Origin of the sequence: Rhizobium sp. RU35A (assembly GCF_900156005.1) — a bacterium.
In the GTDB taxonomy this organism is placed as follows: Bacteria; Pseudomonadota; Alphaproteobacteria; order Rhizobiales; family Rhizobiaceae; genus Neorhizobium; species Neorhizobium straminoryzae.
In genome coordinates this window covers 1-52,435 of sequence record NZ_FTMR01000001.1, presented here as the reverse complement: position 1 = coordinate 52,435, position 52,435 = coordinate 1, and the positions used below count along the sequence as shown (strand labels likewise).

Annotated in this window: 69 protein-coding genes, 3 tRNA genes and 1 pseudogene; 66 read left to right on the top strand and 7 right to left on the bottom strand. The window is 62.2% G+C overall.

The annotated features are described in order from the left end of the window. Positions 1 to 265 precede the first annotated feature (265 nt). From F3H95_RS00375 to F3H95_RS00355, 5 genes are all read left to right on the top strand, one after another. A complete protein-coding gene (locus tag F3H95_RS00375) occupies positions 266 to 574 on the top strand; it encodes a hypothetical protein (RefSeq protein ID WP_149744557.1) in 309 nt (102 codons plus the stop codon). A gap of 118 nt (positions 575 to 692) precedes the next feature. Next, entirely contained in the window at positions 693 to 1,274 is a 582-nt protein-coding gene (locus tag F3H95_RS00370; RefSeq protein ID WP_149744556.1) for a hypothetical protein, read from the top strand. A gap of 12 nt (positions 1,275 to 1,286) precedes the next feature. Further along, positions 1,287 to 3,194 (top strand): phage tail tape measure protein, encoded by a 1,908-nt coding sequence (locus F3H95_RS00365; RefSeq protein ID WP_149744555.1) that lies wholly within the window; start codon positions 1,287 to 1,289, stop codon positions 3,192 to 3,194. Between the two features lie 10 nt (positions 3,195 to 3,204). Continuing rightward, positions 3,205 to 3,816 (top strand): hypothetical protein, encoded by a 612-nt coding sequence (locus F3H95_RS00360; RefSeq protein ID WP_149744554.1) that lies wholly within the window; start codon positions 3,205 to 3,207, stop codon positions 3,814 to 3,816. A gap of 39 nt (positions 3,817 to 3,855) precedes the next feature. After that, positions 3,856 to 4,983, top strand: coding sequence for a site-specific integrase (locus F3H95_RS00355; RefSeq protein ID WP_149744553.1), 1,128 nt, complete (start codon positions 3,856 to 3,858; stop codon positions 4,981 to 4,983). Between the two features lie 30 nt (positions 4,984 to 5,013). Here the strand turns inward: F3H95_RS00355 and F3H95_RS00350 are convergent, their stop codons facing one another. Further along, positions 5,014 to 5,259, bottom strand: a complete 246-nt coding sequence (locus F3H95_RS00350) for a hypothetical protein (protein WP_149744552.1) — start codon at positions 5,257 to 5,259, stop codon at positions 5,014 to 5,016. A 110-nt stretch (positions 5,260 to 5,369) separates the two neighbouring features. Further along, the gene (locus tag F3H95_RS00345) at positions 5,370 to 5,792 is read right to left on the bottom strand and encodes an Arc family DNA-binding protein (protein ID WP_149744551.1); all 423 of its coding nucleotides are present in this window, start codon (positions 5,790 to 5,792) and stop codon (positions 5,370 to 5,372) included. Positions 5,793 to 6,103: 311 nt separating this feature from the next. Here F3H95_RS00345 and F3H95_RS00335 point away from each other — a divergent pair, with 311 nt between their 5' ends. From F3H95_RS00335 to F3H95_RS00320, 4 genes are read left to right on the top strand one after another with little or no spacing between them, the layout of a single operon-like run. Then, complete coding sequence (locus tag F3H95_RS00335) at positions 6,104 to 6,823, top strand: hypothetical protein (RefSeq protein ID WP_149744549.1); 720 nt, start codon at positions 6,104 to 6,106, stop codon at positions 6,821 to 6,823. Beyond that, positions 6,801 to 7,004 (top strand): hypothetical protein, encoded by a 204-nt coding sequence (locus tag F3H95_RS00330; protein WP_149744548.1) that lies wholly within the window; start codon positions 6,801 to 6,803, stop codon positions 7,002 to 7,004. The genes F3H95_RS00335 and F3H95_RS00330 overlap by 23 nt, the downstream gene beginning before the upstream one ends. After that, complete coding sequence (locus F3H95_RS00325; protein ID WP_149744547.1) at positions 7,004 to 7,360, top strand: DNA-binding protein; 357 nt, start codon at positions 7,004 to 7,006, stop codon at positions 7,358 to 7,360. The genes F3H95_RS00330 and F3H95_RS00325 overlap by 1 nt, the downstream gene beginning before the upstream one ends. After that, complete coding sequence (locus F3H95_RS00320) at positions 7,360 to 8,562, top strand: tyrosine-type recombinase/integrase (RefSeq protein ID WP_244617834.1); 1,203 nt, start codon at positions 7,360 to 7,362, stop codon at positions 8,560 to 8,562. Before F3H95_RS00325 ends, F3H95_RS00320 begins: the two co-directional genes overlap by 1 nt. Here F3H95_RS00320 and F3H95_RS00315 read toward each other — a convergent pair. Then, positions 8,550 to 8,625: transfer RNA gene (locus tag F3H95_RS00315), tRNA-Val, on the bottom strand. The two genes, F3H95_RS00320 and F3H95_RS00315, sit on opposite strands and share 13 nt — an antisense overlap. A gap of 339 nt (positions 8,626 to 8,964) precedes the next feature. Between F3H95_RS00315 and F3H95_RS00310 the strand changes: the two genes are divergently transcribed. From F3H95_RS00310 to F3H95_RS00185, 26 genes and pseudogenes are all read left to right on the top strand, one after another. Then, positions 8,965 to 9,041, top strand: a tRNA-Asp gene (locus tag F3H95_RS00310). A 46-nt stretch (positions 9,042 to 9,087) separates the two neighbouring features. Continuing rightward, a tRNA-Asp gene (locus F3H95_RS00305) sits at positions 9,088 to 9,164 on the top strand. Between the two features lie 907 nt (positions 9,165 to 10,071). Then, complete coding sequence (locus F3H95_RS00300) at positions 10,072 to 10,437, top strand: NADH-quinone oxidoreductase subunit A (RefSeq protein ID WP_142880286.1); 366 nt, start codon at positions 10,072 to 10,074, stop codon at positions 10,435 to 10,437. Next, positions 10,428 to 11,009 (top strand): NADH-quinone oxidoreductase subunit B, encoded by a 582-nt coding sequence (locus F3H95_RS00295; RefSeq protein WP_142880287.1) that lies wholly within the window; start codon positions 10,428 to 10,430, stop codon positions 11,007 to 11,009. The genes F3H95_RS00300 and F3H95_RS00295 overlap by 10 nt, the downstream gene beginning before the upstream one ends. Before the next feature lie 15 nt (positions 11,010 to 11,024). Continuing rightward, positions 11,025 to 11,627, top strand: coding sequence for an NADH-quinone oxidoreductase subunit C (locus F3H95_RS00290; protein ID WP_149744545.1), 603 nt, complete (start codon positions 11,025 to 11,027; stop codon positions 11,625 to 11,627). A gap of 60 nt (positions 11,628 to 11,687) precedes the next feature. Then, complete coding sequence (locus F3H95_RS00285; RefSeq protein ID WP_149744544.1) at positions 11,688 to 12,059, top strand: four helix bundle protein; 372 nt, start codon at positions 11,688 to 11,690, stop codon at positions 12,057 to 12,059. Between the two features lie 60 nt (positions 12,060 to 12,119). Beyond that, complete coding sequence (locus tag F3H95_RS00280) at positions 12,120 to 13,310, top strand: NADH-quinone oxidoreductase subunit D (protein WP_149744543.1); 1,191 nt, start codon at positions 12,120 to 12,122, stop codon at positions 13,308 to 13,310. After that, positions 13,310 to 13,558, top strand: coding sequence for a hypothetical protein (locus F3H95_RS00275; protein WP_142880291.1), 249 nt, complete (start codon positions 13,310 to 13,312; stop codon positions 13,556 to 13,558). The genes F3H95_RS00280 and F3H95_RS00275 overlap by 1 nt, the downstream gene beginning before the upstream one ends. A 16-nt stretch (positions 13,559 to 13,574) precedes the next feature. Then, positions 13,575 to 14,351, top strand: a pseudogene (gene nuoE, locus F3H95_RS00270) (NADH-quinone oxidoreductase subunit NuoE); the annotation flags it as partial. Positions 14,352 to 14,490: 139 nt separating this feature from the next. Then, positions 14,491 to 15,795 (top strand): NADH-quinone oxidoreductase subunit NuoF, encoded by a 1,305-nt coding sequence (gene nuoF / locus F3H95_RS00265; RefSeq protein WP_142880293.1) that lies wholly within the window; start codon positions 14,491 to 14,493, stop codon positions 15,793 to 15,795. Between the two features lie 6 nt (positions 15,796 to 15,801). Further along, positions 15,802 to 16,530 (top strand): 5' DNA nuclease, encoded by a 729-nt coding sequence (locus tag F3H95_RS00260; protein WP_149744541.1) that lies wholly within the window; start codon positions 15,802 to 15,804, stop codon positions 16,528 to 16,530. 64 nt (positions 16,531 to 16,594) lie between these two features. Further along, positions 16,595 to 18,676, top strand: coding sequence for an NADH-quinone oxidoreductase subunit NuoG (nuoG, locus tag F3H95_RS00255; protein ID WP_149744540.1), 2,082 nt, complete (start codon positions 16,595 to 16,597; stop codon positions 18,674 to 18,676). Between the two features lie 13 nt (positions 18,677 to 18,689). Continuing rightward, on the top strand, positions 18,690 to 19,733 hold the full coding sequence (nuoH, locus tag F3H95_RS00250; protein WP_142880296.1) for an NADH-quinone oxidoreductase subunit NuoH: 1,044 nt from the start codon (positions 18,690 to 18,692) through the stop codon (positions 19,731 to 19,733). 36 nt (positions 19,734 to 19,769) lie between these two features. After that, positions 19,770 to 20,261 carry an NADH-quinone oxidoreductase subunit NuoI gene (nuoI, locus tag F3H95_RS00245; RefSeq protein ID WP_142880297.1) on the top strand — a complete coding sequence of 164 codons (492 nt, stop codon included), beginning with the start codon at positions 19,770 to 19,772 and terminating at the stop codon, positions 20,259 to 20,261. Positions 20,262 to 20,391: 130 nt separating this feature from the next. Beyond that, entirely contained in the window at positions 20,392 to 21,006 is a 615-nt protein-coding gene (locus tag F3H95_RS00240) for an NADH-quinone oxidoreductase subunit J (RefSeq protein ID WP_142880298.1), read from the top strand. 22 nt (positions 21,007 to 21,028) lie between these two features. Next, positions 21,029 to 21,337, top strand: a complete 309-nt coding sequence (nuoK, locus tag F3H95_RS00235) for an NADH-quinone oxidoreductase subunit NuoK (protein WP_142880299.1) — start codon at positions 21,029 to 21,031, stop codon at positions 21,335 to 21,337. 7 nt (positions 21,338 to 21,344) lie between these two features. Further along, on the top strand, positions 21,345 to 23,345 hold the full coding sequence (gene nuoL, locus F3H95_RS00230; RefSeq protein ID WP_149744539.1) for an NADH-quinone oxidoreductase subunit L: 2,001 nt from the start codon (positions 21,345 to 21,347) through the stop codon (positions 23,343 to 23,345). Beyond that, positions 23,345 to 24,856 carry an NADH-quinone oxidoreductase subunit M gene (locus tag F3H95_RS00225; RefSeq protein ID WP_149744538.1) on the top strand — a complete coding sequence of 504 codons (1,512 nt, stop codon included), beginning with the start codon at positions 23,345 to 23,347 and terminating at the stop codon, positions 24,854 to 24,856. Before nuoL ends, F3H95_RS00225 begins: the two co-directional genes overlap by 1 nt. An 18-nt stretch (positions 24,857 to 24,874) precedes the next feature. Further along, positions 24,875 to 26,317, top strand: a complete 1,443-nt coding sequence (gene nuoN / locus F3H95_RS00220) for an NADH-quinone oxidoreductase subunit NuoN (protein ID WP_142880302.1) — start codon at positions 24,875 to 24,877, stop codon at positions 26,315 to 26,317. Continuing rightward, positions 26,314 to 27,078, top strand: coding sequence for a biotin--[acetyl-CoA-carboxylase] ligase (locus F3H95_RS00215; RefSeq protein WP_142880303.1), 765 nt, complete (start codon positions 26,314 to 26,316; stop codon positions 27,076 to 27,078). Before nuoN ends, F3H95_RS00215 begins: the two co-directional genes overlap by 4 nt. Positions 27,079 to 27,130: 52 nt before the next feature. Then, on the top strand, positions 27,131 to 28,798 hold the full coding sequence (locus tag F3H95_RS00210) for a ribonuclease J (protein WP_149744537.1): 1,668 nt from the start codon (positions 27,131 to 27,133) through the stop codon (positions 28,796 to 28,798). A 53-nt stretch (positions 28,799 to 28,851) separates the two neighbouring features. Beyond that, positions 28,852 to 29,256, top strand: a complete 405-nt coding sequence (gene mce / locus F3H95_RS00205) for a methylmalonyl-CoA epimerase (protein WP_142880305.1) — start codon at positions 28,852 to 28,854, stop codon at positions 29,254 to 29,256. A 189-nt stretch (positions 29,257 to 29,445) separates the two neighbouring features. Further along, positions 29,446 to 29,721, top strand: a complete 276-nt coding sequence (locus F3H95_RS00200; RefSeq protein WP_142880306.1) for a DUF1467 family protein — start codon at positions 29,446 to 29,448, stop codon at positions 29,719 to 29,721. Between the two features lie 591 nt (positions 29,722 to 30,312). Beyond that, positions 30,313 to 31,641, top strand: coding sequence for a proline--tRNA ligase (gene proS / locus F3H95_RS00195; RefSeq protein WP_149745068.1), 1,329 nt, complete (start codon positions 30,313 to 30,315; stop codon positions 31,639 to 31,641). A gap of 49 nt (positions 31,642 to 31,690) precedes the next feature. Then, complete coding sequence (locus F3H95_RS00190) at positions 31,691 to 32,995, top strand: lipoprotein-releasing ABC transporter permease subunit (RefSeq protein ID WP_149744536.1); 1,305 nt, start codon at positions 31,691 to 31,693, stop codon at positions 32,993 to 32,995. Positions 32,996 to 33,010: 15 nt separating this feature from the next. Further along, positions 33,011 to 33,694 carry an ABC transporter ATP-binding protein gene (locus F3H95_RS00185; RefSeq protein WP_142880308.1) on the top strand — a complete coding sequence of 228 codons (684 nt, stop codon included), beginning with the start codon at positions 33,011 to 33,013 and terminating at the stop codon, positions 33,692 to 33,694. A gap of 242 nt (positions 33,695 to 33,936) precedes the next feature. Here the strand turns inward: F3H95_RS00185 and F3H95_RS00180 are convergent, their stop codons facing one another. Continuing rightward, entirely contained in the window at positions 33,937 to 34,545 is a 609-nt protein-coding gene (locus F3H95_RS00180) for a DUF2026 family protein (RefSeq protein ID WP_142880309.1), read from the bottom strand. A gap of 388 nt (positions 34,546 to 34,933) precedes the next feature. On the opposite strand from F3H95_RS00180, the gene F3H95_RS00175 reads away from it, so the two are divergent. From F3H95_RS00175 to F3H95_RS27010, 3 genes are read left to right on the top strand one after another with little or no spacing between them, the layout of a single operon-like run. After that, a complete protein-coding gene (locus tag F3H95_RS00175; RefSeq protein WP_149744535.1) occupies positions 34,934 to 35,116 on the top strand; it encodes a hypothetical protein in 183 nt (60 codons plus the stop codon). A gap of 11 nt (positions 35,117 to 35,127) precedes the next feature. Then, positions 35,128 to 35,409, top strand: coding sequence for a hypothetical protein (locus tag F3H95_RS00170; protein WP_142880311.1), 282 nt, complete (start codon positions 35,128 to 35,130; stop codon positions 35,407 to 35,409). Beyond that, positions 35,409 to 35,576: a hypothetical protein gene (locus tag F3H95_RS27010; RefSeq protein ID WP_185969671.1), complete on the top strand. Its 168-nt coding sequence runs from the start codon at positions 35,409 to 35,411 to the stop codon at positions 35,574 to 35,576. The genes F3H95_RS00170 and F3H95_RS27010 overlap by 1 nt, the downstream gene beginning before the upstream one ends. A gap of 1,003 nt (positions 35,577 to 36,579) precedes the next feature. Here F3H95_RS27010 and F3H95_RS00160 read toward each other — a convergent pair. Then, the gene (locus F3H95_RS00160) at positions 36,580 to 36,885 is read right to left on the bottom strand and encodes a hypothetical protein (protein WP_149744534.1); all 306 of its coding nucleotides are present in this window, start codon (positions 36,883 to 36,885) and stop codon (positions 36,580 to 36,582) included. Continuing rightward, entirely contained in the window at positions 36,882 to 37,640 is a 759-nt protein-coding gene (locus F3H95_RS27395) for a helix-turn-helix transcriptional regulator (RefSeq protein WP_244617832.1), read from the bottom strand. The genes F3H95_RS00160 and F3H95_RS27395 overlap by 4 nt, the downstream gene beginning before the upstream one ends. A 195-nt stretch (positions 37,641 to 37,835) precedes the next feature. On the opposite strand from F3H95_RS27395, the gene F3H95_RS00150 reads away from it, so the two are divergent. Genes F3H95_RS00150 through F3H95_RS00130 form a run of 5 tightly spaced genes read left to right on the top strand, consistent with a single transcriptional unit; the run spans position 37,836 to position 40,294 of the window. Further along, the gene (locus tag F3H95_RS00150) at positions 37,836 to 38,141 is read left to right on the top strand and encodes a helix-turn-helix domain-containing protein (protein ID WP_149744533.1); all 306 of its coding nucleotides are present in this window, start codon (positions 37,836 to 37,838) and stop codon (positions 38,139 to 38,141) included. Next, a complete protein-coding gene (locus tag F3H95_RS00145) occupies positions 38,138 to 39,031 on the top strand; it encodes a ParB N-terminal domain-containing protein (protein WP_149744532.1) in 894 nt (297 codons plus the stop codon). The genes F3H95_RS00150 and F3H95_RS00145 overlap by 4 nt, the downstream gene beginning before the upstream one ends. After that, entirely contained in the window at positions 39,031 to 39,492 is a 462-nt protein-coding gene (locus tag F3H95_RS00140) for a hypothetical protein (RefSeq protein ID WP_149744531.1), read from the top strand. The genes F3H95_RS00145 and F3H95_RS00140 overlap by 1 nt, the downstream gene beginning before the upstream one ends. Further along, positions 39,489 to 40,091 (top strand): hypothetical protein, encoded by a 603-nt coding sequence (locus F3H95_RS00135; protein ID WP_149744530.1) that lies wholly within the window; start codon positions 39,489 to 39,491, stop codon positions 40,089 to 40,091. Before F3H95_RS00140 ends, F3H95_RS00135 begins: the two co-directional genes overlap by 4 nt. Beyond that, the gene (locus F3H95_RS00130) at positions 40,091 to 40,294 is read left to right on the top strand and encodes a hypothetical protein (protein ID WP_149744529.1); all 204 of its coding nucleotides are present in this window, start codon (positions 40,091 to 40,093) and stop codon (positions 40,292 to 40,294) included. Before F3H95_RS00135 ends, F3H95_RS00130 begins: the two co-directional genes overlap by 1 nt. A gap of 24 nt (positions 40,295 to 40,318) precedes the next feature. On the opposite strand, the gene F3H95_RS00125 is transcribed toward F3H95_RS00130, so the two are convergent. After that, on the bottom strand, positions 40,319 to 40,714 hold the full coding sequence (locus tag F3H95_RS00125) for a hypothetical protein (RefSeq protein WP_149744528.1): 396 nt from the start codon (positions 40,712 to 40,714) through the stop codon (positions 40,319 to 40,321). 530 nt (positions 40,715 to 41,244) lie between these two features. Between F3H95_RS00125 and F3H95_RS00115 the strand changes: the two genes are divergently transcribed. The 23 genes from F3H95_RS00115 to F3H95_RS00005 all read left to right on the top strand — a co-directional run. Continuing rightward, positions 41,245 to 43,446, top strand: coding sequence for a DDE-type integrase/transposase/recombinase (locus F3H95_RS00115; protein ID WP_149744526.1), 2,202 nt, complete (start codon positions 41,245 to 41,247; stop codon positions 43,444 to 43,446). Between the two features lie 74 nt (positions 43,447 to 43,520). Beyond that, on the top strand, positions 43,521 to 44,267 hold the full coding sequence (locus F3H95_RS00110) for an ATP-binding protein (RefSeq protein WP_188134253.1): 747 nt from the start codon (positions 43,521 to 43,523) through the stop codon (positions 44,265 to 44,267). Further along, positions 44,267 to 44,890 (top strand): hypothetical protein, encoded by a 624-nt coding sequence (locus tag F3H95_RS00105; RefSeq protein ID WP_149744524.1) that lies wholly within the window; start codon positions 44,267 to 44,269, stop codon positions 44,888 to 44,890. Before F3H95_RS00110 ends, F3H95_RS00105 begins: the two co-directional genes overlap by 1 nt. Then, entirely contained in the window at positions 44,890 to 45,297 is a 408-nt protein-coding gene (locus tag F3H95_RS00100) for a transcriptional regulator (RefSeq protein WP_244617831.1), read from the top strand. Before F3H95_RS00105 ends, F3H95_RS00100 begins: the two co-directional genes overlap by 1 nt. Then, positions 45,287 to 45,502: a hypothetical protein gene (locus tag F3H95_RS00095; RefSeq protein ID WP_149744522.1), complete on the top strand. Its 216-nt coding sequence runs from the start codon at positions 45,287 to 45,289 to the stop codon at positions 45,500 to 45,502. Before F3H95_RS00100 ends, F3H95_RS00095 begins: the two co-directional genes overlap by 11 nt. Then, positions 45,499 to 45,816, top strand: a complete 318-nt coding sequence (locus F3H95_RS00090) for a hypothetical protein (RefSeq protein WP_149744521.1) — start codon at positions 45,499 to 45,501, stop codon at positions 45,814 to 45,816. The genes F3H95_RS00095 and F3H95_RS00090 overlap by 4 nt, the downstream gene beginning before the upstream one ends. A 50-nt stretch (positions 45,817 to 45,866) precedes the next feature. Beyond that, entirely contained in the window at positions 45,867 to 46,523 is a 657-nt protein-coding gene (locus F3H95_RS00085; RefSeq protein WP_149744520.1) for a DUF3164 family protein, read from the top strand. A gap of 149 nt (positions 46,524 to 46,672) precedes the next feature. Beyond that, entirely contained in the window at positions 46,673 to 46,939 is a 267-nt protein-coding gene (locus tag F3H95_RS00080; protein ID WP_149744519.1) for a hypothetical protein, read from the top strand. Further along, positions 46,936 to 47,139: a hypothetical protein gene (locus tag F3H95_RS00075; protein WP_149744518.1), complete on the top strand. Its 204-nt coding sequence runs from the start codon at positions 46,936 to 46,938 to the stop codon at positions 47,137 to 47,139. The genes F3H95_RS00080 and F3H95_RS00075 overlap by 4 nt, the downstream gene beginning before the upstream one ends. Positions 47,140 to 47,248: 109 nt before the next feature. Next, positions 47,249 to 47,530, top strand: coding sequence for a hypothetical protein (locus F3H95_RS00070; protein WP_149744517.1), 282 nt, complete (start codon positions 47,249 to 47,251; stop codon positions 47,528 to 47,530). Then, positions 47,527 to 48,108: a hypothetical protein gene (locus F3H95_RS00065; protein ID WP_149744516.1), complete on the top strand. Its 582-nt coding sequence runs from the start codon at positions 47,527 to 47,529 to the stop codon at positions 48,106 to 48,108. The genes F3H95_RS00070 and F3H95_RS00065 overlap by 4 nt, the downstream gene beginning before the upstream one ends. Further along, a complete protein-coding gene (locus F3H95_RS00060) occupies positions 48,105 to 48,743 on the top strand; it encodes a regulatory protein GemA (RefSeq protein ID WP_149744515.1) in 639 nt (212 codons plus the stop codon). Before F3H95_RS00065 ends, F3H95_RS00060 begins: the two co-directional genes overlap by 4 nt. Further along, positions 48,740 to 48,970, top strand: coding sequence for a hypothetical protein (locus F3H95_RS00055; RefSeq protein ID WP_149744514.1), 231 nt, complete (start codon positions 48,740 to 48,742; stop codon positions 48,968 to 48,970). Before F3H95_RS00060 ends, F3H95_RS00055 begins: the two co-directional genes overlap by 4 nt. Further along, on the top strand, positions 48,967 to 49,161 hold the full coding sequence (locus tag F3H95_RS00050; protein ID WP_149744513.1) for a hypothetical protein: 195 nt from the start codon (positions 48,967 to 48,969) through the stop codon (positions 49,159 to 49,161). The genes F3H95_RS00055 and F3H95_RS00050 overlap by 4 nt, the downstream gene beginning before the upstream one ends. Next, entirely contained in the window at positions 49,158 to 49,544 is a 387-nt protein-coding gene (locus F3H95_RS00045; RefSeq protein WP_149744512.1) for a hypothetical protein, read from the top strand. Before F3H95_RS00050 ends, F3H95_RS00045 begins: the two co-directional genes overlap by 4 nt. A gap of 76 nt (positions 49,545 to 49,620) precedes the next feature. Next, positions 49,621 to 50,361 carry a TIGR02594 family protein gene (locus F3H95_RS00040; protein WP_149744511.1) on the top strand — a complete coding sequence of 247 codons (741 nt, stop codon included), beginning with the start codon at positions 49,621 to 49,623 and terminating at the stop codon, positions 50,359 to 50,361. A 2-nt stretch (positions 50,362 to 50,363) separates the two neighbouring features. Then, positions 50,364 to 50,651 carry an NAD(P)+ transhydrogenase beta chain gene (locus tag F3H95_RS00035; protein WP_188134252.1) on the top strand — a complete coding sequence of 96 codons (288 nt, stop codon included), beginning with the start codon at positions 50,364 to 50,366 and terminating at the stop codon, positions 50,649 to 50,651. Continuing rightward, a complete protein-coding gene (locus F3H95_RS00030; protein WP_149744510.1) occupies positions 50,648 to 51,037 on the top strand; it encodes a hypothetical protein in 390 nt (129 codons plus the stop codon). The genes F3H95_RS00035 and F3H95_RS00030 overlap by 4 nt, the downstream gene beginning before the upstream one ends. A 13-nt stretch (positions 51,038 to 51,050) precedes the next feature. Then, positions 51,051 to 51,251 carry a hypothetical protein gene (locus F3H95_RS00025; RefSeq protein WP_188134251.1) on the top strand — a complete coding sequence of 67 codons (201 nt, stop codon included), beginning with the start codon at positions 51,051 to 51,053 and terminating at the stop codon, positions 51,249 to 51,251. Further along, positions 51,248 to 51,472 carry a TraR/DksA C4-type zinc finger protein gene (locus tag F3H95_RS00020; protein WP_149744509.1) on the top strand — a complete coding sequence of 75 codons (225 nt, stop codon included), beginning with the start codon at positions 51,248 to 51,250 and terminating at the stop codon, positions 51,470 to 51,472. The genes F3H95_RS00025 and F3H95_RS00020 overlap by 4 nt, the downstream gene beginning before the upstream one ends. Then, positions 51,469 to 51,798, top strand: coding sequence for a DUF2730 family protein (locus F3H95_RS00015; protein ID WP_149744508.1), 330 nt, complete (start codon positions 51,469 to 51,471; stop codon positions 51,796 to 51,798). Before F3H95_RS00020 ends, F3H95_RS00015 begins: the two co-directional genes overlap by 4 nt. Beyond that, entirely contained in the window at positions 51,795 to 52,091 is a 297-nt protein-coding gene (locus F3H95_RS00010; RefSeq protein ID WP_149744507.1) for a hypothetical protein, read from the top strand. Before F3H95_RS00015 ends, F3H95_RS00010 begins: the two co-directional genes overlap by 4 nt. 3 nt (positions 52,092 to 52,094) lie before the next feature. After that, positions 52,095 to 52,435 (top strand): phage protein Gp27 family protein (locus F3H95_RS00005; protein ID WP_149744506.1); only part of this gene is annotated, 341 nt, incomplete at its 3' end.

Sequence of the window (52,435 nt, the reverse complement as noted above, 5' to 3'; positions counted from 1 at the left end):
GGCACCCCTCTGGGGCAGGGACCGTACACCCCAAACCCACCCCACGGGCCGGGACGACCCCGAAATCTCGCCAGTCTGAGGCTAAAAACGAAGCCTAAAGAGCGGCTAAAGTCCTAAAGTGACTAAAGAACTCGAACATGGGCGCTAACCTCCAAGAGGCCGAGGAGCCAGGCCGATAGCGACAGCGAACCTCCCCGCGCCCAAATCAGACTGGGGGGTCAAGGTTCGCAAGGCTCGTATTTCAACATCCAACGAGGATACGTCTATGAGCACCGTTAAAGTACGTCTCTCCCGAACCTACACGAGCCCGGAAGGCAATTTTGACAGCCTGGACCTGCGCGAACCGACCTACAGGGACCGCCACATGGACGGGATCGGCGCTCCGGCGGAATGGCAGATGTTGCAGACCGGGGCGCCGATGTTCGTGGTTCATCCGGCAACCGTCGATGCCTATGTGCAGCGGCTGCTCGTGGCCCCGAAATACGAATTCATCGGTTCCATCTCGGCATCCGATGCGGGCAGGCTGGAACAGGCCGTCCTCGCTTTTTTTCGCGATGCCCCGACAGCGAACTGATCGCTGATGGGATGGTCTTCCGCCTTGGCTGGCGTGCGGCCGATGTGGAAGCGATGACACTGTCGCAGCTGGCGCATTGGGCGGGCCGGTTGGTGGATTTCCATAGGCGGACAAGCAGATGATTGAGATTGACGACAAGGAACTGGAGGCGCTCCAGCGGGCATTCCGAAAGCTTCCCGGTGAAATCAAGACCAAGGTCATGGCGCGCGCCATGCGCAAGCTGCGCAATCAGGTCCGCACCCGGATCGTTGGCGAGGCCTCGAAACACACCAACATGCCTCGCCCCATGATCAACGCGCTGACGACGGCTTACTTCAACGCGGGCGGCAACACCCAGGCTGTGGTTGTCGAGTCCGGATGGATCCATCTTTACAAGTACGGCGCCGTGATGAACGCGAAAGGCACCTATGTGAATGCGCGCGGCCAGTACAACCATGCCTTCGTCACGGGCTTCAAGAGCGGGCACTATGGCGTCATGCGCCGTGTTCTGGATACGCAGATGCCTTCCGCTCCAGCGAGTAAGCGTCGGCCTGGCGAGAAGGTCAAGCGCCAGCAGATTCGCGAGCTTTTCGGCCCCAATCCGGCGCACGCGATCACCAACGATCCGGACCGCTACATGGAACAGATGGCGGATATTGTCCGCGAATATCTGATGCCGAATTTCGCTCGCGAGCTAGATCGCGCTCTGACCTTCCGTTGAGGGGAACCCACTATGACGAACAAGAAGATCAAGGCCGAACTCGAAATTCAGGGCAAGGACGATACCGAAAAGGCGTTCAAGTCCGTCGCGTTGCGGATGGGCCAGATTGAGCGGCAGATGAGCCGGTTCAACAAGACCGCCGGCGACTTTCAACGAAAAGTCGAAAGCGTACAGAGAAGCGCGTCGGCCCGTGGCGGTATGGCATGGCAGATGCAAAAGGTCTCTGCCGGCATGGAAAGCGCTGCGCTCGCCCTTCGAACCGGGGTGGCTGGCATCGGCGCTGCTGTCGTTGGCGCGGGTATCAGGGATGCTGTTGTCGACTTTGCCGCCCTGGAGCGGCAGATGACGCGCATTGGGCAGACTGCCGGCGTTTCGAAAGAGACGACAGATGAGGCTCTCAAGAGCATGAAGCGGCAGGCAAAGGACCTCGCACTTCCCCTCAGTGAAGCTGTTTCGGCCATGCAGGTCATGACTGCCGCAGGTCTGGAGTTCAAGGACGCGATGGACTTCCTCCCGAGCGTGCTTGCCACGACCCAGGCGACAGGTTCAACAGCGGCCGAGATGGCCTCGACGACCGTGCAGGCTGCGAATGCTCTGAAGATCGCGGCTGCTGACATGCAGCACGCTTTCGACATCATCAACGAAAGCGGCAAGGCGGGGTCGTTTGAGGGGCGCGACATGGCGACCTATCTTCCCATGCTTGCGAACGGGTTTGCAGCGCTGGGCTACAAGGGAACTGAGGCGGTTGGTGAAATCTCTGCTCGCATGCAGGTTCTGCGGGCGCACACCGCCGATGCTTCCACTGCCGCAGGGCAGATGGAGAACATCCTCGCAAAAATGAACTCCGAGGAGACGATCAACAAGTTTAAGAAGTTCGGGGTCAACCTTGAACTAGAAATGAAAAAGCGTGCGCGTGCAGGTCAACGGCCACTTGAGGCATTCGTCGATATCGCGCGCGAGGCTCTGCATGGTGACCTCTCGAAGATCAGCCAATTGTTCGGTGACATGCAGGTTCAGCAGGGCATGCTTTCGTTGATCAGCGATGCGGAGACCTATCGCCGCGTGATTGGGATCATCAATTCCAGCCGGGTTGACGGATCGGTACAGCGCGACAATCAGCGCCTTTTGGGGGAAACACAGGCGGCAATCGACAGGCTGACAGAATCTCTTAATCAGCTGAAGACTGGTGTCGGCGGTGCGATTGCGCCTGTTTTGACGCCGCTTCTCGAAAGCGAGGTCAAGAACCTCGATTATGTCACCGCCATGAACGAGGGGAAGCGTAAGCGGGGGTACAGCAAGTTTCAGCAGTGGAACCCATTCCTGAGCAAGGATGAGAAGATGATGCTCCCCTATGATGGGGGCTATCGAGATCCTGCCTATCTCGCCGAATACTGGGCCTACCGTTACGGCCGCGCCGCTGGGGACCCGGTTCGCCCGAAAGCATCTGTGGGGCGACAAGGTCAGGCAATAGTGCTGCCGGAATTTCCAGGGCGCGGCACGGGGGCCATTCCTGTTCCGGTGGCACGGCCCCAGGCATCGCCGGCAGTCGACATGATGCGGGTTCTCCAGGATCAGTACACGTCGTATGGCAGCGGGCGGCAAATGGCTGCCGATCGGGCGGCTATGCTCGTCAACGCAAATCCGTTCCGCGCCTTTGAAGAGCGGATTGCCGATCTGTCCACGAAGACGGCGGATGGAGGGGAAAAGGCGGGGCAGGCCATTCAGGAAGGCGCCAGCGCATTCGACGACGCTGTTCAGGGGCTTCGTTCGGTTGTCGCGGATTTCCGCAGCCTGGTTCGGGATCTCGGCTCAACGACGGTCAAGGTACAGTCGGCATCCGATGCGGGCGCGCAGATGGGGCGGCGGGTGAATGCCGATACCGGCCGATCCATGCCGCCGAGCACCTTCGGCCCCCGTTGAGGACTTTTGCATGGATGACGCTCCGCTGATCATGGCGACCATTTCGCAGATTGCCGAGCGCGACGGGGTGTCGCGTCAGGCCGTCTCAAAGGTCCTGAAGGGATTGCTATCCGATCAGCCGCAAACGCCCGTGGAGCGCGGCGGGCGTGGCCAGGTACTGCGGGTTTCGCTTGCGCATTACGATCATCACCGTCAGCGCCATGTGAACCCCGCAAAGGCGTCGGCGCCGTTGCGGCGCGTTGGCGAGGCGCTTTCAGCTGCGCCGGCCGGCGTCGGCACTCTTCGCGACAGCGATAGCTACGAAGAGGCGCGCCGCCAATCCGAATGGCTGCGGGTCAACCGCGAAAAGCTGAAGTTTCAAGAGGAGTGCGGACAGTTGATCAGAACCGACAGGCTGGAAAGCGTTGCGGGCGCCATCGGCGCCGATATCCGAACGATCCTCGCGCGATTGCCGAATTATTCCGATGAACTCGCCCTTGCCGTGTCGAAGGAGGGCGTTCACGGGGCTCGTGTTCTCCTGCGAAAGATCGCCTTTGATGTCGGTGTGCAGGTTGCCGACAAGCTCGAGCAGCTTGCCGAGCTTTCGCCGGAGCGTGATCCGTTGATCGAGGACAAGGATTGACGGCGGCGGAGGAATATTCTGGCTTTGAGGTGACCGTACATGGGAACGATTTCCGAGCGCACGCGCCGCAACGGCGCAAAATCATATACGGCGCAGATCCGGATTAGACGCGAGGGGCGGATCGTCCATTCCGAGGCGCAGACTTTCCAGCGGTATCGGGTTGCGTCTGCCTGGCTGAAGAAGAGGGAAACGGAACTGGCGGAGCCCGGCGCGCTGGAAGCCCTGCACGCGCCCGGTGTCACGCTGGATGATGTGATCGAGAAATATCTGCAAACGGAACGCAGGGGCGTCGGCCGCAGCAAGGCGCAGGTGCTGGAAACGATCCGCAAGCACCCGTTGTCGCTCATGCGGTGCGAGAAGATCACGTCGGTCGAGATCTGCGCGTTTGCAGAGGATCTTCTGGAGGGCTGGGTTCCAGACGGTCGCGAGGCTCGGCCGCGAAAGCCGCAGACCGTTGGGAACTACCTTTCGCACCTCGGCTCGGTTTTCGCCATCGCGCGGCCGATGTGGGGCTATCCGCTGGATCGCGCAGCTTTTCAGGACGCTTTCACCGTTAACAAGCGCATGGGGGTTGTGAAGGCCAGCGATCGGCGCGATCGCCGGCCCTCACTGGAGGAACTGGACGCGCTGCTTTCACATTTTGCCGAGCGGGCAAAGCATCTTCCGCAGGCGATACCGATGCATCAGGTCATCCTCTTCGCGCTCTTTTCCACGCGCCGGCAGGAAGAGATTACCCGCATCACCTGGGCCGACTACCATCCGAAGGACAGGCGGGTGCTCGTGCGCGACATGAAGAACCCGAGCCAGAAGAAGGGAAACCATGTCTGGTGCGATCTGCCGCCGCCGGCCATGGCCGTGATCGAGGCGATGCCGCGTCAGGATGAGAGGATCTTCCCGTTTCAAGGCGACGCCATCAGCGCCGCCTTCACGCGGGCCTGCAAGCTGCTGGGCATCGTCGATCTGCATTTCCACGACCTGCGGCACGAAGGTGTCAGCCTGCTGTTTGAGCAGGGCTTGACCATCCCTGTTGTGGCAACGGTGTCTGGCCACCGTTCGTGGACCAGTTTGCAGCGTTATGCACATATCCGGGCAGGGGCAGACAAATATGCCGGGTGGCGGTGGATGCCGCAGTTGATGGCTGCTGATTGTCGAGCAGGTTCGGTGTGATCTCTCGCCTAGGGTGCGTCTTCCCGCGCCTCAGGCCTTCGGTTCCTGCGGCGGTGTTGCAAGCTTGCGCAGGTGCTTCTCGATCTCGATCAGGATTGCCAGCAGCCCACAGACGACAGCCGCCGCGAGAATTCCCAGCATGAAACCAAGGATCGCAAGCCCGGGAGATCCGACCGTTTCCCCGTACCCATAGCCCGCGACCGTGCACAGGATAACGATGCCGATCGCGAGGAGATTGTTCAGGCCGTCGAGTGCCCATATCAGAGTTTTGTTCATATGCCGGCCGCCCCCCTGTCGAATATAGAATAGAATAAATCAGGGAAGCCTGTATGTGTCTATTAATTTCGCTACTGAATGAGCGTCCAGTTGAAGAAAGCGTGAAAATTTCAAGTCCACTTCGTCTTCTTTCGGACTTTCTCAAGGAATTCAGCCGGCGCACCTTGCGGCTTGAGCTTATCTGCATTGGCAAGATATATAAGATAAGCTTGGTAGCCCATAGGCGTCATTGGTTCCAGCTCTTTTTCCTCAAGCATTCTCATGATTTCGCTGCGGCTTGGCATGTCTAAGGCCGCATGTAAAAGTTGAACTTCAAGCCTGGCTTCGCGCAGGCTCTCTTTTATTTCGCGCTGTTCATATTCCGAGTGCTCAAAGTCGAGGCTGTCTTGCAAACGCTGCACAATCTCAGCGTTCATCGATCGGTTATTCTCGACCGCTGACAGCATGATTTTTTCTTTAAGGTCGGCGGGCATTCGCAGGCCAAAAGGCGTAATGCTGGCGACCTTTTCGCTGGGGCTTTTTTTCTCGCTCATAGCGACACTCTGTAGCCATAAAATTCTTGACCGCAATAGCTACAGAGTGTAGCTAGCTACACAGTGAAGCCATAAAGGTGATGTCAATGAGTAAAAAGCTTATACCGCCAACAGGAGTTCGCATACCTGATCTCTTGCGACAGCGGATTCGCGAAGCGGCCGAAGAGAATCGGCGGTCGATGAATGCGGAGATTGTGTATCATTTGCACAAGGCGATGTTCGCGCCAGAAAACGAAAAAGCCGACGCACCGCGAGCCTAGGAAACTCGTGCGTCGGCTTTTCTATACCCACCCCTTACGGAGGAAGTGAACATGGATACCAATACCCCGAAAACACAGGTCGGCGCAAGGCCGGCGCTGGCGGCTATGCTGGATGATTTCCGGCTGAATGAGCAAGCGGGCGGCGCGCTGGATGCGGAATGGATGGACTTTCGCCGCCGCCATCTCCCGGAGAATTTCAATAGCCTGCCAGTCGGCGACAAGGCGCAGATCGAGATGCGCATCGAGGAGATGCCCGAAGCACGCAACATTCGTAGCGCCATGGCAAAGCGCGACACTGCGGCCGAAGCCCTTCGCAAAAAGATCATGGCTTTCCCCTGTCAGAACTTCACCGATGCTCGGTTGAAATACGATTTTGCCAAGGGCTGGCTGTGGAGCACCGAGGCGGAACTGTTTGCGGATGAAAGCGTGGCGATGCTGCAGAGCCTGTATTCGCTGCTGCGCGATCCTCCAGCGCCTTCCTTAGCGGCGCCGGTTGATGTGGCGAATGATCCGATCGGCGTCGATGTGGACCGCATTTACGATGACGTGCGGGAGGCCTTGGCAATGGTCCGCTTGATGCATCAGAGCCTGGTCCAAATCTCGATGACACCGATGCGCGGCGTTCCGATGGATGTCATCGACAATTTCGGCGACTTGCGCCGGTGCTCGGAGGTGGTCGCGCGCGGTCTGTCGGGCGTGCTGGCGAGGATCGACAACGCGATCGAGGCCGCTTCGGAGGGCTCGGACGATGCAACCGCAGCAAACGGGTGAAGGCTTCCGTTTTTCCCTTGGGGAGCGGGTGACGATCGCCAAGAGCCGGCATTCCGGCAGGGTCGAAGGGCGGGCCGAATTCCTCTCCGGTAGGAAGGGCTATTACGTCCGCCTCGATCTGAGGATCGCCGGGCGTGAAACCCATTGGTACGACGACAGCGACGTTATCGAGGAACAGTGATGGCACGGGTGGCGACCTCAAGAGACGGCGGCAAGTTGCCGTTGAATAAGTCCGCGGCGGATGCATCGGAGCATCGGCAGATCTCCAAGCGGAAGAGCATCCAGCCGACACTTCGAACGATTTCCCTGCAGAGAATCGCTCTCAGGCGTGAAGAGGCAGCGGCAACGCTTGGAATTTCACCATCGACATTCGATGGCTGGGTTCGAACCGGCATGATGCCCCAGGCTGTCAAGGTGGGCGGCGTTGCTCTGTGGGACGCGGAGAAAGTTCGAAGCGCCTGGTGCAGTCTGCAGGATGCTGCCGAGCGCGAATCAGTCGATGACGGGCCGAACCCGTTTGACGGGGTCGTGGTTTGATGAAAACCGAACTGCGATACCTCGTGCACGATCCGGACGAGAAGGGCAGGGACCGATTCTATGTTCGCCTCAAGATCGGCGGCCGGTTCCGCAAGAAGCGCATTCGCCAGCCGTTCAAGGATGCGGCTGGCGAGATCACTCGAGATTTCATGCTTGCGTACTTTGCGGCGCTGGCGGAGCTGCGAGGCGATGCGCCCGGCGAGGAACCTGCGAAGCCGAAAGCCCCGGTAATCCGCGAAGAGACGTTCAACTGGCTGTTTGACCAGTACTACCGGTCGCCTGAATTCCTGCGGCTGGACAAGGCCACGCAGAAAGACAAGCGGAGTGTGTTGAGCCGCTTCGCGGAGAAGGCTGGGGATCATCCATATAAGAAGTATCGACGCGAAGATATGGAGCGAAGCCAGATTGCTCGGAAGGATACGCCGGGCGCGGCTGACAAGCTGGTTAAGGTGCTCCGGGCCGTCTTCAACTGGGCCATGAAGCGAAACCCGAAGCTGATGAGCCATAATCCAGCCGTCGGTATCGTGCCGATCAACCGGAAGAAGGGCGGCTTCCACACCTGGACGCCTGCTGAGATCGACATCTATCGTGCTCATTGGTCTGTCGGAACAGTGCCGCGTCTCGCGATGGAAGTCATGATTACGGTCGGTGCGCGGCGATCGGATGCCGCATTGATCGGTCCTCGCGACGAGTTTGTGAGGGAAGGGCAGCGGTGGTTGCGGTTCACGGCGCACAAGGGGCGCAATCGTTTCCCTGTCGAGATCGAATCTCGTCTCACGCCTGAACTAATCGAGGCGTTGGAGAAAACGCCCACCGGCACCAGTCATTATGTTCTGAGTGCGCGGCAGGCGCCTTTCACGATCGAGAGCTTTGGCAACGCGTTCAAGCGATGGTGTGTCGAAGCTGGCCTGGGAGAATGCTCGGCTCACGGGCTGAGAAAGGCTGCGGCTGTTGCCTATGCCGAAAGCGGGGCAACCGCGCCGGAGCTATGTGCTGTGTTCGGGTGGTCCAACCTTCGGACGGCTCAAATCTACATTGACCAAGCCGAAAAGCGGAAGCTGCGGGCGAACGCATATGAGCGGCGCCAAGCCCACGAAAAACTCAAAAGTGTCTCGGTTTCCGCAAAAGGAACAACCAGCGAGACAAACGAGGTAAAAAGAGATGGAAAAACAAACCCGAAATTGGGAAATGGTGGGCGATGAGAGACTCGAACTCCCGACATCCTCGGTGTAAACGAGGCGCTCTACCAACTGAGCTAATCGCCCGTCCGCTGTGCGGTTCGTGTCCGCCGCGTCGGTGGCCGTGATCTATGCGGATCGCGGGAATGACGCAAGAGGGTTTGTGAAGTTTTTTTGATTTTTTTGTCGTCCGAAGCAAGGCGGATGGTGAAAAGCCCTGCGGTTCCGGCCATTTGAGTGAATGCGAAAATAGATCCGTCCACAGCATGCATTGGGTGCCTCGAGGGGTCTCTCCAAGAAAGCGCATGACGTCACGGTTTTGTCGTGAAACCTGCTTGACACCCCGGGATGAACCCCTTAGAGAGCCGCTCATCGACTGGCGCTGCCGGTCGGCGGGAAGACTTCTTCCTTCCCTGGAAACGATGCGCGGGTGTAGCTCAGTCGGTTAGAGTGCCGGCCTGTCACGCCGGAGGTCGCGGGTTCGAGCCCCGTCACTCGCGCCATTTCCTGAACCCAAGAAGAAGACGGATGTTGATCATCCAAAGATGCGCGGGTGTAGCTCAGTCGGTTAGAGTGCCGGCCTGTCACGCCGGAGGTCGCGGGTTCGAGCCCCGTCACTCGCGCCATTCTTTTTCCTCCTCCTTGCCTCCGTACTCGCGCTCCGGGTTAACGCTGGTTCGCCGCATGGGTCCGTTGCGGGGAGATGGCGTTTTTTATCGCGCGCTGATCCTGCGGCGGTTGCGGACCTCTGTCCATTGTCTGTCATCGTGTCGCTGGCGGGGCTCTGCTCGTTCTGCTGCGTTGCAGCATGAGGCGCTCGGGGCTTCATGCACCTGATGCGGTGGAAAGGGGGGTGCCTCATAGCCGATGGTTGCCTGCGTCGAGCGCGCGGCGGGGGTGCGTACACCCGTCGTTGCGCGCTGTCCTGCACGCGTGCTGCGCAGGGCCGTGCCGGTTGGGTGTCGCACGGCGACGCCGATTGTCGGTCGTATCGGGTGGGTGCCTCAGCTTAACATGCGTTCGGCTCAGCAGTCATTTTTCCGTGATGGTCGCGGTGTGTTGCGGGGGTGCGTGACGGTGCCGGGGACCCGGTGCCGGTTCAGTGCCAAGTCACGGAAATATGGCAGACTCTCGCATTTGAGGGTATGCTCATATAAATGCCGAGACCCTATTGCGTTCGGTTTGGCGCGGTCCTATCTCTGCCTTGGCGGGTGAGACAGCGCCGCGCTCTGCCGCGGGTGTCTCTCCGGTCCGGGCGGTCTTCTCGCCGGACTTTAACGTGATGTGAGAAATCATCTTTTCGGGCCTGTCTCATGCGGAAGGTCCCTTCTTTCGGCCTCTTCGAGCCGAGTCTGAATCAACAACGACCGGCCGCGGCACTTTGTGTCATTTTGGTGCTGGATGTGGCGCTCAAAGGTCTTGCGCCGGGATGCGGCCTGCGCTAGTCACGGCTTGTTGCAATGCACGTTCGCTTGCCGCGCATTCGCTCACGTGCCGCCCCGGGCACCGCTTGGCAAGCAGGGATCGAATACCATGACTGAACTTCTCAGTTCCTATGTCCCGATCGCGATTTTCATCGGAATCTCCCTCGTGATCGGCCTGGCGCTTCTGATTGCGCCGTTCGCCGTTGCCTACAAGGCGCCCGATTCGGAAAAGCTCTCGGCATACGAGTGCGGCTTTAACGCCTTCGACGACGCGCGCATGAAGTTCGACATTCGCTTCTACCTGGTGTCGATCCTCTTCATCATCTTCGACCTCGAGGTCGCCTTCCTGTTCCCCTGGGCCGTGTCCTTCGGCGCGATCGGCTGGTTCGGCTTCTGGTCCATGATGGTGTTCCTCGGCGTTCTCACCATCGGCTTCATCTATGAATGGAAGAAAGGAGCACTCGAATGGGAGTGATCGATCCTTCGTCCACCCTCGTTGCGCCGCAGCCCAAGGGGATCATTGATCCCAATACGGGCAAGCCCATCGGCAGCGACGACGCTTTCTTCGGCGAGATCAACAATGAGCTCGCCGACAAGGGTTTTCTGGTGACCTCAACCGATGAGCTCATCAACTGGGCGCGCACCGGCTCGCTGATGTGGATGACCTTTGGTCTCGCCTGCTGTGCCGTGGAAATGATGCAGCTGTCCATGCCGCGCTACGACGTCGAGCGTTTCGGCTTTGCGCCGCGCGCCAGCCCGCGCCAGTCCGACGTGATGATCGTGGCCGGCACGCTGACCAACAAGATGGCGCCGGCGCTGCGCAAGGTCTATGACCAGATGCCCGAGCCGCGCTACGTCATCTCCATGGGCTCCTGCGCCAATGGCGGCGGCTATTATCACTATTCCTACTCGGTGGTCCGCGGCTGCGACCGCGTCGTACCTGTCGATATCTACGTTCCGGGCTGTCCCCCCACGGCAGAGGCCCTGCTGTACGGGGTCCTTCTGCTGCAGAAGAAGATCCGCCGGACCGGTACGATCGAGCGCTGAGGGCGAGGACCTGACATGAATGAAGCCCTGAACGAATTTGCCGCCTACCTGGCCGAGGCACGGCCGGGTCTGTTTGCCGAAGCCAAGGTGGCCTTCGGCGAGCTGACGCTGACGGTGGAAGCCGACAAGCTGCTTTCGATCGTCACCTTCCTGCGCGACGACGTGCAGTCCGGTTTCGTCAACCTGATCGATGTCTGTGGTGTCGACTGGCCCAAGCGCGAGCGTCGCTTCGACGTGGTCTATCACCTGATGTCGCCACGTCAGAACATGCGCATCCGCCTGAAGGTGGAAACCGCCGAGGACGTGCCGGTTCCCTCGCTCACGGGCATCTTCCCGGGCGCCGACTGGTTCGAGCGTGAAGCCTGGGACCTCTACGGCATCCTCTTCACCGGCCATCCGGACCTGCGCCGCATCCTGACGGATTACGGCTTCGAAGGTCATCCTCTGCGCAAGGATTTCCCGACCACCGGTTTCGTCGAGGTTCGCTACGACGACAGCGCCAAGCGCGTCGTCTACGAGCCCGTTGAACTGCGCCAGGAGTTCCGCAGCTTCGATTTCCTGAGCCCCTGGGAAGGCACGGACTATGTGCTGCCGGGGGATGAGAAGGCCAAGGCTTGATTGGGTTTTAGGGCGAATAGCGAGTAGCGAATAGCGAATAGTTGTCGCCACAACGAAAGGATTAGGCAGACGATCAGCTCTTACAAGGATCTCAAGGTGTGGCAGCAAGCCATTGAGCTGGCGGTTGAATGCTACCGCTGCACCGAGAGCTTTCCAAAGAGCGAGGCTTACGGACTGACAGCCCAGATACCACGTGCGGCGGCATCGGTCGCCGCCAATATCGCGGAAGGGCATGGTCGGGACAATACCGGAAGCTTCGTGCAGTTTCTGAGGATTGCTCAAGGGTCGCTGAAGGAGTTGGAAACGCACATGATCATTGCGTGGAGGGTCGATATTCTCCCGCAACAGCCGTTTCAAAGCTTGATGGAGCAATGCGATGAAATCGGCCGGATGATGCGTGCGCTGATCAGAAGCCTGCAGGAGAAGACATGAGCGGTATAGACCTACTATTCGCTATTCGCTATTCGCTAATCACCAGCGCGGAGCGCGCCAATGACTGAACATAACGTCCGCAATTTCAACATCAACTTCGGGCCGCAGCATCCTGCGGCTCACGGCGTGTTGCGGCTTGTTCTTGAGCTGGACGGCGAGATCGTCGAGCGCGTGGACCCGCATATCGGGCTTCTGCATCGCGGCACCGAGAAGCTGATCGAGAGCAAGACCTATCTGCAGGCTCTGCCCTATTTCGACCGGCTCGATTACGTCGCGCCGATGAACCAAGAGCACGCCTACTGTCTGGCGGTCGAAAAGCTGCTCGGCATCACGGTTCCGATCCGTGGCCAGCTGATCCGCGTTCTCTACTCGGAAATCGGCCGCATCCTCTCGCATCTGTTGAACGTGACCACGCAGGCCATGGACGTCGGCGCGCTGACGCCGCCACTCTGGGGCTTCGAGGAGCGCGAGAAGCTGATGGTGTTTTATGAGCGCGCCTCCGGCTCGCGCATGCACGCTGCCTATTTCCGTCCGGGCGGCGTCCATCAGGACCTGCCGGTCGAGCTGGTGGAAGATATCGGCAAGTGGTGCGATGCCTTCCCGAAGGCGCTCGATGACATCGATGCGCTAATCACTGACAACCGTATCTTCAAGCAGCGCAACGTCGATATCGGCGTGGTGAAGCTGGAAGATGCCTGGGCCTGGGGCTTTTCGGGCGTGATGGTGCGCGGTTCCGGCGCCAAGTGGGACCTGCGCAAGTCGCAGCCCTACGAGTGCTATGCGGATCTCGATTTCGACATCATGATCGGCAAGAACGGCGACTGCTACGATCGCTACCTGATCCGCATGTTCGAGATGCGCGAAGCGGTGAAGATCATGAAGCAGTGCGTCAATCGCCTGCTGTCCGACGCCAAGACCGGTCCGGTGTCGTCGATCGACGGCAAGATCGTTCCGCCGAAGCGCGGCGAGATGAAGCGGTCGATGGAAGCGCTGATCCATCACTTCAAGCTCTACACCGAAGGCTTCCACGTGCCGGAAGGCGAGGTCTACGCCGCCGTCGAGGCGCCGAAGGGCGAATTCGGCGTCTATCTCGTCGGCGACGGCACCAACAAGCCGTATCGCTGCAAGATCCGCGCCCCGGGTTATGCGCATCTGCAGGCGATGGACTTCCTGTGCCGCGGCCACCAGCTGGCGGACGTCTCGGCCATCCTCGGCTCGATCGATATCGTGTTCGGAGAGGTGGACCGCTGATGGGCCGAACGCTCCTCCTTCTTGGCGGTCTGCTCGTTTCGGGTCCTGCGCTGGCGCAGACCTCCGAGCCGAGTACCCAGGGCGGTGGAGCATCGGAGACCATGGCGCATCTGCTCTCCAGGGAGTATGAAATCAAGGCGGCCGTGCCCAATGGAACGAAGCTCATCGTTTTCCTGCAGAAGGGCACGTCAGCTTATGCCTGTGAATTCGTGAGTGTCACGAAGACGCGGTGCGGATCTGTCAATTGATAAGGCGTGAGAAAGAATGTCCGTTCGTCGACTAGCCGAAGATCAGTTCCAGCCGGCAGCCTTTGCCTTTACTGCGGATAACGCCGCATGGGCGGAGGCGACGATCCGGAAATATCCCGAGGGTCGCCAGCAATCGGCGGTCATCCCTCTGCTCATGCGTGCGCAGGAGCAGGATGGGTGGGTCACCCGCGCGGCGATCGAGTTCATCGCGCAGAAGCTCGCGATGCCCTATATCCGCGTGCTGGAGGTGGCGACCTTCTACACCCAGTTCCAGCTGAAGCCGATCGGCACGAAGGCCCATATCCAGGTCTGCGGCACAACGCCGTGCATGCTGCGTGGTTCCGAGGCGCTGATGGATGTCTGCAAGCGCAAGATCCATCACGAGCCCCTTGAGCGCAACGAAAGCGGCACGCTGTCATGGGAAGAGGTCGAATGTCAGGGCGCCTGCGTCAACGCGCCGATGGTGATCATCTTCAAGGATGCCTATGAGGACCTGACGCCCGAGCGTCTGGAAGAGATCATCGACGCGTTCGAGGCAGGCAAGGGGGCAGAGGTCAAGACCGGCCCGCAGATCGACCGCCACACCTCGGCGCCGGAAGGTGGCCCGGTGACGCTGCTCGACGACATCAAGCCTGTGCGCACCAATCTGGATCCGAAGCCGGTCGAAGAGGCCGTCTCGGTTCCGCCCGGCGATGCCGCGCGCCCGAAGGATACCGCCGCAGAGACGAACCCGGCCGTGAAGACGCCGGCGACGGCACCGGCGGCGGCGGAAGCCAATGCCAAGGCCGCCGAGACCAACGACGGCACGAAGAAGTAAGCAGATCCGGGGAAGGGGCGGGACGCCTTCTTCCCCCGGGCCGCACCCGGCAGACCGGGCGCATCACGCATTTGACAAGCCGGCCGGAAGTGGCCGCGGACTGGTGGAATAGATCATGTTGAAAGATCAGGATCGCATCTTTACCAACATCTACGGCCTCAAGGACAAGTCGCTGAAGGGCGCGATGAGCCGTGGCCACTGGGACGGCACCAAAGAGATCATCGAAAAGGGCCGCGACTGGATCATCAACGAGATGAAGGCATCCGGTCTGCGCGGTCGCGGCGGCGCCGGCTTCCCCACGGGCCTCAAGTGGTCCTTCATGCCGAAGGAATCGGATGGCCGTCCGCATTACCTCGTCGTCAATGCCGACGAGTCGGAACCCGGCACCTGCAAGGACCGCGAGATCATGCGCCACGATCCGCATACGCTGATCGAAGGCTGTGTGATCGCCGGTTTCGCCATGGGCGCCCACACCGCCTATATCTACGTGCGCGGCGAATACATGCGCGAGCGCGAGGCGCTGCAGGCAGCGATCGACGAATGCTATGACGCGGGTCTGCTCGGCCGCAACGCCAAGACCGGCTGGGATTTCGACGTGTACGTCCATCACGGCGCCGGCGCCTATATCTGCGGCGAGGAAACCGCGCTGCTCGAAAGCCTCGAAGGCAAGAAGGGCCAGCCGCGCCTCAAGCCGCCGTTCCCGGCCAATATGGGTCTCTACGGCTGCCCGACCACGGTCAACAACGTCGAATCGATTGCCGTTGCCCCGACCATCCTGCGTCGCGGCGCCTCCTGGTTCTCCTCCTTCGGTCGCCCGAACAATGTCGGCACCAAGCTGTTCATGGTTTCCGGTCACGTCAACAAGCCCTGCACCTTCGAGGAGCAGATGGGCCTGACGTTCCGCGAGATCATCGAGCATCACTGCGGCGGCATCCGCGGCGGCTGGGACAATCTGCTTGCCGTCATCCCCGGCGGCGCTTCCTGTCCGGTCGTCAAGGGCGAGGACATGAAGGATGCGATCATGGACTTCGACGGCATGCGCGACGTGAAGTCGTCGTTCGGCACCGGCGGCATGATCGTGATGGACAAGTCGACCGACATCATCAAGGCGATCTGGCGCATTGCCGCCTTCTTCAAGCACGAGAGCTGCGGCCAGTGCACGCCCTGCCGCGAAGGCACCGGCTGGATGATGCGCGTTCTCGAGCGCATGGTGCAGGGCAAGGCGCAGAAGCGCGAAATCGACATGCTGTTCCAGGTCTCCAAGCAGATCGAGGGACACACGATCTGCGCGCTGGGTGATGCGGCTGCCTGGCCGATCCAGGGCCTGATCCGCAACTTCCGCCCGGAAATCGAAGCGCGCATCGACCAGTACACGGCCAATGCGACCAGGGACGGCGCTGTTCTGGTGGCTGCGGAGTAAGCACGAATGGCGGACGGGACAAACGGCAAGGATCGGGAAAAGCAGGGGCCGGCGTCGTCGCTCGGCTTCACGCTGCCCTTTGCCGATGAAGTCCCCGCCGGCACGCTGGCCAATCCGGTCGCGGTGATGGCCGCGGCAACGGCGGCCAGTGTCGCGATCGGCACACAGTTCGCCACCGCCTTTCTCGGCCTGATGCAGGCCTCGATGGAGGCGATCGGGCGGACCGACGCAAGGGATGCGGCGGCGCAGCGGGCCGAGCCGAAGGGTGCCGATGCCAGGGATGCCGAAGCCAGGAGCGCGGCGCCTGAGGTGAAGACCGAAACGGCCCCGGCTGCCACGGTCGTGGCCGCAACCGAAGCGCCGGTCGTGACGCCGAAGGTTGCTACGCCCAAGCCGGTCCGGAAGGCGGCCGAGCGTGCCGAGAAGGCGACGGCCAAGGCCGCGACCCAGCGCAGCAAGGCTGCGTCCTCGGTGGCGGAGCCGGTGAAGGCGCCGGCTGCGAAGGCAAAGGCATCGAAGCCTGCCGCCCGCAAGGCGAAGGCGGATGACCTGAAGAAGATCTCGGGCATCGGCCCGAAGCTGGAAGACCTGCTGAACGGCATGGGTGTGGCGCGTTACGCCGCCATCGCCGCTTGGACGGACAAGGACGTGGAGCATTTCGACCGGGAGCTGGGGCTCGACGGCCGCATTGCCAAGGATGATTGGATCGCGCAGGCCAAGGCGCTGCTGCGGTGACGGAATGTGTCGCCGGCTTCTCTTCGCAAGAGGGCAGGGGACTGGAAACAGGACGTAAGTGACGATGGTTAAGCTCAAGGTTGACGGCAAAGAGATCGAGGTTCCGGATCACTTCACGCTGTTGCAGGCGTGCGAGGAAGCTGGTGCCGAAGTTCCGCGCTTCTGTTTCCATGAACGCCTGTCGGTGGCCGGAAACTGCCGCATGTGTCTGATCGAGGTGAAGGGCGGCCCGCCGAAGCCGGCGGCCTCCTGCGCCATGGGCGTGCGCGACATCCGCGGGGGCCCGAACGGCGAACTGCCGGAAGTGTTCACCAACACGCCGATGGTCAAGAAAGCCCGCGAAGGCGTGATGGAGTTCCTGCTGATCAACCATCCGCTGGATTGCCCGATCTGCGACCAGGGCGGCGAGTGCGACCTGCAGGACCAGGCCATGGCATTTGGCATGGACGCCTCCCGTTACACGGAAAACAAGCGCGCCGTCGAAGACAAGTATATCGGCCCGCTCGTCAAGACGGTGATGAACCGCTGCATCCACTGCACGCGCTGCGTCCGCTTCACGACGGAAGTGGGCGGCATTTCCGAACTGGGCCTGATCGGCCGCGGTGAGGATGCCGAGATCACCACCTATCTCGAGCAGGCGATGACGTCGGAACTCCAGGGCAACGTGATCGACCTCTGCCCGGTCGGCGCGCTGACCTCCAAGCCCTTTGCCTTCACCGCCCGTCCGTGGGAACTCGGCAAGACCGAATCGATCGACGTGATGGATGCGGTGGGTTCGGCGATCCGCGTCGATACGCGTGGCCGCGAAGTCATGCGCATCATGCCGCGCGTCAACGAGGCCGTGAACGAGGAGTGGATCTCCGACAAGACCCGCTTCATCTGGGATGGCCTGAAGACGCAGCGTCTGGATCGCCCCTATGTGCGCCGCGACGGCCGCCTGCAGCCGGCAAGCTGGGGTGAAGCCTTTGCCGCGATCAAGACCGCCGTTGCCGCCACCAAGGGCGACAAGATCGGCGCGATTGCCGGCGACATGGCTTCCGTCGAGGAAATGTATGCGCTGAAGGAACTGCTGACCGCGCTCGGCTCGCAGAACCTGGACTGCCGCCAGGATGGCGCGAAGTTCGATCCCTCCCTCGGTCGCGCCAGCTACATCCTGAATTCCACCATCCAGGGCATCGAAGAGGCCGATGCGCTGCTGCTGATCGGCGCCATTCCGCGCTTTGAAGCCGCCGTGCTGAACGCCCGCATTCGCAAGCGCTGGCGCCGTGGCAACTTCCCGATCGGCGTGATCGGCGAAGCCGCCGAACTGCGCTATGCCTACGACTATCTCGGCGCCGGAACCGATACGCTGACCGATCTGGTCAATGGTTCGAACGGTTTCGTCGAAAAGCTCCGCAACGCCAAGAAGCCGCTGATCATCGTCGGTTCGGGTGCCGTCACCCGTGATGACGGGGCAAGCGTTCTCGCTGCTGCTGCCAATCTCGCCGTTTCCGTTGGCGCCGTTGCCGACGGGTGGAACGGGTTTGGTGTGCTGCACACCGCAGCCTCGCGCGTCGGCGGCCTCGATCTCGGCTTCGTGCCGGGCCCGAACGGTGCCAATGCCGCCACCATGCTGCGCGCCATGGACGTTCTGTTCCTTCTCGGCGCGGACGAAATGGAATTTGCCTCCAAGCACGCCAAGTTCACCGTCTATATCGGCAGCCACGGCGATGCCGGCGCCCACCATGCCGACGTCATCCTGCCGGGTGCGGCCTATACCGAGAAGTCGGGCACCTGGGTCAACCTGGAAGGCCGCGTCCAGATGGGCAACCGCGCCGGCTTTGCACCGGGCGAAGCCCGCGAGGAATGGGCGATCCTGCGTGCACTCTCCGACGTGCTCGGCAAGAAGCTGCCCTTCGATTCGCTGTCGCAGCTGCGCGCCAGGCTTTATGCCGCCTATCCGCATTTCGCCGAGCTGGACGAGATCGCTGCCGGTGCTGCGGACGATATTGCAACGCTTGCCAAAAATCCGGTGAGCCTCGGAAAGTCCGGGTTTGCGTCCCCGATCAAAGACTTCTATCTGACGAACCCGATCGCACGCGCTTCGGCCGTGATGGCCGAGTGTTCGGCGCTGGCCCGCAACAATTTCAAGGCTGCGGCTGAGTAAAGGCTGATTTGACATGGACTCCTTTTTCTTGACCTATCTCTGGCCGGCGATCGTGATGATCGGTCAGTCCCTGTTGCTGCTGGTCTGCCTTCTGGTCTTCATTGCCTATATCCTGCTGGCCGACCGCAAGATCTGGGCTGCCGTGCAGCTGCGCCGCGGCCCGAACGTCGTCGGTCCCTGGGGTCTGTTCCAGTCCTTCGCCGACCTTCTGAAGTTCGTCTTCAAGGAGCCGATCATTCCGGCGGGCTCCAACAAGGGCGTGTTCCTGCTGGCGCCGCTCGTCTCGGTCACGCTGGCGCTCGCCACCTGGGCCGTCATCCCGGTCAACCAGAACTGGGTGATCGCCAACATCAATGTCGGCATCCTCTACGTGTTCGCCATCTCCTCGCTCGAGGTCTATGGCATCATCATGGGCGGCTGGGCTTCGAACTCGAAATATCCCTTCCTCGGCGCCCTGCGCTCGGCGGCACAGATGGTGTCCTATGAAGTTTCCATGGGCCTCATCATCGTCACCGTGCTTTTGACGGTCGGCTCGCTGAACCTCACGGATATCGTCGCTGGCCAGAACCATGGCATCGGCACCATGATCGGCCTGCCGAGTTCCTTCCTCGACTGGAACTGGCTCGTCCTCTTCCCGGCCATGGTGATCTTCTTCATCTCGGCGCTTGCAGAAACCAACCGTCCGCCCTTCGATCTTCCGGAAGCGGAATCGGAACTGGTCGCCGGCTTCATGGTGGAATACGGCTCCACCCCGTACATGATGTTCATGCTCGGCGAGTATGCTGCCATCGTCCTGATGTGCGCGCTCACCACCATCCTGTTCCTCGGTGGCTGGCTGCCGCCGCTCGATATCGCGGTTCTCAACTGGGTTCCGGGCATCATCTGGTTCATCCTGAAGGGCATGTTTGTCTTCTTCATGTTCGCTATGGTGAAGGCCTTCGTTCCGCGCTACCGCTATGACCAGCTGATGCGGCTGGGCTGGAAGGTTTTCCTGCCGATGTCGCTCGTCCTGGTCATCGTCACTGCATTCGTTGTCAAGCTGACGGCCGGCGCCTGATCGGCGCCGCCATCCGGCTTCACCTGGAGAATAACAATGGCAAGTCTGGCACAGTCCGTCAGTTCGCTGTTCCTGAAGGAGTTCGTCTCGGCTTTCTTCCTGTCGATGCGCTACTTCTTCAAGCAGAAGGCCACGATCAACTATCCCTTCGAAAAGGGTCCGGTCAGCCCGCGCTTCCGTGGCGAACATGCGCTGCGACGCTACCCGAACGGGGAGGAGCGCTGCATTGCCTGCAAGCTGTGCGAAGCCATCTGTCCTGCCCAGGCCATCACCATCGAGGCCGGCCCGCGCCGCAATGACGGCACCCGCCGCACGGTGCGCTACGACATCGACATGGTGAAGTGCATCTATTGCGGCTTCTGCCAGGAAGCATGCCCGGTCGATGCCATCGTGGAAGGCCCGAACTTCGAGTTCTCCACGGAGACCCGCGAGGAGCTTTACTTCGACAAGCAGCGCCTGCTCGACAATGGCGACCGCTGGGAACGCGAAATCGCGCGCAACATCGCCATCGACGCGCCGTACCGCTGATCGAAAGACACTGCCGGCACCGCCCTGGTGCCGGATCGACCACAAGCATGACACCTGGCCGGTGAAACCGACCGCCGGGTTTTGACGGTGAGGGGCAGGGCCCCGCCGGGGAAGACGAAAAGGCACCACTATGGGTTTGCAGGCTGTTTTCTTCTATTTGTTCGCCTTCGTCGCGGTGGCGTCTGCGTTCATGGTCATCTCGGCCAGGAACCCGGTGCACTCGGTTCTGTTCCTGATCCTGGTGTTCTTCAACGCGGCGGGCATGTTCCTGCTGACCGGGGCTGAATTCCTCGCGATGATCCTGCTCGTCGTCTATATCGGCGCCGTGGCGGTTCTCTTCCTCTTCGTCGTGATGATGCTCGACATCGATTTCGCCGAACTGCGCTCTGGCTTCATGCAGAATGCGCCGATGGGGGCGCTGGTCGGTCTGATCCTCGCCGCAGAGCTGATCGTCGTCATCGGCGGCAGCGTGATCACGCCGCAGGCCGCGCAGTCGATCACCACGCCGATCCCGTCGCCTGCGACCCGCACCAACACGGCGGCGCTCGGCGATCTGCTCTATACGAATTACGTCTACTTCTTCCAGGTGGCAGGTCTCGTCCTCCTCGTGGCCATGATCGGCGCGATCGTGCTGACGCTGCGTCACCGGCAGAACATCAAGCGCCAGGACATTTCCAGGCAGGTCGCCCGCACGCCGGCAACGGCTGTCGAGGTGGTCAAGGTCAAGCCCGGTCAGGGCATCTGAGCGCGATCAAGGAACAGCGAATATGGAAATCGGACTTTCTCATTACCTGACCGTCAGCGCCATTCTTTTCACTCTCGGCGTGTTCGGCATCTTCCTGAACCGGAAGAACGTCATCATCATCCTGATGTCGATCGAGCTTATCCTGCTGTCGGTCAACCTGAACATGGTGGCGTTCTCGCACTTCTTGAATGACATCGTCGGTCAGGTCTTTGCGCTGTTCATCCTCACCGTCGCGGCGGCGGAAGCCGCGATCGGTCTTGCAATTCTGGTGGTCTTCTACCGCAACCGCGGCTCCATCGCGGTCGAAGACATCAACATGATGAAGGGCTGATCAGGTCATGATCTACAAGGCTATCGTCTTTCTTCCCCTGATCGGCTTCCTGATCGCCGGCCTGTTTGGTCGTTCGATCGGGGCCAAGGCATCCGAATACGTCACCACGGGCCTGATGGTCGTCGCGGCCGTCCTGTCCTGGGTGGTCTTCTTCAACGTGGCGCTCGGCCACGCCGAAGGTCATGAAGTGATCAAGGTCAGCGTGCTGCGCTGGGTCCAGTCCGGCGGCCTCGATTTCGAATGGGCCTTCCGCATCGACACGCTCACCTCGGTGATGTTCGTCGTGGTGAACTCGGTCTCCTGCCTCGTTCACCTCTATTCGATCGGCTACATGCATCACGATCCGCATCGGCCGCGCTTCTTCGCCTATCTGTCGCTGTTCACCTTCGCCATGCTGATGCTGGTGACCTCCGACAACCTGGCGCAGATGTTCTTCGGCTGGGAAGGCGTGGGTCTTGCCTCCTACCTGCTGATCGGCTTCTGGTTCAAGAAGCCGTCTGCCTCGGCGGCCGCGATGAAGGCCTTCATCGTCAACCGCGTCGGCGACTTCGGCTTCGTGCTCGGCATTTCCGGCGTCTTCGTCCTGTTCGGCTCGATCAACTTCGACACCATCTTCGCTACCGCCCAGACCTATCTGCCGGCGGAGGGCGCTGCCGATGCGCATCAGGCCGTGATCAACCTGTTCGGCCTGCATCTCGACAAGGCGCATGCGATCACCGGCGTCTGCCTGCTCTTGTTCATGGGCGCCATGGGTAAGTCGGCACAGTTCCTGCTGCACACCTGGCTGCCGGATGCCATGGAAGGCCCGACCCCGGTTTCGGCCCTCATTCACGCCGCAACCATGGTCACCGCCGGCGTCTTTCTCGTTGCCCGCATGTCGCCGCTCTTCGAACTGTCGCCGGATGCGCTGACCTTCGTGACGATCATCGGTGCCATCACCGCCTTCTTCGCCGCGACCGTCGGTCTGGTGCAGAACGACATCAAGCGCGTGATTGCCTATTCGACCTGCTCGCAGCTCGGCTATATGTTCGTGGCGCTCGGCGTCGGCGCCTATGGCGCGGCCGTCTTCCACCTCTTCACGCACGCCTTCTTCAAGGCGCTCCTGTTCCTTGGCGCCGGCTCGGTCATCCATGCCGTCGATGGCGAGCAGGACATGCGCTACATGGGCGGCCTTCGCAAGCACATCCCCTATACCTTCTGGGCGATGACGATCGGCAACCTCGCGCTGACCGGCGTCGGTATTCCCGGCACCATGTTCGGCTTTGCCGGCTTCTTCTCCAAGGACGTGATCATCGAGTCGGCCTATGCCTCGCACTCGGCGGTTTCGGGCTTCGCCTTCACCCTGCTGGTCGTTGCGGCTCTCTTCACGAGCTTCTACTCCTGGCGTCTCGCCTTCCTCACCTTCTTCGGCAAGCCGCGGGCCTCGTCGGATGTCATGCATCACGTGCATGAATCGCCGATGGTGATGCTGCTGCCGCTCGCCTTCCTGACTGTCGGCGCCGTGTTTGCCGGTGTCCTCTTCGAAGGCCATTTCTTCGGCGAGGAGTATCAGGAGTTCTGGAAGGGCGCGCTCTTCACCTCCGAGCACAACGAAATCCTGCACGAGTTCCATCACGTGCCGCTGCTCGTGAAGTGGAGCCCGTTCATTGCCATGATCACCGGTCTGGTGACGGCCTGGTACATGTACATCAAGTCGCCGTCGACGCCGAAGCGTCTCGCCGAAAACCACCGGGTTCTCTACCAGTTCCTGCTCAACAAGTGGTATTTCGACGAGCTCTACGACTTCCTCTTCGTCCGCTCCGCCAAGGCACTTGGCCGGTTCCTGTGGAAGAAGGGTGACGTCGCCATCATCGACGCCTATGGCCCGAACGGCATTGCCGCCCGCGTCTCGGACATCACGCGCGGTGTCGTGCGCCTGCAGTCCGGCTACCTCTATCACTATGCGTTTGCGATGCTGATCGGCATCGCAGCCCTCGTCACCTGGATGATGCTCGGGAGTTCCTTCTGATGACCGATTGGCCGATTCTTTCCACGGTCACCTTCCTGCCGCTGGTCGGTGTTGTTCTTCTGCTGCTCACGCGGGAGGACGGCCCCTTCGGCCGCCGGAATATCCTGAACGTGTCGCTGCTGACGACGGTCTTCACCTTCGTGGTGTCGCTGTTCATCTGGATCGGGTTCGACAATGCGAATCCCGGCTTCCAGATGGTGGAAAAGCATGAATGGATGAACACCGGCATCGCCTATCACCTGGGCGTCGACGGCATCTCCATGCTCTTCGTGATCCTGACGACCTTCCTGATGCCCTTCTGCGTGCTCGCCAGCTGGGATTCGGTCGAGAAGCGCCTGAAGGAATACATGATCGCCTTCCTGCTCCTGGAAGTCGTCATGATCGGTGTCTTCGTCTCGCTCGACATCGTTCTCTTCTACGTCTTCTTCGAAGCCACGCTCGTGCCGATGTTCATCATCATCGGCGTCTGGGGCGGCAAGGATCGCGTCTACGCATCCTACAAGTTCTTCCTCTACACGCTGCTTGGCTCTGTGCTGATGATGGTCGCCATCATGGCCATGTACTGGCAGGCCGGCACGACGGATGTCACGGCGCTGCTGAAATACGGCTTCCCGGCCGGTCTGCAGACATGGCTCTGGCTTGCCTTCTTCGCCTCCTTCGCGGTCAAGATGCCGATGTGGCCGGTCCACACCTGGCTTCCGGATGCGCACGTGCAGGCGCCGACGGCGGGCTCGGTCATCCTGGCCGGCGTCATGCTGAAGCTCGGCGGCTACGGGTTCATCCGCTTCTCGCTTGCGATGTTCCCGCTTGCCTCGGATTACTTCGCGCCCTTCGTCTTCACCCTGTCGGTGCTCGCCATCATCTATACCTCGCTGGTCGCGATGATGCAGGACGACATCAAGAAGCTGATCGCCTATTCCTCCGTCGCCCACATGGGCTACGTCACCATGGGCATCTTCGCCGCCAACCAGCAGGGCGTGCAGGGCGCAATCTTCCAGATGCTGTCGCATGGCATCGTCTCGGGTGCGCTCTTCCTCTGCGTCGGCGTGATCTACGACCGTCTCCACACCCGCGAGATCGCGGCCTATGGCGGCCTCGTCAACAACATGCCGAAATATGCCGTGGCCTTCATGATCTTCACCATGGCCAATGTCGGTCTGCCCGGCACCTCCGGCTTCATCGGCGAGTTCCTGACGATCATCGGCGTGTTCCGCGTCAACACCTGGGTGGCCCTGTTTGCCGCCACGGGCGTGATCCTCTCGGCATCTTACGCGCTCTGGCTCTATCGCCGGGTCATCTTCGGTGCGCTGGAAAAGGAAAGCCTGAAAAGCCTCCTCGACCTCAGCACCCGCGAGAAGATCGTGCTCTATCCGCTGGTCATCCTGACCATCTTCTTCGGCGTCTATCCGGCCCCGGTCTTCGATGCGACCGCCGCTTCCGTAGACTTGCTGGTCAATAACTACTCCGCTGCCCTTCAGGCAGCCGGGAAACTGGCACTCCTGGTGCACTGATACGGGACACGATTGGACATGACTGCTGAAATCCTCCTCGCGAGCCTGCAGATCTCGACGCCCGAGCTGATCCTGGCGATCGGCGCGCTGGCGCTCTTGATGATCGGCGTTTTCTCGGGCGACCGGTCGGCTCCGACGGTCACCGGGCTGGCCGTGGCGATCATGATCGCCGCCGGCCTGTGGCTGGTCCTCGTTCCCGTCCAGGGCGAAGCCTGGGGCGGTGCCTTCATCCTCGATCCGTTCAGCCGCTTCATGAAGGTGATCGCGCTGGTCGGCTCGATCACCGCCATGGTCATGACGGTCGGCAATGCGCGTTCCGAACAGCTGGACCGTTTCGAATTTCCGGTCCTGCTGCTGCTCGCCACGCTCGGCATGATGCTGCTGATCTCGGCCAACGACCTGATCGCGCTCTATCTCGGCCTCGAGCTGATGTCGCTTGCGCTCTATGTCGTCGCCGCCATCAACCGCGACAGCCTGCGCTCCACGGAAGCGGGCCTGAAGTACTTCGTGCTTGGCGCGCTGTCGTCCGGCATGCTGCTCTACGGCATGTCGCTGATCTACGGCTTCACCGGCAATACCGGCCTCGACAACATCGCCCAGGTGCTGACGGCGGAAACCCGCTCGCTCGGCGTCGTCTTCGGCCTCGTCTTCATCCTTGCCGGCCTGGCGTTCAAGATTTCGGCCGTGCCGTTCCACATGTGGACGCCGGATGTCTATGAGGGCGCACCGACCCCGGTCACCGCCTTCTTCGCCTCCGGTCCGAAGGTTGCCGCCATGGCCGTTTTCGTCCGCGTCGTGACGGAAGCCTTCATGCCTGTCTTCGCAGACTGGCAGCAGGTGGTTGTGTTCATCTCGATCGCTTCGATGCTGCTCGGTTCCTTCGCCGCCATCGGCCAGAAGAACATCAAGCGACTGATGGCCTATTCCTCGATCGGTCACATGGGCTATGCGCTGGTCGGCCTTGCCTCCGGTTCGCAGTCCGGCGTGTCGGGCGTCGCGCTCTACATGCTGATCTACATGGTGATGACGCTCGGCACCTTTGCCTGCATCATGGCCATGCGCCGCAAGGATGGCGGTGCGGTGGAAAACATCGAGGATCTCGCCGGTCTGTCCTCCACCAACCCCTTCATGGCGCTCGTCATGACGGCCCTGATGTTCTCGCTGGCCGGCATCCCGCCTTTCGCAGGCTTCTGGGCCAAGTGGTTCGTCATCCTGCCGGCCATCGAGGCCAAGCTCTATGCGCTGGCCATCATCGGCGTTGTCGCCTCGGTCGTGGGTGCCTATTACTACCTGCGCGTCATCAAGGTGATGTGGTTCGACGCGGCAACCGGTGAATTCGGTCGCATCTCCGGCGAACTGCGTCTCGTCTTCGGCCTGTCCGGCCTGTTCGTCACGGCCTATGTGCTGTTCGGCGGCCCGGTCGGCAGCGCGGCGGAAGCCGCCGCCAAGGCCTTCTTTTGAGCAGGATCGCGCGAGGGGGGCGCTACTCCCTCGACGCCTTCCGCCATCAGGCGCTGGGCGAGGTCGGCTCCACGAACACCGAATGCCTGGCGCGCGCCAGGCAGGGTGACCCGGGCAATCTCTGGGTCACCGCCACCCGCCAGACGGCCGGCCGCGGCCGTCGCGGGCGCAGCTGGGCTTCGGAGCCCGGCAATCTCTACGCTTCCCTTCTTCTGATCGATCCCGCCCCGCCCGAACGGCTTGGTTCGCTGCCGCTCGCCGTGGCGCTTGCCGTGCATGGCGCGCTGCGCTCCGTTCTGCCGCCGGGTGCCGAGGCGCTGGAGATCAAGTGGCCGAACGATGTGCTGATCGGCCGCAAGAAGTCCTGCGGCATCCTGCTGGAAGGCGAGGGGCTTGCGCAGGGGCGCCGTGCGCTGGTTGCCGGCATCGGCATCAACATCCGCTTCCGCCCGGAAGACGGTCCCTATGGCGTCACCTCGCTGCAGGAGCAGGGCTCGGATATTTCCGCCGAGGAACTGTTCTCGCATCTCTATCGCGAAATGGCCGAGGTGCTGGTGCTGTGGGACGAGGGGCGGGCGGTTGCCGCCATTACCGAGCGCTGGCGCTCGGTTGCCTGTGGCATCGGCGAACCGATCCGCGTCAATCTGCCGGATCGCTCCATCGACGGGCGTTTTGCCGGTATCGATGATCGGGGACTTCTGCTACTCGATACACAACACGGCACCATGCCGATCGCCGCCGGCGATGTCTTCTTCCTCTGACATCCGGCCCTGGGCGAAGCCCGAATTCCTTTGAACCGAAATGAGTATGTGAATGGCAAAACAGGACGAACTGGTATTTCTGCCGCTGGGCGGGGTCGGTGAGATCGGTATGAATCTCGCCCTCTATGGCTACGGGCCTGCGGCGAAGCGCCAGTGGATCATGGTCGATTGCGGCGTCACCTTTGCCGGGCCTGACCTGCCGGGCGCCGATCTTGTGCTGCCGGATATCCGCTTCCTGGCCCGTGAGCGTGATCGCCTGAAGGGGATCATCATCACCCATGCGCATGAAGACCATTATGGCGCGCTGAACGATCTGTGGCCGGGCCTCAACGTTCCGGTCTATGCCTCGCCCTTTACTGCAGGCATGCTGGAAGCCAAGCGGGAATATGAAGGCACCCGCGCCGAAATCCCGATCACCGTCTTCAAGGCCGGCGACCGTATCACCGTCGGTCCCTTCGAGATCGAGGCGGTCGGGGTCAACCATTCCATCCCCGAGCCGATGTCGCTCGTCATCCGCACGCCGCTCGGCAATGTCGTGCATACCGGCGACTGGAAGATCGATGCCGATCCCTCGCTCGGGCCCCTGACCGACGAGAACCGCTTCCGCGCCATCGGCGACGAGGGCGTTCTGGCGTTGATGTGCGACAGCACCAATGCCATGCGCGAGGGTGTGTCGCCCTCCGAACAGGAAGTGTCCGAAGGCCTGCGGAAGGTCATCGAGCAGGCGGAAGGGCGGGTGGCCATCACCACCTTCTCCTCCAATGTCGGCCGCATCCGCTCCATCGCACAGGCCGCCGAGGCGGCGGGCCGCGATGTTCTGCTGCTCGGCAGCTCGCTGAAGCGCGTCTGCAACGTGGCGCGCGATGTCGGCCTGATGGAAGGCATCAAACCCTTCATCGCCGAGGATGAATATGGCTATATCCCGCGCGACAAGGTGGTGGTGATCCTCACCGGCAGCCAGGGCGAACCGCGCGCGGCGCTGGCCAAGCTTGCCCGCGACGAGATGCGCCATGTGGCGCTCGCCGCCGGCGATATTGTCGTCTTTTCCTCGCGTGCCATTCCCGGCAACGAGAAGGCCATTCTGGAGATCATGAACGGCCTGATCGACCAGGGCGTGAAGATCGTCACGGACGGCCAGGCGCTGGTGCACGTGTCCGGCCATCCGCGCCGCAACGAGTTGCAGAAGATGTACGAGTGGATCCGTCCGCAGGTTCTGGTGCCGGTGCATGGCGAGGCCGCGCATCTGACGGCGCAGGCGGAGCTGGCGACGGGGGCAGGTATCCCGATCGTTCCCCGGGTCCGTAACGGCAACATGCTGCGTCTGGCGCCCGGCGAGGTTGCTGTGGTCGAGGATGTGCCGCATGGGCGCATCTTCAAGGACGGCAAGCTGATCGGCGATATCGACGAAGTGGGAATTTCCGAACGCAAGAAGCTTGCCTATGTTGGCCATGTCGCGGTCAACATCCTGCTGGATCAGCGCTTCGATTTCCTCGCCGATCCCGACGTGGTGCCCTATGGCCTGCCGGATTATGACGAAGAGGGCGAAGACATGGCCGATACGCTCTATGACGCCGTGCTGGGGGCCGTGGAAAGCATTCCGCGCAGCCGCCGCAAGGATCTGGGTGCCCTGCAGGAATCGGTGCGTCGTGCCGTGCGGGCCGCTGCCAATGCCGCCTGGGGCAAGAAGCCCGTGGTGACGGTGTTCGTCAGCAAGGTGTAAGGCCGGGGTCTGGGGAGGCGCCGGACAGAGGGTGGATCTGAGGGAGGAGTAGCATGCTCGGACGTGTCAACCATATCGCCATCGCCGTGCCGGACCTTGTGGCCGCCACCGCAACCTATCGCGATACGCTCGGCGCCCGCGTCTCGCAGGCGCAGGCGCTGCCCGAGCATGGCGTCACCGTGGTCTTCGTCGAGCTTGCCAACACCAAGGTGGAGCTTCTGGAGCCGCTCGGCGACGCTTCGCCGATCGCAGCCTTCCTCGCCAAGAACCCGGCCGGCGGCATGCATCACGTCTGCTACGAGGTGGAGGACATCCTTGCCGCCCGTGACCGGCTGAAGGGGGCCGGTGCCCGCGTGCTCGGCGATGGCGAGCCGAAGACCGGCGCGCATGGCAAGCCTGTGCTGTTCCTGCATCCGAAGGATTTCAACGGCACCCTGGTGGAACTCGAGCAGGTGTGACACTGCGTCCTCGGGTGCGGCCTTCTGCGATCGCGCCGGAGCAGATAGAGTGATGCGTCCTGGGATGGAGAACTGCGGTCACCTGTCCGGATCCGGACGAGGTCCCGGACGAAGATGTCCCGGACGAAAATGAATGCCGCCGATGCCTGACGGGTATCGCGCCGCACGGGGGAAGAGGAGTTTGCCCGCATGTCGTTGATGTTGACCTTCGCCTCCTACTTCATCGTCTGGTGGATCACCTTCATTGCGCTGCTGCCCTTCGGGCTGCGCACGCAGGCGGACGAGAATGACGTGGTGCTTGGCACGGAGGCGAGCGCGCCGGTGCATTTTCGCGGCGGACGGGTGGTTTTGCTGACAACCGTAATCTCCGCAACGCTTTACGGCATCTGGTACTGGCTGGCCGTCCGCTACGGCCTCAGCCTCGGAAATCTGCCGCGGATCGTGCCGGATTTCGGCCACGATTGAGCCGCCGGAAGGCTGGCTTTCCGAGGCCTGAAAAGGGCTGACCGATTGCTCGCTCGGGTGTCGGAGAATCAAAAAAAAACAAGGCTTTGCAGCCTTGTTTCAAGTGTCGCGTGATCCTTTAACCGTTGCCGGGGCTGCGAGCGAGCGCGCCTAAGATCTGATCCTCCCAAGACTTGACCGCGAATGGCAGAAATTTGAACTCCCTGCCTCTTTTCTGAGCCGAAACTAGCTTAACATTTGGGCCTTGTCACCATCAAATTTGGCAGTTTTGCTACACTTCCGTAAAAATTTTCCTGTTGACGGAAAAGAGATCGGGCTTGTCACAAACATGGCGCAATCGGGGCGGGCGGGTGCTTCGTCCGGCACCCGAACCATTGTCGGGCTTGCGTCAGTGAACAGGGGCGGGGCCTTCCGGAATGCGGCATGCGGCTGTCCTTTCGTCCGCCCGTGCCTTGCGTCTGGCATGTGGGCGACCGGCGGTTGCGGGTTTCCTTGCGGCCCTGAAAAGGCTATGAAGCCAGCCCTATATCAGCCCGTCACCGGCCGATTCCCGCCATGTTGGCAACGGCCGCACAGAACCCGGAAACCGCGATGCGCCTGTCCCGCTATTTCATGCCGATCCTCAAGGAAAATCCCAAGGAAGCGGAAATCGTCTCCCACCGCCTGATGCTGCGCGCGGGCATGATCCGCCAGCAGAGCCAGGGCATCTATTCCTGGCTGCCGCTCGGCAAGCGGGTGCTCGACAAGGTCAACAAGATCATTCGCGAGGAGCAGAACCGCGCCGGCGCCATCGAACTGTCGATGCCGACGCTGCAATCGGCCGAGCTGTGGCAGGAAAGCGGTCGTTATGACGACTACGGCAAGGAAATGCTGCGCATCAAGGACCGCCAGGAGCGCCCGATGCTCTATGGTCCGACCAACGAGGAAATGATCACCGACATCTTCCGCTCCTCGGTGAAGTCCTACAAGAACCTGCCGCTCAACCTCTACCACATCCAGCTGAAGTTCCGCGACGAGATCCGTCCGCGCTTCGGCACCATGCGTTCGCGCGAATTCCTGATGAAGGACGCCTACTCGTTCGACCTCACCAAGGAAGGCGCGCTGCATTCCTACAACAAGATGTTCGTGGCCTATCTGCGCACCTTCGCCCGGCTTGGCGTGCGCGCCATCCCGATGCGCGCCGATACCGGCCCGATCGGCGGCAATCACAGCCATGAATTCATCATTCTGGCCGATACGGGCGAATCGGAAGTGTTTTCCCACAGGAGTTTCACCGAGTTCGAGATCCCCTCGGAACATACCGATTTCGACGATGTCGCCGGCCTGCAGGCGATCTTCGACAAATGGACCTCGGTCTATGCCGCAACCTCGGAAATGCATGACGAGGCAGCCTTCAACGCAATTCCCGATGCCGATCGTCTCTCGGCGCGCGGCATCGAGGTCGGCCACATCTTCTATTTCGGCACGAAATATTCCGAGCCGATGGGCGCCAAGGTGCAGGGGCCTGATGGCAAGGAGCATCTTGTCCACATGGGATCCTATGGCATCGGCCCGACGCGCCTTGTTCCCGCCATCATCGAAGCATCGCATGACGAGAATGGAATCATCTGGCCTGCCTCGGTTGCCCCCTTCGATGCGATGGTCATCACCATGAAGGCCGGTGATGAAGCCTGCGACCGCGTTTGCGACAGCCTCTATGCGGGCCTCACCAAGGCCGGCAAGGACGTGCTCTACGACGACACGGATGATCGTGCCGGTACGAAGTTCGCAACCGCCGACCTGATCGGCGTGCCGGTGCAGCTGATTGTCGGTCCGCGCTCTGCGGCCACCGGCGAAGTGGAAGTGAAGGACCGCAAGACGGGGGCCCGCGAAACCATGACGGTGGAAGCGGCGCTGAACCGTCTGACGGCTTCGGCGTAAAGACGACGGACAAGCCCCGCCGCGCAGGCGGCGGGCACAGGGAGAGACGATGGCGAAGGCTGCGAAGGTTACGACGCAACAGCAGGACGCGGTGCCTTCCGCCCGTGCCTTTTCGGTGTTCGAGCGCATGGTGGCCTGGCGCTACCTGCACTCGCGCCGCAAGGAGGCCTTCATCTCCGTCATCGCCGGCTTCTCCTTCGTCGGCATCATGCTGGGTGTTGCCACCCTCATCATCGTCATGGCGGTGATGAACGGGTTCCGCACCGAGCTGATCTCCCGCATCCTCGGCATCAACGGCCACATGATCATCCAGCCGGTCGATCAGCCGCTCAACGATTATGCGCAGCTCGCGCAGAAATTTTCAGCCGTGCCCGGCGTCACCATGGCGTTGCCGCTGGTGGAGGGCCAGGCGCTTGCCTCCGGCAAGCAGAGCGCCGGCTCCGGGGCTCTGGTGCGCGGCATCCGCGCCGAGGATCTGGAAAAGCTGAAGGCCGTCTCCGGCAATATCCGCTCCGGCAATCTCACCGGCTTTGCGACCGGCGACGGCGTTCTCGTCGGCTCGCGGCTGGCGGCCTCGCTCGGGCTCGGCGCGGGCGACCGCATCACGCTGGTCTCGCCGGAAGGCGATGTCACGCCGATGGGGGTCAGCCCGCGGGTGAAGTCCTACACGATCTCCGGCGTCTTCGAGATCGGCATGTCGGAATATGATGCCTCGATCATCTACATGCCGCTTGCCGAGGCGCAGGCCTATTTCAATGCCGACGGCATCGTGCAGTCGATCGAGCTGTTCCTCGCCAATCCCGATCTCGTCGACCAATTGCGGCCGAAGATCGAGGCGGCGGCCGGCCGGCAGATCTTCATCACCGACTGGCGCCAGCGCAACCAGACCTTCTTCTCCGCCCTGCAGGTGGAGCGCAACGTGATGTTCATGATCCTGACGCTGATCGTGCTCGTTGCGGCGCTCAACATCATCTCCGGCCTCATCATGCTGGTGAAGGACAAGGGCAGCGACATCGCCATCCTGCGGACCATGGGAGCGTCCTCCGGCTCGATCATGCGCATCTTCTTCATGACGGGGGCTGCCATCGGCATTGTCGGCACCATTGCCGGCGTGGCTCTCGGCGTCGTCGTCTGTCTCAACATCGAATCGATCCGCCAGTTCTTCTCCTGGGTTTCGGGCACGGTGCTGTTCGACCCGGAGCTTTATTTCCTCAGCCAGCTGCCGGCGGAGATGAGCTTTGGTGAAACCGTGTCGGTCGTCGTGATGGCACTGACGCTGTCCTTCCTCGCGACCATCTTTCCGGCCTGGCGGGCCTCCCGGCTCGATCCGGTGCAGGCGCTGCGTTACGAATAGGACTGCGTACAGCCCATGCCCCGCAAAACCGTCTTGAAACTCACCGGTGTCGACCGCCATTACGGCCAGGGCGATACGGTGCTGTCGATCCTGAAGGGTGCCAATTTCGAGCTGAATTCCGGCGAGGTCGTTGCGCTCGTGGCGCCCTCCGGCACCGGCAAGTCGACGCTTCTGCATCTTGCAGGCCTGCTGGAACATCCCGATGCCGGCGAGATCTACATCAATGGCGAGCCGAGCAACGGCCTGCCCGACGAGCGCCGCACTGCCATTCGCCGCACCGATATCGGCTTCGTCTACCAGTTCCATCATCTGCTGCCGGAGTTTTCGGCGCTCGAAAACATCATGATGCCGCAGATGATCGCCGGCCTTCCCAAGAAGGAAGCTGCCGAGCGCGCCGCGCAACTGCTGGATTACATGCGCATCGGCCACCGTGCCGGTCACCGTCCGGCCGAGCTTTCCGGCGGCGAACAGCAGCGCGTGGCCATTGCGCGTGCCGTTGCCAATGCGCCGCTCCTGCTTCTCGCCGACGAACCGACCGGCAATCTCGATCCGGAAACCGCATCCTATGTATTCGAGGCGCTGGAGGCCCTGGTCCGCCAGTCCGGGCTTGCGGCGCTGATCGCAACCCACAACCACGATCTCGCCGATCGCATGGACCGCCGTGTCACGATCGAGGGCGGCAAGATCCGCGAGTTCTGATTCTTTCTCGCCCCGGCTTGTCGTGATGGATGGATCTCGGGGCAGGGGCCTCCATGCAGTCTGCTGAAGGCGTTCGCGGGGCTCCCCCACCCTAGCCCTCTCCCCGAGGGGAGAGGGGATTCTTCGTTAAGCCTACCGCTTTTCCCAAGACTGCCGCGCTCGCGACTTCTCCCTTTTCCCCTGTGGGGAGAAGGTGCCCGAAGGGCGGATGAGGGGCCTTGCTCGCCCCGCGAAATCTCCGCCTACCAGCTGCCGGACAACGCATTGCCGGAGAGCGGAATGGCGCGCTCGGCGCCCGCCGGGTCGCGCAGCGAGAGTGCCGGCTGCATCTGCTTCGGCGCCTTGCGGAACCACTGGCTGGCAATGCTGGCAAGGTCGCCGATCAGACCCTGGCCCCGCCAGTCGGCAAAGCGTCGGGCCATCGCTTCCGGCTCGGCATGAAGGAAGAAGTCGCCGGATTGCCCGAGATCGTTGATCGAGGCGGCCATGGCGCTGACCGGCTTCTGGAACATGCGGGCCGGCACCTCGGCCGTCTTCACCGCCTGCGGAAAGGCCGGCGCCATGAAGTCGAGGACGAAACCTTCCGCCTCCACCCAGCAGTGGAAGGTTTCGCCCGCGCCGGTCACATAGCCGTCGTCGCGGTGATCGGCAAACAGCACGATGGTGCCACCCAGATTATAGGCCGCCAGCCCGCCCTTCGGCACCGCCTGCAGCTTGAAGTGATGCTTCAGGATGAAGGCGCCGAAGCTCGCAAAATACATCGAGGCGGTGGCGGGATCGGCCTTCTGCGCCACAAGCAGGCTGTGGATGACCTTGTAGATCCGGTGATAGTCGCTCTGCTTGATCAGCATGGGTGTGCCTTCCGCCTGTGATGTGCCGGGTTCCAGTAGGCGAGGCGCCGGCGGATGTAAACGGCTGGATGATGTCCGCGCCTGACCGTCTTCGGCCGGCCCTCCGCCCCGGAACGCAAAGCACTGGCCTCCCCGATGCGTGTGCCCTCTGCCACCCGTCTGTCTTGCCTCGGAAATCGGCCTGTCGCACCGGAAAACACCGCTTGCCAGACTGCAATGCGAGCCTCCCACTGCCCACTGCCCACTGCCCACTGCCCGCCGCTCCTTCCTGATGTTTTCCTGATGCCCGCGGGCACGCTCCCCAATCGAAACCTGATCTGCATCGGCCTAACCTTGCGGCATTGGTGATGTCGTTGCTGGCAACGGCATGTTCAGGGGAGTTCGTTCAATGATAAGCCGGTTCGCAGGCATGGCCCGCTCATCCTTCTCCGGGGCGCGGGATCAGCGGGCAAGGGGGCTTCTACCCCTCGCGCGGTCCCAGCCGGATTTTGCCGTGGCGTTGCGCCTGTCCGGTCTGTTCGGCCTGATTGCTCTGCTTTTCGCCGGCATGACCGGCTTTGCCGTGCTGTGAGGGAGGCTGCCATGCGGGTGAAGCTTCCGTACCGTCTCGGTTATCCCTCCGTGCGCCTGTGGATCGGCCGGGACAAACGCGGCCGCTGGCTGGTCTGCGACGGGCGCGGCACCGTCGGCGGCATCTTTGCCGACCGGGCGTCTGCCGTGCATGCGGCGATGTATGAAAGCGATGGTGCGCCCTGTTCCGTCTGCTGCCTGCCGGAGCAGCAAAGCCTCGACATCGAGGGCGAGATCGTCGATGGCGTGCCCCCTGACCTGCTTCGCCGCCCGCTGCTGCGGAGGTCCGACTGATGCGCCGCATACGCAAAGGCCATGCGCGCCCGCTGCCCGCCGCGCCCGCCCGCCGTCCGCCGCTCGTCCTGCGCGCCACGGACATCATCCTGCTGATGCTCGCGCTCGGCATGGCGGGGTTCCTGCTGGTGCATGTGTTGACCCCGCCCGGCATGGTGCAGCCCTAGCGCCGGCGAGGCATCGAGGAGGAGCAGCGAGGGCGGCCTGGCGCCGCTGCCGCGCGAACAGGAGCATCAGGCTTGTCTTCGGTATGTTCCAAGGGCGGTGCCCGCGTATCATCCGAGCATGAACACTGTAGCAGACAGCGGCGTCTCTTGCGGCACCCGCAGCTCCACAGACTCGGTCATCCCCGGGCTTGACCCGAGGATCCATGACCCCGTGCTTCTCCCGCCAGCCCCTCTGCCCTGCGGGGGTAATCGCCCCACGGACGGGAGGCCGCATTGCTGCGCCGGCTTCCCGCCCCATGACCGTCGTAATCGAAGAAACCGCTTCGAGCTCTCGGTGGTGCGAGCGGCCAACCACTCTGCCGATCTCCCCCCTTGAGGGGGAGATGTCCGGCAGGACAGAGGGGGGTAGCCCCATCCGCGAACGTCCAACGACAGCTCCCTAACCCATTGACCGGACACGCCTTCCGACAGGTCTCCGGACAAAGCCTCCAAGCCTCCGGCAAAAAAATCACCCTCGCAATTTCCCCACCCCCGAAATCCATGCCTACAATCGCCTCGTCCCGCAGCGGATACACCGGCAGGCGTGCCGGCGATGCGGGGCCGGTTCGGGGCAGGCGGGTGAGACGCAAAACCGCCTGAGCCGGGTCCGTCAACAGGGTCCCCCTCCGGCGACCGGGTGGAGGACAAGGCGCGTCGGACGTCTGCGCCTTGTCCTTCAACGCTCCCAGCTGCGCGTCGGGCGTGCCTTATGTGGCACACATGGGGAAGGCCGGCAGGGGCCGCATCGCCCGTTGTCCGCCCGCATCCCTCCCGCAGGGGAAGGATGACGGGAACTGTAACCCGCATAAACAGATGGCACTAACCGGGATAATCCGGGAATTGGTGGGAAAACGAGGGAAGCTGTTGGATTGGCGGGGTTTTTGCCGTGATTAATGGTGTGAGGGCAAAATCGGTCACGCAACATCATATGGCAGGAAGGAGGGTTGAACTGAATGGCCTCAGCTCATAACCAGCCATCGCGGTAAAGAGCCGCTCTTAGACTAATACAGCTGGAAAGCTTGCCGTCAGCAGCAAACTTATTTCTGACCGCGGCCTCCACCACCGGACGAAGGGCCGCAACATCGTCCGTATTGAACTCATCCGCTAGCTTCTCAAGCCAGGCACCAACCTCAGGCCTAAGGGTGATGTGACATTCCTGCGCCATCCAGTACGTCGTTCCGAACTTCACTATGTCGGATTTGTCGTCTGCCTGCGAAATACCGGGCAACAACAACACTGCTGCGGCGAAAAGGGTTGTTTTTTCAATCATATCGACCTCCCGAACCACATTACACGACCTGCGATATTGAGCTGCTCGACCTCACCGGCGCTGACCTCTTCGGGCGGATAGCGCGGATTGTCGCTGATCAGCTGTAAAGAGCCATTAATGCGGCCGTGAATGCGCTTTACGAGCACCATATCGCCGTAGACGACGACGTAGATCGAGTTATCGCGCACGCGGTCGATCGAGGTATCGACGAGGAGCACGTCGCCGTCGCGGATCGTCTCCTCCATGCTGTCGCCCCTGGCCGTCAAGATCCGCGCCGACGCGGGGTTGATGCCCCGGCTACGAAGCCAATCCGCCTGAAAAGCAAGGTATTCCAGCGGCTCCTCATGCACCGCCAGCCGGCCGTTGCCTGCCGAGGCCTGGATGTCAAGGCGAGGTATCAGCGCGAAGCCTTCAGGGCCTGTCGTCTTGGCCTGAACCACCATCGAACGGCCATCCGGCAGTTCCGCTTTGAAATCCGCACCTGATGCAGCTTCCTGCACGCCTTCGCCAGTAGCGAGCCAGTCGACACTTAGGCCGGCAGCCCTAGCGATACGGGCAATGCCGAAAAAATTCGGTTTTGAAAACCCATCTCGCCATCTAGCGATCTGCTCGTCGGTCACCCCCGCAATTTCACCGGCGCGGGCTTGAGTTCCGATTCGGTCGATGGCCAAAGAAATGCGGCTTCCGAAGTCCGAAGAGTAACCTTCGACGGTAGTGGGAACGGGCTTCCCAGTTGTCTTTTGCTCTTTTTTCACTGCACAACCGATTGTTTTCGCTCACAAAACCGAAAAAATTCGGCTTTGTGAGTATTCCCGAAACTGGGAACGAATTTATTCGTTGCAGGCCGCATAAATTCGGCTAAAATCGCTGCAACACAGTCACCACACTGTTGAAACGCCTTACTCCAACCGAACCGACCTTTTGCAGAGGTCAGAAAACAGGGAGCAACCATGACGACCACTCGGAAGTGGGATCGCGCGGCCATCAAGGCGGAGCTACTTCGTCAAAACAAGACTTTGACGGGTATCGCCCGCGATGCTGGCCTTTACGACAGCGCGTGCCGTGCCGGCATCATCGGAGCCAGTCGCCCTGGGGCTGAGGCAATCGCCGCAGCCCTGGGCATTCCGTTTCGCGAGATGTTTCCGGACAGCTACACGCTGGGCCGTCATGATGCTGGCGAGACTACCAGCAAGGGCAAAGCGAAGGCCAGCCAAAAACGCGCAGGATCAACTGACAGTGCGCGGAGCGTTGCATGACCGCGCTGGCTGCTCATCCCGCTTCCGTAGACAGCGCCCAGCCGGCCCATCTCGAATTCGAGATCTCCGTCGCGCTCGTCGACATTGCTGCTGATCATCGCAAACATGCCGATATCGCCGTTCGGGCGATGGCGGAGGACATGGCCGTTCGCGGCCAGTTGCAGGCCATCGAAGTCATTGCCACCGAGGGGCGTTACCGGCTTGTGTTCGGTCGCCTGCGCCTTGAAGCAATCCGCCTCGCCGGTCAGGCCACCATCCGCGCCCTGGTGCGCACCGCCTCCGAATTCGCATCCGAGAGCGAGCTGCGGCTCCGTTCTATCTCGGAAAACATGCACCGGGTCGGTCTGACGGCGCTCGATCGCAGCGTCGCGATTGCCGACTGGTGCTCGATCTATCGCGCCGCACAGCCGGCGCTGAAGCCCGGACCGAAACCCGCCGAATTGAGTCTAAACTTTAGACTCAATTCCGATGAGGCGCTGATGCAGGCGAGCGAGAGCTTCGCCGCCAGCTTCTCCGAGGCGGCGCAGTCCTTCCTTGGCATCTCGCGTGCGGCTGTGTTCCGTGCCCTGCGCATCGCCTCGATCCCCTCCCTGCAGCGTGATCGCATTGCCCTGCATGCCCTAGCCCGCCTGGAGGGCGAACTCTATGCGCTGGGCGGCGTCAAGGAGGCCGATCGGCAGGTGCAGGTGATCGACCTGATCCTCTCGAATGCGGTCCAGAGCGTCGAGCAGGCGCTTGCCCGCATCGATGGGCGCATACAGACCGAGCGCAGCCGGTGGGAGCGTATGTCCGACAAGTTCGGCCGGCTCCAGGAGGCCGAGCAGGACCGGTTCTTTGACCTGCAGGCGCCCGCCATCGACCGGTGGAAGGCCAAGCGAGGTCATCGCTGATGCCACCCCGCAAGCGCGATGCCTTCACGGTCGATCTGTTCCGCGAATACCAGCCGGCTCCTGTCGTTGACCGCTTTGCGGATGACGAGGTGCGCGCCTGGTCTTTGGCGGGCCGGCTTTCAAAGGCGATTGCGCTGACGATCGAGGACAGCGGCATGACGCGCGAGCAGATCGCCGTCGCCATGTCCGAGATCAGCAAGTCCCCCGTCTCCAAGGCCACGCTCGATGCCTACACGAGCCAGGCCAAGGAACAGAACCAGATCTCGGCCGTGCGGCTTGCCGCGCTGGTCGCGGTCACCGGCGATCCCCGCGCGCTCAATGTGCTGCTCGAAGAAGCCGGGCTGATCGCCATCCCCCGCAAGTACGAGGCGCTCCTGAAAAGGGAGCGCGCCAGAGAGCTGCGCGAGCAGCTGGAGCGAGAAGAGAAAGCCGCTGACGCCGAATGGAGGGCGAAACGATGAATGTCGCGAATGCCAAGGAACTGAACTACTTCGACCGCCTGCCGCGCTATGCGCTGCCCGGTCTGCAGGCTGCCTGGGACAAAGCAAAGAATCGCCAGTTTGGCACCCATGCCATCTATCTCGGCTTCTGCCGGGACATGGAATACGTCGGGCACGCCAAGCCGACGAAGCCCGAAATGAGCGAGTGGATCAGCAAGGTCGAAAAAGGTCTCATTCCGCGCCCTCTGGCAACCACCGAGGACAAGCGCGACGAGGTTGCCCAGATCGCCAGCGACGGGGAGCCGGTGACTGCACCGGTGGTACCGGAGGCTGATGATCCGGTCCTTGACGTCCTGGAGACCGACATCATCCGCTCGATGGAAGCCGACACCGCACCGTCGGCGCCGAGCGAGCCCGCACCGTCAAAGCCCTTCTTCGGACCGGACTTCCCGGCCGAGGACGCACCCATCGCGCCGATGACCGATACGCTGCGCAGTGTCAGCGGCAAGATGCTCGACCAGCTGGTCGCGGAATTCGAGGCGAATGCCCGCCGTCATGCCACCACGATCGTGGTCGGCATCCTGCGCGATCTGGCTGCCGAAATGGAAAGGGCTGCCTGATGGCCGTGCTGTCCACCATCACGCCTGTGCATGTGGCGATGTTGCTGCTGATCTTCTGGATCAGCGTCAGCCTGCTTTCGCTCGCCGCTTTTGCGCGCGTCAACCTACGGCGTGGCCCGCAGGCCATGACCCTCGCCGGTGGAGCGGCAGTCATCGCGCTGGCTACCATCATCCTCCTCGTTTGGGCGGGGCTGCGGTCATGAAGGGTCGGCGCGCACGTCAAAAGCTCATGGTGACGGATCGCCTTTGCGATCTTCGCGACGTTGCTTCTTCAGCAACTGGTGGTATCGCGCCGCTTCTGCCGCCGCACCTCGCTCAATTTGGGCAAGCTCATTCAGTACGTTTCCGGGCTGAAGTTGCATCTGTTCCAGGTGACGGCGAAAAACTTCAAGCGAATGCGCAGAATATTGTGGATCGGTTTCTTGCGTCACTGCGAAAGCGGAGGCCGTCGCCATGAGAGTATCGACAATCTTCAGCAGCGTGATTTTGTCGATAACTCCCTTTTCGATCAGCGCGCAGGCAATCGCCGTCGAAGGCCAGAACGAACCTGCGGCCATTGCATGTGTTCCGGTAAGATCAACATCAAGTTCATCCAAGCGCTGCCGAAATTCCTCTTCATCCATCAGGATCGTCCCTCCGTGCTCGTTTCTCGGGGTGATGACAGGTGCCGGAGGGCGTTCCCCCGCCCTCCGGCACCGCAACCCTAGCAGGAATTTTTCCTCCGTCATTCCCTTCACCTGCTCTCGCAGCAACGGCTTGAGGGCAGAGCGCGCTCCTGTGGCCTCCCACACGGTGAGCGCGCTGCCTTTCCCCATTCTCTCCTTCGTGCGCCGATCCGGTACCGCGTCCGGCGCCCGATGCCTGCAGGCCGGCCATATCACCCCCGCCGTGGCAGGCCTGCAGATCAGACACACACGAGGACGCACATGAAAGAGTGGCTGACAGCACGCGAGATCGCGGCACTTCGACTGAGTGGAATGCCTTCCACGGAAAGCGGCGTCCTCAGGATGGCCGATCGAGAAAACTGGAGCGCTTCTCCGCGTCTCGCGCGGCCTCGCACGGGACGTGGAGGTGGCCTGGAGTTCAACATCCGAGTTTTGCCAACCGCCCACCTTGCTTTGCTGTTGCCCCAACTGAGCGAAGAGAAGTGATCATGAAAGAGTGGCTGACAGCCGAGGAAATCGCAGCGGAAGCACTGCCAGACGTCCCCAACACGAAACGCGGGGTCAACCTGCTGGCGGACCGCAGCGCATGGGACAGCAATCCTGCTTATGCCCGGCCGCGTCGCGGTCGCGGTGGCGGCATGGAGTATCATTACCGCATCCTGCCGACGCTGGCCCAGGTCGCGCATGTGCAGCGCTACATGGTGGTGGGTCAGCCTGACACCGCCGACGAGCCGGTCGCCTCCGCTCCCGTGATTTCCGGCAAGGCCGGCGTCGAGCGTGACGCACGCCTGGCTGTCATTGCCGCCTTCGAGACCTTCTCGCGCGGGCTCAATCTCAACAAGCAAGGCGCGGTCCAAATCTTCTGCGACCGATACCAGATGGGCTTCATCAAGGTGGAGGACTGGGTCAAGGAAACGATTCCGAAGGTCTCCCGGCGCACGCTGTGGCGCTGGCTGAGCATCAAGCGCCTGGGCAAGACCGATGCGCTGGCCGTCGATCGGTCCAAGGCCCGCGCCGGATCCGGCATCCTGGAAACCGCCAATGGCGGAAACGTTCGCCTGCGCATCCTCGGGCTGATTGCCACCCAGCCGCATCTCTCCGCCGACGCGGTCCGGACGCAGATCCGCGCCGACTTCGGAGACACTTTGAACGTGGTTTCAAAGGGGCTTTCCTGCATCGTTCCAATGCCAAAGATCCGCACCTTTCAGCTTTACCTGAAGGAGCTAAAGGAGACGCACAAGACCGAGCTGCTCAAGCTCACCAATCCCGACAAGTTTCGCTCGACGATGCTGCCGGCCGGACGGGGCATGTATTCGGATATCACGGCGCCGAACGCGCTGTGGCAGATCGACGCCTCGCCGGTGGATGCGCTGTGCACGGATGGCCGTCACTCGGTCTATGTCTGCATCGACATCGCCACCCGGCGCATGGTCACCTACATCTCCAAGACCCCGCGCGCAGCCGCCGTGGGCCTGCTGATCCGCAAGGCCATTCTGGCCTGGGGCACGCCTCAGGTCATCAAGACGGACAACGGTTCCGATTTCGTCGCAAAGGAAACCCAGCGCCTGTTTACGGCGCTCGGCATCGAAGCCGATCCGTCCGATGCCTACAGCCCGGCACAGAAGGGCCATGTCGAGAGGGCGATCAAGACCTGGCAGCATTCCTTCGTCACACTGCTGCCCGGCTATGTCGGCCATTCGGTGTCGGACAGGAAGGCGATCGAGGACCGCAAGTCCTTTGCCGATCGGCTGGGCCAGGACACGGCCGACGCCTTCAACGTGCAGTACACGGCAGCCGAATTCCAGGAGCGGTCAGACCGCTGGTGCGAGGATGTCTACCAGCACCGGGAGCATGAGGGCCTCAACCGGCGCACGCCGTTCCAGGTCGCTGCGGCGTCTGCCCAGGCAATCCGCACCGTGGATGAGCGGGCTCTCGATGTGCTGCTGATGCCGGTCGCCCGCAAGAACGGGCAGTGCCATGTCACCAAGTTCGGCATCCGGATCCAGCACAATTACTATCGCTCGGCGGCGCTCGATGCCGGCTCGGTGGTCTTTGTCCGCATGGATCCGAACGATGCCGGCCGCGCCCATGTCTTCAGCGTGGATCAGTCCGAATACCTCGGTGAAGCCATCTGCCCGGAACTTCGCGGCATCCATCCGCAAACCTTCGAAAAGGCACGCAAGGAGATGAACGCGCAGCTCATGAAGGAGCGCGTCGATCCGATCAAGGCGGAAATCAAGAAGATCACCAGCGGTCCATCGCTGATCGACAAGGCTCTGCAGGTGGCTGCCCGCGACCTCCCGAACGTGATCCCGCTGCCCAAGCGCGAAGAGCAGCACACCACGCCGCAGATTGCCGCCGCTCTGGATGTTCGATCGCCGTCCGATCTGCCTGCCGTCTTCGCCGAGGCCGACCAGCGCCGCGACCAGATCCATGCCGAGATCCTGGCCGAGCTGACCCCGCAGGCATCCGGCCAGAACGTCACACCCATCCGCACCGCCGCCACGCCGGCACAGAAATTCCGCCGCTGGCTGGATTTCAACCGGCGCCGGCTGGCGGGCGCCATTGTCACTGAAGAGGAGGCCTACTGGGCAGGACACTACGAGCAGAGCGCCGAATTCAAGGCGCAGAAGGCAATGCACGACGACTTCGGGATCGAGCCTGGCGAAACCGCGCCGGGGCGGCCCTGACCGAAAAGGCGAAGCCTGCAGGCGGCAACCGGCAGGCTTCGGGAATACGAAAATCGAGAGGGATGATGAATTCCATGAACACAAATGTCAATCCACACGCAGCCGCCGGGAGCTGGGCGCCGCTCAAGAACGTCGCGACGGGCATGTCCGTCGCCTACAAGATCATTGAACGGCCGGCCGGCGTGGATGGTCTTGGCCTGTTCTACGGGCCGTCCGGCTACGGCAAGTCCAAGGCCTCGACCTACATCCAGAACAAGACCAACGCGATCTACCTCGAAGTCTTCGAGTTCTGGACGCGCCGGACATTTTGCGAGCTGCTGCTTGAAGAGCTGGGCGTGTCGCAACCGCGGGGCAGCATCGCGACCATGATGCGCGAGATCCTGCGGCGCCTGCAGGACGATCCAAACCGCCTGCTGATCATCGACGAGGCCGACAAGCTGATCGACAAGCACATGATCGAGTATGTGCGCGACATCTACAAGGGTGCGCGCATCCCCGTTCTGCTGGTCGGCGAAGAGCAGCTGCCGCAAAAGCTTGCCCGCTACGAGCGGTGCGAGAACCGCGTGACTGCCTTCGGGATGGCAAACCCGGCCGACCTCGACGATGCGCAGAAGCTCGCCCGAATCTATCACCCGCGCCTGACGATCGGCGAGGACCTTCTAACCGAGGTGGTGGCGAAAACGCGCGGCGTGGCCTCCCGCGTCGTCACATCGCTGGCCGAGATCGGCCAGTTCGCCACGGCAAACGGGCTGACCTCGATCGACCTGCAGACCTATGGCGGAACCTTCTTCACGGGTCAGGCACCCCGGAGGGCTCGCTGATGCGGATGCAGGTGCGACTGGACATCAAGGGCGCCCGCCCGCTGCGTAATGGCAGCGCCTTCTGGTGGGCCGAGATCCTGGAGCGCACGCGCGATGGCGGTGCCTTCACCTATGCGGACCTCGACGGGGCCTCGGAACCCTACCACGAGAAGTATCTCGGCCAGTTCCTGCGCAAGCTGGAAGAGGCCGGCTATATCGAGCGGCAGCCGACGGATGAGAGTGCCAGGACCTATGTCCTGGTCAAACGGCGGAGCTATTGCCCTGTCATCGCCGAGGACGGGTCCGACAGCAATGTCGGCAAGCGCCAGCAGGCCATGTGGAACGTCATGCGGCGGCGGAGGCAAGGCTTCACCGTGGACGAACTGGCGATCGATGCCAGCACCGAGGGTGCCATCATCGCCCGCAACACGGCCAAGCAATACTGCCTCCTGCTGAAGAATGCCGGCCTGCTCGTCATCCAGAGGGTCGGAAAGCGCGGCGAGACCCGCAATGTCTACGTGCTGAAGGGCTCGGCCAATACCGGGCCACGCCCGCCGCGCCGCATGCGCGCCCGTCTCGTCTTCGATCCCAACCGCAACCAGGTGTTTGGCGATGTGATCGCCGAGGAGGAGGAAAGCCAATGATGCGCGGACCTCAAGCCGGCCGCACGGCCGGCGATGCCCTCGATCGCGCCACCTCATGCTGGGGAGACGCCATGCCGGATTGGGTGGCGGTCCTGGCGGAAGCCTGCCGATCGACCAGCCAGTCGGCCGTCGCCAGACGGATCGACTACTCGGCCGGCGTCGTCAGCAGCGTGCTGTCCAACACCTACCGGGGCGATATCGCCCGCGTCGAGCAGATGGTGCGCGGCGCACTGATGGCCGAAACGGTGCCATGCCCGGCGCTGGGCGACATCGCCCGCAATGTCTGCCTGGACTGGCAGGCCAAGCCCTATGCGCCGACCTCGTCGCATCGCGTGGCCATGTATCGCGCCTGCCGCGCCAGCTGCCCGCATTCCCGGATCACGAAAGGAGACCCTGATGCTTTCTGACGCCCTGCGCGAGTTGCACCAGCGCGTGCGAACCCATGGCCTGCCGGAAGATACGGCCGGCCTGCTGTTGTCCCTGCGCGCCTTCGAGATCGAGGCGCGCAATCTGGAGGAGCGGATCGAGATCGCCTCGGGGCGGCCCCATGTCGCGCTCGACGGAATGCTGATCGCCGCCCCAACCATTCAGATCGGAGGATTGTCCCGATGACCGAGGATTTCGAAAAACTGTCCGACATGCTGCTTCAGGCCCGTAACCGCCTGGCAGACGCCCGCCACGGCGGAATGGTGCTGGCCGGCGAACACCTGGAAGAGACCATCAGCGCCTTCAGCCAGTTCGCGCGGATGGCCCGCACGATGGAACTGCAGCTCTCGGAAACCTCGCGCCTGGAGCGCGCCGCCCTCGATTGCCGCGTGCTGGTCAACGGCCGCGGTGCGGCCGTTCTGGCGGCCTTCCGGGGCGAGGAGAGCAACGTGGTGCCCTTCATCCGGCGCCCACAGCAGCCCGTCAACGGACCTGCCTGAACAGGTCTTTGAAGCCGCTTTGAACCCCATTCCCAGACAGGATCACGAACATGCAAGCCGTAATCATTGAAGAGACCGAGCGTACCGATGGCGTCGTCGTCATCAACGGTCGCGAATACATCCCCGATTCCAAGGGCAATCTGGTGCGGGCCGAGATGGTAAAGCCGCAGCACAAGCTGGAGGACGAGACAGTCCGCAAGATCATGGCGTTTGCGCTTGATCTTAACGCCCAGATCGCCCGCTTCCGCAATCACACCATGGTGGATCTCGGCACCTTCGATGCGCTGCTTGCCCAGGAATATGGCGCCAAGATCGGCGGCGCCAAGGGCAACCGCACCTACCAGACCTTTGACGGCCTGATGAAGGTGCAGGTGCAGGTGGCCGACCAGATCGATTTCGGGCCGGAGCTGCAGATCGCCAAGCGGCTGGTGGACGAGTGCCTGAACGAGTGGTCGGCCGACAGCCGGCCGGAGATCCAGACGCTGGTCAGCGATGCCTTCGACACCGACAAGGAGGGCAAGATCAACCGCGCGAAGATCTTCATGCTGCTGCGCCACTCGATCGAGGACGAACGGTGGATGCGGGCCATGGATGCCATCCGTGATGCCATGCGCGTGACGGGCTCGAAAGAGTACGTGCGCTTCTACACGCGCGAGAAGCCGGATGGCCAGTGGCAGGCCATCACCATCGATCTGGCCAAGGCGTGAGGGGCGATGGTCATGGATATTGCCAAGGTTCTTTGCGCACTAGCTGCCGTCGTCATGGTTCTCGTGGCTGGATATCTGGCCGCAACCGATCGGACAGGATGGCGCTGGTTTCTCCTGACTGCCCTGATCGCAATCGGAGGGGTGGTAGCATGACCTTGCTCCCCACCCATCGCATCAAGACGCTAGTCGCGCTGTCGGAATGCCCGGTGTGCAAGCGGCCGATCGTTTGTGGCGGAGGCGGCATCGCCTTCGCCAGCGCCACCTTCGCCTGCGGAGCCGAGTTCGTCACCGCGAACGAGGAGATCACGGTGTCATCACCTTGCCCCTCCGGCAGCAAGTTTGTCGTGGGATACCTCAACGACCTGGCCGCAGCGGCCGCAACAGCGGCGGCGGCTGCAGAGGCAGGCGTGCCATGATCCTGCCGGAAGACATGCCGCGTGCCGATCGCATCGAGGCGCTGCTCGTCCAGGAGTTCCGCGCCGATGGATACGTCGTCATCAGCGCCGAGGACGGGAACTATGCCCGCGTCGTCGCGCTCGATGACGACCGCGCCATCCTGATGGCCGACATCAACCTGACCACGCTCGCCCGCCAGATCGACAGGGGGATGAAATGACCTATGGAGGCTATTGCCTGCTGGGCCTGCTGACGGTGGGCCTCATCATCACCGGAACGAATTTCGTGGTGGATGCCGGCCAGTGCCGGGCCATCCAGAGGAGTTGGAAATGACCGGCATCTACTGGACCCCGGACGAGGCTCAGCTGAAGAGCTATTCGAGCGCTACCAAGGGCAGCACCAAGGGTGCGGCCGAGACGATCCTGAAGATCGAGATCAGCGTCCGCGACCCTTACGCCCTTGGCCATCTTCTGCAGACGCTTTCCGACATCACGATCGAGCAGCGCCGCAAGGCCAAGCCGACGCCAAAGCATAAGACTGAAAAGGCGATGACATTGGCTCTGCCGGCGCCGCCGCTACAGATCGCCGACATGCGGGAGGAAAGGGAATGACTGTGAGCTTTAAAACGTTGGATTGGATCGTTCGCGGGCAATCTGCAGAAGTCCCGGTCATCTACGCCGGCGCCTTCGGGATTGATCGGTTCTACAGCGTCAAGGGCACGCCCGGAAACTGGACGTTGTCCTACCCGGGTGCCGATTGCATGACGCATCTCGACGGGTTCCAGACCCAATCCGCGGCACGGAAAGCCGCGCAAGCAGACTACGAAGCTCGCGCCATCGTGCCGCTGATTTTCCCGCCACCCTCAACACATGTGGAACCCGTAGCGGTCATAGAGTTCGCGCGGTCTAAGCCGGGCAACGAGAATGAGATGCCGCGGGTGGTCTCTTGCAACTGGCAGCCCGACGGGGTTTATGCGGTCCATCTAGCCCCATCGCCTCATTCGAACGTCGTTGGCTCTAACGACGGCTATACCAATGGCCTCCTGACCGCCGCTCAGCTGATCGAGCTTCATGTCATCAAGCAAACCGACAAGGGCAAAGTTCTCGCCCCAAGGCAGGACGGGAATTTAGACGGTTTGCATTACGCCGAAGAAATTCGCCTGCTGGTTCGGCGGGAGGGTTGCGAATGACCTCCTCCACCACGCTCATCAATATTGCCAGAACCAAGCTCGGCCTGGACGAGGATACCTACCGGGCAAAGCTTCAGGTCATCACCGGCAAGTCGTCTCTGCGTGCGATGACCGAACCGGAACGACAGAAGGTGATCGAGACCCTCCGCCGCGAGGGTTTCGATCCGGCCACATCGCCGAGCAAGGCGATCAGCGGCAAGTATGCCAAGCGCCTGCAGGCGCTGTGGATCGCCGGCTATAACCTGGGCGTCATTCACGATCGGCGCGACAGCGCCATGCTGGCCTTCGTCAAGGCCCAGACAGGGCTCGATCACGTGCGTTTCCTGCATCAGACGGACGACGCCACCTCTGCGATCGAGGCGCTGAAGGCCTGGCTGAAGCGCGAGGCCGGCGTGATGTTCGGCAACACCAATGGCCAGGAGTGGCTGGCCGGTGATGGTGCCAAGATTGCCTGGGCGCAATGGAAGATCCTGCATCCCGAGGCCAACCTGATGGTGCGCAAGGGATTTGACGCCGAGGTGTCAGCGATTGTCGGCCGCCAAGCAGTCTGGCTTGCGGACCTGAAGCCGAAGGAATGGCAGATGGTGATGAACGCGCTGGGGCGCCGCGTGCGTGCCCGGAAGGGGGCAAAGTGATCGAGCGGCATCTTTACGGACAACCGACCAGCCGCAACTTCCAGATCAGTGCCGGCATCTACTTCCATAGCCATCAGCAGGCGTGGCTGCTGATGAGCGTCCTTCAGCGGGCAATGCAGGAGCGTGCTGGAAAGCCTGAAGAAACGTTGCTCGCGAAATGGCACAACGACGTCGTCGCAATCCAACGGCGAGCCACCGATCAAAACTGGACTGGGTGGGACGGATGACCGTGCCGCTGCCGCTCCTGGACAGGATGGAATTGCTGGAGATCCAGCGCCGTCGCCAGGTGTTGCAGCGGCAGCTTCGGCTGGGTGGCGTGCCGGCACGCACGCGCATCCGCCGCGAACAGGAGCTGGCGCGGCTGACCGCGCTGCAGATCCAGATGGAACAGAAACTCGACATCGGAAAGATGCGATGAGCAAGACGGCCCGGCCCGAGCGCGCGCAGAGCGAGATCCGCGTGCCGGCCCATATCCAGCCCTATGTGACGGCGATCGGCATCGACAAGACCGTGCAGTTCCTGCTGGCGTTCGGTGGCTCCTATGCCTATCTCTCGGAAAAACCGCAGGACAGGTCTCCGGTGGCGCAGCAGATCGGTCGCGACGCCACGGTTGCGCTGGCTCGTCATATCGGCGCGGGAGGTTTCCGGGTGCCCACCGGCAAGCCCTTTATCGCCGCGCATTTCAAGTATAATAAGGGCATGACGATCAACGAGATCGCGCGCCATCTGCATGTCACCGACGTGACCGTGCGCAAATGGCTGGCCGAGGGCGAAGCCCGCCAGCTGGACCTGTTTGGCTGACCCACAAGCCCTTGCGGCTGTTTTGAAACTCTCCCCCACGCGAAAGTCGCCCCAACGATGAGCAGCGGGGCCAGTCATGACATTCGACCAGTGGGTTATCATACGGTTGCGCGCCCATGGCTTCTACGCCGGGGTGGTCGATGGGGTACCCGGCCGCGAGATGATCGAGGGTCTCAAGCGGTTTCAGGCTGCTGAAGGCCTGAAGTCGACCGGGCTCGCCGACGAGGCAACCGTGAACGCGCTGCGTCGTGACAAGGATGGCGGTGGTCGATCGGCCTCAGTGATCGCCATGCCCGGCAAGAGTATTCCCATTCCGGCCGAACCGATCTGGATGCGCGAAGCCCGCCGCCTGATGGGCATCGCCGAGGTGCCGGGGCCTCAGTCCAATCCCGTTATCATCGGCTGGGCAAAGGCGCTCGGTGGCTGGGTCGCATCCTGGTACAAGAATGATGACACCGCCTGGTGCGGGCTTTTCGTCGCCAATGTCATCGCCACGACGCTGCCGTCCGAGGCGCTGCCGGCCAATCCGCTCGGAGCACTGAACTGGAGCAAGTTCGGGCGCGAGCTGAAGATCCCGGAGCCGGGCGCGATCCTGACCTTTGTGCGTCCTGGCGGTGGACATGTCGGCCTTTATGTCGGCGAGGATGCCACGCATCTGCATGTGCTGGGCGGCAATCAGAACAACAGTGTCACCATCACGCGCATCGAGCGCGGCCGCCTGCAGGCCGTGCGATGGCCGAAGACGGTCGAGCCCACGATGCGCGGCCGCGTGGTGCTGACGACGGCCGGCGTGCCTGTATCCAGCAACGAGGCTTGATCATGAGCCGGCCGACCTATTCGACGTCCAAACAATCGCTCTGGCTTTCCCAGGCCATGGCCTGGGCCGTGATCCTGATCCTGTCGATCGGCGCGGCCTATAACGGCCAGGCCGTCGAGTTCGGCACGATCGCCGTGCCCAGCATGGTGGCGCTCATCGTCTCCATGCTCGGCATCCATCGTGTCACCGGCTCGATGGACTACCGGGCAAGCCGCGATACTCCCGCACCCGCACCGCCATCCGCTCCCCCCTACGATTCCCGCGCAGACCCGGCCGGAGGTGCATCATGATCGAGGCCCTGCTTGCTCGCGCTGCAGCGCCTCTGGTCAAGGTGGGTGTGGTGTTTGCCATCGGCGCCGGGCTTGCCCTCGGCGCCACTCTCGTTGGCTACAAGGCTGCCGACATGCTGGGCGCCATCATTGTCGATCGCGTTGCCGCAGCCGTTGCGGAGCGGGACGCGCACTGGAAGGGCCAGATCGCGGAGGCCAACGTCAAGGCGGCACTCGCCGAGGCGGCCCAGGCCAACCAGGCCATGAAACTCAACAGCGAGATATCCGCCGCCCGCGAAGCCGAACGGATGGCACAGGATCAACTGGAGACAGCAAATGCAGCGCTTCCTGAGGATGCTGCTGGCGGCCTCAGCCGCGAGCGCGTCCGCCTGCTCAACAAGCGTTAGGGAGGTGCCCGTGGTGCAGCTCCAGCAAACGCGCGTATCCGTGCCGGCAGAGGCGCGCATTCCCTGCGCCCCTCCTCTTGCGCTGCCTGACCGCCGGCTGTCGGAGGCAGAGGCAACCAGCGCCTGGGGGCGCGACCGCGGCGAACTGAGGATCTGCGACCAGAAGCGCGCCGCCGCTGTGGCCGCCATCGATTCCACGGGAGGCGCTCCATGAACTTCGGCGGAAACCGTGCGCTGGATCTGGCGGCCGAGCGCGCCGAGCAGGAACGCGAGGCGGGCGTCATCGCAGCGTCAGATGCGCTCAGGCAACGGGGCACGTGCGAGTGTGTCGATTGCGGCGCAACCATTTCGGCCGCGCGCAAGCGCGTCTATCCCGCAGCCACCCGGTGTCTGGAGTGCCAGATAGACGTCGAGAAGGAAGCCTACCTGAAATGACCCCGCAAGAAATGCTCCCTTATGTCAGCCTCGTGCTCGGTCTCATCGCACTTCTCGGCCACGCCAAAGGCTATTTCTCATCGGGCGAAAAGACGCTGATTGCGCAGGTCGATGCCAACGAGAAGAAGCTTGTCGAGCATGATCGCCGCATCCAGGCGATCGAGGGAGAGCTGAAACATCTTCCGGACCGGGAGACCGCCCACAAACTTGAGCTGGCGCTCGCCAACATTTCCGGGCGCCTCGACACGCTGGACGAACGCCTCAAACCCATCGCCGCGACAAGCGGCCGACTTCAAGAGTTCTTGCTGGAGCAGGCCCAGAAATGAGCATCGAAAGCATCATTCAGGAAGAAGCGCGCCTTACCATCCTGAAGGAACTGGCGAAACAGCCCAACAAGGCGCTGACCTCGGAAGCCGTGCGCCGGTTTCTGCTGGACTTCCTGTTGATCGACAAGCCGCGCGAATGGGTCGAGGCCCAGTTCCAGTATCTTTCCGATCTCTCGGCCGTCGACGTGTTGCCGGCTGGATCGGTCAAGATCGCGAGGTTATCCGAACGGGGCGAACTGCATCTATCCGGTCGGATCTGCATCGCCGGCATCCAGCGTCCGGGGCAGGTTTGAGCCATGGCCGGACGTGGACGCCTTTCCAGCCTCGACCTGTTGCCGGATGAGGCTCGCGACGACCTGCTCTGGGCGCTCGCCGAACTGAACAGGCGCGAGCGCACGCAGGCCGACATCCTGTTCGAACTGAACGACCGCCTTGAAGCCAAGGGGCTGGAGACGATTTCCCGCTCGGCCTTCAATCGGAAATCCATGCGTCTTGCGAAGCGGACGATGCAGCTGGAAGAGCGCCGGCACATCTACGCCGGCATCGCCGAACGCCTGACGCCGGAAGAAGTCGGCAATGCCGACCTGGTGCTCGGCGAATTCCTGAAGACGCTGCTGGACGAACTTCTCGACGAGGA

Bases quoted from the DNA above. Each gene is read 5' to 3' on its own strand.
- F3H95_RS00375 (WP_149744557.1), top strand. From the start codon at position 266: ATGAGCACCGTTAAAGTACGTCTCTCCCGAACCTACACGAGCCCGGAA.
- F3H95_RS00370 (WP_149744556.1), top strand. From the start codon at position 693: ATGATTGAGATTGACGACAAGGAACTGGAGGCGCTCCAGCGGGCATTC.
- F3H95_RS00365 (WP_149744555.1), top strand. From the start codon at position 1,287: ATGACGAACAAGAAGATCAAGGCCGAACTCGAAATTCAGGGCAAGGAC.
- F3H95_RS00360 (WP_149744554.1), top strand. From the start codon at position 3,205: ATGGATGACGCTCCGCTGATCATGGCGACCATTTCGCAGATTGCCGAG.
- F3H95_RS00355 (WP_149744553.1), top strand. From the start codon at position 3,856: ATGGGAACGATTTCCGAGCGCACGCGCCGCAACGGCGCAAAATCATAT.
- F3H95_RS00350 (WP_149744552.1), bottom strand. From the start codon at position 5,259: ATGAACAAAACTCTGATATGGGCACTCGACGGCCTGAACAATCTCCTC.
- F3H95_RS00345 (WP_149744551.1), bottom strand. From the start codon at position 5,792: ATGAGCGAGAAAAAAAGCCCCAGCGAAAAGGTCGCCAGCATTACGCCT.
- F3H95_RS00335 (WP_149744549.1), top strand. From the start codon at position 6,104: ATGGATACCAATACCCCGAAAACACAGGTCGGCGCAAGGCCGGCGCTG.
- F3H95_RS00330 (WP_149744548.1), top strand. From the start codon at position 6,801: ATGCAACCGCAGCAAACGGGTGAAGGCTTCCGTTTTTCCCTTGGGGAG.
- F3H95_RS00325 (WP_149744547.1), top strand. From the start codon at position 7,004: ATGGCACGGGTGGCGACCTCAAGAGACGGCGGCAAGTTGCCGTTGAAT.
- F3H95_RS00320 (WP_244617834.1), top strand. From the start codon at position 7,360: ATGAAAACCGAACTGCGATACCTCGTGCACGATCCGGACGAGAAGGGC.
- F3H95_RS00300 (WP_142880286.1), top strand. From the start codon at position 10,072: ATGACTGAACTTCTCAGTTCCTATGTCCCGATCGCGATTTTCATCGGA.
- F3H95_RS00295 (WP_142880287.1), top strand. From the start codon at position 10,428: ATGGGAGTGATCGATCCTTCGTCCACCCTCGTTGCGCCGCAGCCCAAG.
- F3H95_RS00290 (WP_149744545.1), top strand. From the start codon at position 11,025: ATGAATGAAGCCCTGAACGAATTTGCCGCCTACCTGGCCGAGGCACGG.
- F3H95_RS00280 (WP_149744543.1), top strand. From the start codon at position 12,120: ATGACTGAACATAACGTCCGCAATTTCAACATCAACTTCGGGCCGCAG.
- F3H95_RS00275 (WP_142880291.1), top strand. From the start codon at position 13,310: ATGGGCCGAACGCTCCTCCTTCTTGGCGGTCTGCTCGTTTCGGGTCCT.
- nuoF (WP_142880293.1), top strand. From the start codon at position 14,491: ATGTTGAAAGATCAGGATCGCATCTTTACCAACATCTACGGCCTCAAG.
- F3H95_RS00260 (WP_149744541.1), top strand. From the start codon at position 15,802: ATGGCGGACGGGACAAACGGCAAGGATCGGGAAAAGCAGGGGCCGGCG.
- nuoG (WP_149744540.1), top strand. From the start codon at position 16,595: ATGGTTAAGCTCAAGGTTGACGGCAAAGAGATCGAGGTTCCGGATCAC.
- nuoH (WP_142880296.1), top strand. From the start codon at position 18,690: ATGGACTCCTTTTTCTTGACCTATCTCTGGCCGGCGATCGTGATGATC.
- nuoI (WP_142880297.1), top strand. From the start codon at position 19,770: ATGGCAAGTCTGGCACAGTCCGTCAGTTCGCTGTTCCTGAAGGAGTTC.
- F3H95_RS00240 (WP_142880298.1), top strand. From the start codon at position 20,392: ATGGGTTTGCAGGCTGTTTTCTTCTATTTGTTCGCCTTCGTCGCGGTG.
- nuoK (WP_142880299.1), top strand. From the start codon at position 21,029: ATGGAAATCGGACTTTCTCATTACCTGACCGTCAGCGCCATTCTTTTC.
- nuoL (WP_149744539.1), top strand. From the start codon at position 21,345: ATGATCTACAAGGCTATCGTCTTTCTTCCCCTGATCGGCTTCCTGATC.
- F3H95_RS00225 (WP_149744538.1), top strand. From the start codon at position 23,345: ATGACCGATTGGCCGATTCTTTCCACGGTCACCTTCCTGCCGCTGGTC.
- nuoN (WP_142880302.1), top strand. From the start codon at position 24,875: ATGACTGCTGAAATCCTCCTCGCGAGCCTGCAGATCTCGACGCCCGAG.
- F3H95_RS00210 (WP_149744537.1), top strand. From the start codon at position 27,131: ATGGCAAAACAGGACGAACTGGTATTTCTGCCGCTGGGCGGGGTCGGT.
- mce (WP_142880305.1), top strand. From the start codon at position 28,852: ATGCTCGGACGTGTCAACCATATCGCCATCGCCGTGCCGGACCTTGTG.
- F3H95_RS00200 (WP_142880306.1), top strand. From the start codon at position 29,446: ATGTCGTTGATGTTGACCTTCGCCTCCTACTTCATCGTCTGGTGGATC.
- proS (WP_149745068.1), top strand. From the start codon at position 30,313: ATGCGCCTGTCCCGCTATTTCATGCCGATCCTCAAGGAAAATCCCAAG.
- F3H95_RS00190 (WP_149744536.1), top strand. From the start codon at position 31,691: ATGGCGAAGGCTGCGAAGGTTACGACGCAACAGCAGGACGCGGTGCCT.
- F3H95_RS00185 (WP_142880308.1), top strand. From the start codon at position 33,011: ATGCCCCGCAAAACCGTCTTGAAACTCACCGGTGTCGACCGCCATTAC.
- F3H95_RS00180 (WP_142880309.1), bottom strand. From the start codon at position 34,545: ATGCTGATCAAGCAGAGCGACTATCACCGGATCTACAAGGTCATCCAC.
- F3H95_RS00175 (WP_149744535.1), top strand. From the start codon at position 34,934: ATGATAAGCCGGTTCGCAGGCATGGCCCGCTCATCCTTCTCCGGGGCG.
- F3H95_RS00170 (WP_142880311.1), top strand. From the start codon at position 35,128: ATGCGGGTGAAGCTTCCGTACCGTCTCGGTTATCCCTCCGTGCGCCTG.
- F3H95_RS27010 (WP_185969671.1), top strand. From the start codon at position 35,409: ATGCGCCGCATACGCAAAGGCCATGCGCGCCCGCTGCCCGCCGCGCCC.
- F3H95_RS00160 (WP_149744534.1), bottom strand. From the start codon at position 36,885: ATGATTGAAAAAACAACCCTTTTCGCCGCAGCAGTGTTGTTGTTGCCC.
- F3H95_RS00150 (WP_149744533.1), top strand. From the start codon at position 37,836: ATGACGACCACTCGGAAGTGGGATCGCGCGGCCATCAAGGCGGAGCTA.
- F3H95_RS00145 (WP_149744532.1), top strand. From the start codon at position 38,138: ATGACCGCGCTGGCTGCTCATCCCGCTTCCGTAGACAGCGCCCAGCCG.
- F3H95_RS00140 (WP_149744531.1), top strand. From the start codon at position 39,031: ATGCCACCCCGCAAGCGCGATGCCTTCACGGTCGATCTGTTCCGCGAA.
- F3H95_RS00135 (WP_149744530.1), top strand. From the start codon at position 39,489: ATGAATGTCGCGAATGCCAAGGAACTGAACTACTTCGACCGCCTGCCG.
- F3H95_RS00130 (WP_149744529.1), top strand. From the start codon at position 40,091: ATGGCCGTGCTGTCCACCATCACGCCTGTGCATGTGGCGATGTTGCTG.
- F3H95_RS00125 (WP_149744528.1), bottom strand. From the start codon at position 40,714: ATGGATGAAGAGGAATTTCGGCAGCGCTTGGATGAACTTGATGTTGAT.
- F3H95_RS00115 (WP_149744526.1), top strand. From the start codon at position 41,245: ATGAAAGAGTGGCTGACAGCCGAGGAAATCGCAGCGGAAGCACTGCCA.
- F3H95_RS00110 (WP_188134253.1), top strand. From the start codon at position 43,521: ATGAACACAAATGTCAATCCACACGCAGCCGCCGGGAGCTGGGCGCCG.
- F3H95_RS00105 (WP_149744524.1), top strand. From the start codon at position 44,267: ATGCGGATGCAGGTGCGACTGGACATCAAGGGCGCCCGCCCGCTGCGT.
- F3H95_RS00100 (WP_244617831.1), top strand. From the start codon at position 44,890: ATGCGCGGACCTCAAGCCGGCCGCACGGCCGGCGATGCCCTCGATCGC.
- F3H95_RS00095 (WP_149744522.1), top strand. From the start codon at position 45,287: ATGCTTTCTGACGCCCTGCGCGAGTTGCACCAGCGCGTGCGAACCCAT.
- F3H95_RS00090 (WP_149744521.1), top strand. From the start codon at position 45,499: ATGACCGAGGATTTCGAAAAACTGTCCGACATGCTGCTTCAGGCCCGT.
- F3H95_RS00085 (WP_149744520.1), top strand. From the start codon at position 45,867: ATGCAAGCCGTAATCATTGAAGAGACCGAGCGTACCGATGGCGTCGTC.
- F3H95_RS00080 (WP_149744519.1), top strand. From the start codon at position 46,673: ATGACCTTGCTCCCCACCCATCGCATCAAGACGCTAGTCGCGCTGTCG.
- F3H95_RS00075 (WP_149744518.1), top strand. From the start codon at position 46,936: ATGATCCTGCCGGAAGACATGCCGCGTGCCGATCGCATCGAGGCGCTG.
- F3H95_RS00070 (WP_149744517.1), top strand. From the start codon at position 47,249: ATGACCGGCATCTACTGGACCCCGGACGAGGCTCAGCTGAAGAGCTAT.
- F3H95_RS00065 (WP_149744516.1), top strand. From the start codon at position 47,527: ATGACTGTGAGCTTTAAAACGTTGGATTGGATCGTTCGCGGGCAATCT.
- F3H95_RS00060 (WP_149744515.1), top strand. From the start codon at position 48,105: ATGACCTCCTCCACCACGCTCATCAATATTGCCAGAACCAAGCTCGGC.
- F3H95_RS00050 (WP_149744513.1), top strand. From the start codon at position 48,967: ATGACCGTGCCGCTGCCGCTCCTGGACAGGATGGAATTGCTGGAGATC.
- F3H95_RS00045 (WP_149744512.1), top strand. From the start codon at position 49,158: ATGAGCAAGACGGCCCGGCCCGAGCGCGCGCAGAGCGAGATCCGCGTG.
- F3H95_RS00040 (WP_149744511.1), top strand. From the start codon at position 49,621: ATGACATTCGACCAGTGGGTTATCATACGGTTGCGCGCCCATGGCTTC.
- F3H95_RS00035 (WP_188134252.1), top strand. From the start codon at position 50,364: ATGAGCCGGCCGACCTATTCGACGTCCAAACAATCGCTCTGGCTTTCC.
- F3H95_RS00030 (WP_149744510.1), top strand. From the start codon at position 50,648: ATGATCGAGGCCCTGCTTGCTCGCGCTGCAGCGCCTCTGGTCAAGGTG.
- F3H95_RS00020 (WP_149744509.1), top strand. From the start codon at position 51,248: ATGAACTTCGGCGGAAACCGTGCGCTGGATCTGGCGGCCGAGCGCGCC.
- F3H95_RS00015 (WP_149744508.1), top strand. From the start codon at position 51,469: ATGACCCCGCAAGAAATGCTCCCTTATGTCAGCCTCGTGCTCGGTCTC.
- F3H95_RS00010 (WP_149744507.1), top strand. From the start codon at position 51,795: ATGAGCATCGAAAGCATCATTCAGGAAGAAGCGCGCCTTACCATCCTG.